Annotated in this window: 61 protein-coding genes (2 of these 61 running past the window's edge); 10 read left to right on the top strand and 51 right to left on the bottom strand. The window is 43.8% G+C overall.

Going from position 1 to position 57671, the window contains the following annotated elements; all coding sequences use genetic code 11:
- Window positions 1–50, top strand: the end of a protein-coding gene (locus tag BLQ13_RS07310) for a Ger(x)C family spore germination protein (protein WP_090917634.1). Its footprint begins 1126 nt before the window's first position; the window shows 50 of its 1176 coding nt (coding positions 1127–1176); its start codon lies beyond the left edge, outside the window; its stop codon occupies window positions 48–50.
- Between the two features lie 139 nt (window positions 51–189).
- Here the strand turns inward: BLQ13_RS07310 and BLQ13_RS07305 are convergent, their stop codons facing one another.
- Together BLQ13_RS07305 and BLQ13_RS07300 are read right to left on the bottom strand one after the other, a co-directional pair.
- Window positions 190–693, bottom strand: coding sequence for a hypothetical protein (locus tag BLQ13_RS07305; RefSeq protein WP_090917632.1), 504 nt, complete (start codon window positions 691–693; stop codon window positions 190–192).
- Between the two features lie 26 nt (window positions 694–719).
- Window positions 720–1082, bottom strand: coding sequence for a hypothetical protein (locus BLQ13_RS07300; RefSeq protein ID WP_090917630.1), 363 nt, complete (start codon window positions 1080–1082; stop codon window positions 720–722).
- 157 nt (window positions 1083–1239) lie between these two features.
- On the opposite strand from BLQ13_RS07300, the gene BLQ13_RS07295 reads away from it, so the two are divergent.
- Window positions 1240–1767, top strand: a complete 528-nt coding sequence (locus tag BLQ13_RS07295) for a hypothetical protein (protein ID WP_090917628.1) — start codon at window positions 1240–1242, stop codon at window positions 1765–1767.
- 108 nt (window positions 1768–1875) lie between these two features.
- Here the strand turns inward: BLQ13_RS07295 and BLQ13_RS07290 are convergent, their stop codons facing one another.
- Together BLQ13_RS07290 and BLQ13_RS07285 are read right to left on the bottom strand one after the other, a co-directional pair.
- Window positions 1876–2172, bottom strand: a complete 297-nt coding sequence (locus tag BLQ13_RS07290) for a WXG100 family type VII secretion target (protein WP_090917626.1) — start codon at window positions 2170–2172, stop codon at window positions 1876–1878.
- A 39-nt stretch (window positions 2173–2211) separates the two neighbouring features.
- Window positions 2212–3573, bottom strand: a complete 1362-nt coding sequence (locus BLQ13_RS07285) for a lipase family protein (protein WP_090917624.1) — start codon at window positions 3571–3573, stop codon at window positions 2212–2214.
- A 77-nt stretch (window positions 3574–3650) separates the two neighbouring features.
- On the opposite strand from BLQ13_RS07285, the gene BLQ13_RS07280 reads away from it, so the two are divergent.
- A complete protein-coding gene (locus tag BLQ13_RS07280; protein WP_139168861.1) occupies window positions 3651–3983 on the top strand; it encodes a hypothetical protein in 333 nt (110 codons plus the stop codon).
- Window positions 3984–4164: 181 nt separating this feature from the next.
- Window positions 4165–4365 carry a hypothetical protein gene (locus tag BLQ13_RS07275; RefSeq protein WP_090917620.1) on the top strand — a complete coding sequence of 67 codons (201 nt, stop codon included), beginning with the start codon at window positions 4165–4167 and terminating at the stop codon, window positions 4363–4365.
- A gap of 300 nt (window positions 4366–4665) precedes the next feature.
- On the opposite strand, the gene BLQ13_RS07270 is transcribed toward BLQ13_RS07275, so the two are convergent.
- From BLQ13_RS07270 to BLQ13_RS07200, 15 genes are all read right to left on the bottom strand, one after another.
- Window positions 4666–4953, bottom strand: coding sequence for a hypothetical protein (locus BLQ13_RS07270; RefSeq protein WP_090917618.1), 288 nt, complete (start codon window positions 4951–4953; stop codon window positions 4666–4668).
- Between the two features lie 205 nt (window positions 4954–5158).
- Window positions 5159–5725, bottom strand: coding sequence for a hypothetical protein (locus BLQ13_RS07265; protein ID WP_090917616.1), 567 nt, complete (start codon window positions 5723–5725; stop codon window positions 5159–5161).
- A 404-nt stretch (window positions 5726–6129) separates the two neighbouring features.
- The gene (locus tag BLQ13_RS07260) at window positions 6130–7233 is read right to left on the bottom strand and encodes a toxic anion resistance protein (RefSeq protein ID WP_090917612.1); all 1104 of its coding nucleotides are present in this window, start codon (window positions 7231–7233) and stop codon (window positions 6130–6132) included.
- Window positions 7234–7248: 15 nt separating this feature from the next.
- Window positions 7249–7986 carry a hypothetical protein gene (locus BLQ13_RS07255; RefSeq protein WP_090917610.1) on the bottom strand — a complete coding sequence of 246 codons (738 nt, stop codon included), beginning with the start codon at window positions 7984–7986 and terminating at the stop codon, window positions 7249–7251.
- A gap of 153 nt (window positions 7987–8139) precedes the next feature.
- Window positions 8140–9180, bottom strand: a complete 1041-nt coding sequence (locus BLQ13_RS07250) for an ATP-grasp domain-containing protein (protein ID WP_090917608.1) — start codon at window positions 9178–9180, stop codon at window positions 8140–8142.
- Window positions 9177–10004, bottom strand: a complete 828-nt coding sequence (locus tag BLQ13_RS07245; protein ID WP_090917606.1) for an HAD family hydrolase — start codon at window positions 10002–10004, stop codon at window positions 9177–9179. Before BLQ13_RS07245 ends, BLQ13_RS07250 begins: the two co-directional genes overlap by 4 nt.
- Window positions 10001–11152, bottom strand: coding sequence for a cysteine protease StiP family protein (locus BLQ13_RS07240; protein WP_090917604.1), 1152 nt, complete (start codon window positions 11150–11152; stop codon window positions 10001–10003). Before BLQ13_RS07240 ends, BLQ13_RS07245 begins: the two co-directional genes overlap by 4 nt.
- A gap of 11 nt (window positions 11153–11163) precedes the next feature.
- Window positions 11164–12564, bottom strand: coding sequence for a phosphoribosyltransferase family protein (locus BLQ13_RS07235; protein WP_090917600.1), 1401 nt, complete (start codon window positions 12562–12564; stop codon window positions 11164–11166).
- Window positions 12500–13654 carry an HpcH/HpaI aldolase/citrate lyase family protein gene (locus tag BLQ13_RS07230; protein ID WP_090917900.1) on the bottom strand — a complete coding sequence of 385 codons (1155 nt, stop codon included), beginning with the start codon at window positions 13652–13654 and terminating at the stop codon, window positions 12500–12502. Before BLQ13_RS07230 ends, BLQ13_RS07235 begins: the two co-directional genes overlap by 65 nt.
- 188 nt (window positions 13655–13842) lie before the next feature.
- Window positions 13843–14577, bottom strand: a complete 735-nt coding sequence (locus tag BLQ13_RS07225) for a TerC family protein (RefSeq protein WP_090917599.1) — start codon at window positions 14575–14577, stop codon at window positions 13843–13845.
- 29 nt (window positions 14578–14606) lie between these two features.
- Entirely contained in the window at window positions 14607–15857 is a 1251-nt protein-coding gene (locus BLQ13_RS07220; RefSeq protein ID WP_090917597.1) for a TerD family protein, read from the bottom strand.
- 22 nt (window positions 15858–15879) lie between these two features.
- Window positions 15880–16461, bottom strand: coding sequence for a TerD family protein (locus tag BLQ13_RS07215; protein WP_090917594.1), 582 nt, complete (start codon window positions 16459–16461; stop codon window positions 15880–15882).
- Between the two features lie 111 nt (window positions 16462–16572).
- On the bottom strand, window positions 16573–17148 hold the full coding sequence (locus BLQ13_RS07210) for a TerD family protein (protein WP_090917591.1): 576 nt from the start codon (window positions 17146–17148) through the stop codon (window positions 16573–16575).
- A 63-nt stretch (window positions 17149–17211) separates the two neighbouring features.
- On the bottom strand, window positions 17212–17805 hold the full coding sequence (locus BLQ13_RS07205) for a TerD family protein (protein WP_090917589.1): 594 nt from the start codon (window positions 17803–17805) through the stop codon (window positions 17212–17214).
- A gap of 39 nt (window positions 17806–17844) precedes the next feature.
- The gene (locus BLQ13_RS07200) at window positions 17845–18291 is read right to left on the bottom strand and encodes a tellurite resistance TerB family protein (protein WP_090917587.1); all 447 of its coding nucleotides are present in this window, start codon (window positions 18289–18291) and stop codon (window positions 17845–17847) included.
- A 438-nt stretch (window positions 18292–18729) separates the two neighbouring features.
- Here BLQ13_RS07200 and BLQ13_RS07195 point away from each other — a divergent pair, with 438 nt between their 5' ends.
- Window positions 18730–19983 carry an MFS transporter gene (locus BLQ13_RS07195; protein ID WP_167375665.1) on the top strand — a complete coding sequence of 418 codons (1254 nt, stop codon included), beginning with the start codon at window positions 18730–18732 and terminating at the stop codon, window positions 19981–19983.
- Between the two features lie 193 nt (window positions 19984–20176).
- Here BLQ13_RS07195 and BLQ13_RS07190 read toward each other — a convergent pair whose 3' ends face one another.
- Entirely contained in the window at window positions 20177–21466 is a 1290-nt protein-coding gene (locus tag BLQ13_RS07190; RefSeq protein WP_090917583.1) for a galactokinase, read from the bottom strand.
- A gap of 508 nt (window positions 21467–21974) precedes the next feature.
- A complete protein-coding gene (locus BLQ13_RS07185) occupies window positions 21975–22463 on the bottom strand; it encodes a copper amine oxidase N-terminal domain-containing protein (RefSeq protein ID WP_090917580.1) in 489 nt (162 codons plus the stop codon).
- A gap of 454 nt (window positions 22464–22917) precedes the next feature.
- Between BLQ13_RS07185 and BLQ13_RS07180 the strand changes: the two genes are divergently transcribed.
- Complete coding sequence (locus BLQ13_RS07180; RefSeq protein WP_090917578.1) at window positions 22918–23325, top strand: hypothetical protein; 408 nt, start codon at window positions 22918–22920, stop codon at window positions 23323–23325.
- Window positions 23326–23473: 148 nt separating this feature from the next.
- Here the strand turns inward: BLQ13_RS07180 and BLQ13_RS07175 are convergent, their stop codons facing one another.
- Window positions 23474–25396 carry a 3'-5' exonuclease gene (locus BLQ13_RS07175; RefSeq protein WP_090917576.1) on the bottom strand — a complete coding sequence of 641 codons (1923 nt, stop codon included), beginning with the start codon at window positions 25394–25396 and terminating at the stop codon, window positions 23474–23476.
- A 266-nt stretch (window positions 25397–25662) separates the two neighbouring features.
- Between BLQ13_RS07175 and BLQ13_RS07170 the strand changes: the two genes are divergently transcribed.
- A complete protein-coding gene (locus tag BLQ13_RS07170; protein ID WP_090917574.1) occupies window positions 25663–26106 on the top strand; it encodes a hypothetical protein in 444 nt (147 codons plus the stop codon).
- A 193-nt stretch (window positions 26107–26299) separates the two neighbouring features.
- On the opposite strand, the gene BLQ13_RS28445 is transcribed toward BLQ13_RS07170, so the two are convergent.
- From BLQ13_RS28445 to BLQ13_RS07140, 7 genes are all read right to left on the bottom strand, one after another.
- Entirely contained in the window at window positions 26300–26476 is a 177-nt protein-coding gene (locus tag BLQ13_RS28445) for a hypothetical protein (protein ID WP_167375664.1), read from the bottom strand.
- 32 nt (window positions 26477–26508) lie between these two features.
- Window positions 26509–26937 carry a hypothetical protein gene (locus BLQ13_RS07165; RefSeq protein ID WP_090917572.1) on the bottom strand — a complete coding sequence of 143 codons (429 nt, stop codon included), beginning with the start codon at window positions 26935–26937 and terminating at the stop codon, window positions 26509–26511.
- 116 nt (window positions 26938–27053) lie between these two features.
- Window positions 27054–27539 carry a hypothetical protein gene (locus BLQ13_RS07160; RefSeq protein ID WP_090917570.1) on the bottom strand — a complete coding sequence of 162 codons (486 nt, stop codon included), beginning with the start codon at window positions 27537–27539 and terminating at the stop codon, window positions 27054–27056.
- 76 nt (window positions 27540–27615) lie between these two features.
- Window positions 27616–27993 (bottom strand): hypothetical protein, encoded by a 378-nt coding sequence (locus BLQ13_RS07155; protein ID WP_090917568.1) that lies wholly within the window; start codon window positions 27991–27993, stop codon window positions 27616–27618.
- Between the two features lie 90 nt (window positions 27994–28083).
- Window positions 28084–28413, bottom strand: a complete 330-nt coding sequence (locus BLQ13_RS07150; protein ID WP_090917566.1) for a hypothetical protein — start codon at window positions 28411–28413, stop codon at window positions 28084–28086.
- 11 nt (window positions 28414–28424) lie between these two features.
- The gene (locus BLQ13_RS07145; protein WP_090917564.1) at window positions 28425–29549 is read right to left on the bottom strand and encodes a WXG100 family type VII secretion target; all 1125 of its coding nucleotides are present in this window, start codon (window positions 29547–29549) and stop codon (window positions 28425–28427) included.
- Between the two features lie 175 nt (window positions 29550–29724).
- A complete protein-coding gene (locus BLQ13_RS07140; RefSeq protein WP_090917562.1) occupies window positions 29725–30243 on the bottom strand; it encodes a hypothetical protein in 519 nt (172 codons plus the stop codon).
- A 144-nt stretch (window positions 30244–30387) separates the two neighbouring features.
- Between BLQ13_RS07140 and BLQ13_RS07135 the strand changes: the two genes are divergently transcribed.
- A complete protein-coding gene (locus BLQ13_RS07135) occupies window positions 30388–30747 on the top strand; it encodes a helix-turn-helix domain-containing protein (protein WP_090917560.1) in 360 nt (119 codons plus the stop codon).
- A 57-nt stretch (window positions 30748–30804) separates the two neighbouring features.
- On the opposite strand, the gene BLQ13_RS07130 is transcribed toward BLQ13_RS07135, so the two are convergent.
- The 4 genes from BLQ13_RS07130 to BLQ13_RS07115 all read right to left on the bottom strand — a co-directional run bounded on the left by BLQ13_RS07130 (window position 30805) and on the right by BLQ13_RS07115 (window position 35696).
- Window positions 30805–31539, bottom strand: coding sequence for a restriction endonuclease (locus tag BLQ13_RS07130; RefSeq protein WP_090917558.1), 735 nt, complete (start codon window positions 31537–31539; stop codon window positions 30805–30807).
- 13 nt (window positions 31540–31552) lie between these two features.
- The gene (locus BLQ13_RS07125) at window positions 31553–31756 is read right to left on the bottom strand and encodes a hypothetical protein (protein ID WP_090917556.1); all 204 of its coding nucleotides are present in this window, start codon (window positions 31754–31756) and stop codon (window positions 31553–31555) included.
- Between the two features lie 370 nt (window positions 31757–32126).
- Window positions 32127–32447, bottom strand: coding sequence for a hypothetical protein (locus tag BLQ13_RS07120; protein ID WP_090917554.1), 321 nt, complete (start codon window positions 32445–32447; stop codon window positions 32127–32129).
- Window positions 32448–32558: 111 nt separating this feature from the next.
- Window positions 32559–35696, bottom strand: a complete 3138-nt coding sequence (locus BLQ13_RS07115; protein WP_090917552.1) for a DEAD/DEAH box helicase — start codon at window positions 35694–35696, stop codon at window positions 32559–32561.
- A 383-nt stretch (window positions 35697–36079) separates the two neighbouring features.
- On the opposite strand from BLQ13_RS07115, the gene BLQ13_RS07110 reads away from it, so the two are divergent.
- Entirely contained in the window at window positions 36080–36544 is a 465-nt protein-coding gene (locus tag BLQ13_RS07110) for a DUF4179 domain-containing protein (RefSeq protein ID WP_090917550.1), read from the top strand.
- Window positions 36545–36687: 143 nt separating this feature from the next.
- On the opposite strand, the gene BLQ13_RS07105 is transcribed toward BLQ13_RS07110, so the two are convergent.
- From BLQ13_RS07105 to BLQ13_RS07060, 12 genes are all read right to left on the bottom strand, one after another.
- Window positions 36688–36972, bottom strand: a complete 285-nt coding sequence (locus BLQ13_RS07105; protein ID WP_090917548.1) for a DUF4183 domain-containing protein — start codon at window positions 36970–36972, stop codon at window positions 36688–36690.
- An 82-nt stretch (window positions 36973–37054) separates the two neighbouring features.
- The gene (locus tag BLQ13_RS07100) at window positions 37055–37855 is read right to left on the bottom strand and encodes a DUF4183 domain-containing protein (protein WP_090917899.1); all 801 of its coding nucleotides are present in this window, start codon (window positions 37853–37855) and stop codon (window positions 37055–37057) included.
- A 420-nt stretch (window positions 37856–38275) separates the two neighbouring features.
- Window positions 38276–38938 (bottom strand): hypothetical protein, encoded by a 663-nt coding sequence (locus BLQ13_RS07095; protein WP_090917546.1) that lies wholly within the window; start codon window positions 38936–38938, stop codon window positions 38276–38278.
- A 98-nt stretch (window positions 38939–39036) separates the two neighbouring features.
- Window positions 39037–39510 (bottom strand): hypothetical protein, encoded by a 474-nt coding sequence (locus tag BLQ13_RS07090; protein ID WP_090917544.1) that lies wholly within the window; start codon window positions 39508–39510, stop codon window positions 39037–39039.
- 21 nt (window positions 39511–39531) lie between these two features.
- Window positions 39532–39927, bottom strand: coding sequence for a hypothetical protein (locus BLQ13_RS07085; protein ID WP_090917542.1), 396 nt, complete (start codon window positions 39925–39927; stop codon window positions 39532–39534).
- A 115-nt stretch (window positions 39928–40042) separates the two neighbouring features.
- On the bottom strand, window positions 40043–40195 hold the full coding sequence (locus tag BLQ13_RS28440; RefSeq protein WP_167375663.1) for a hypothetical protein: 153 nt from the start codon (window positions 40193–40195) through the stop codon (window positions 40043–40045).
- Window positions 40196–40355: 160 nt separating this feature from the next.
- On the bottom strand, window positions 40356–40826 hold the full coding sequence (locus BLQ13_RS07080) for a hypothetical protein (RefSeq protein ID WP_090917540.1): 471 nt from the start codon (window positions 40824–40826) through the stop codon (window positions 40356–40358).
- Window positions 40805–41104 (bottom strand): hypothetical protein, encoded by a 300-nt coding sequence (locus BLQ13_RS28235; protein WP_139168860.1) that lies wholly within the window; start codon window positions 41102–41104, stop codon window positions 40805–40807. The genes BLQ13_RS07080 and BLQ13_RS28235 overlap by 22 nt, the downstream gene beginning before the upstream one ends.
- A gap of 149 nt (window positions 41105–41253) precedes the next feature.
- Entirely contained in the window at window positions 41254–41493 is a 240-nt protein-coding gene (locus BLQ13_RS07075) for a hypothetical protein (protein WP_090917538.1), read from the bottom strand.
- Window positions 41494–41511: 18 nt separating this feature from the next.
- Entirely contained in the window at window positions 41512–42741 is a 1230-nt protein-coding gene (locus tag BLQ13_RS07070) for a WXG100 family type VII secretion target (RefSeq protein ID WP_090917536.1), read from the bottom strand.
- Window positions 42742–42948: 207 nt separating this feature from the next.
- Window positions 42949–44403, bottom strand: a complete 1455-nt coding sequence (locus BLQ13_RS07065) for a DUF2207 family protein (protein ID WP_090917534.1) — start codon at window positions 44401–44403, stop codon at window positions 42949–42951.
- A gap of 165 nt (window positions 44404–44568) precedes the next feature.
- Complete coding sequence (locus BLQ13_RS07060; protein ID WP_090917532.1) at window positions 44569–45045, bottom strand: DUF4362 domain-containing protein; 477 nt, start codon at window positions 45043–45045, stop codon at window positions 44569–44571.
- Between the two features lie 196 nt (window positions 45046–45241).
- Between BLQ13_RS07060 and BLQ13_RS07055 the strand changes: the two genes are divergently transcribed.
- Window positions 45242–46873, top strand: coding sequence for a stalk domain-containing protein (locus BLQ13_RS07055; RefSeq protein WP_090917530.1), 1632 nt, complete (start codon window positions 45242–45244; stop codon window positions 46871–46873).
- 234 nt (window positions 46874–47107) lie between these two features.
- Here the strand turns inward: BLQ13_RS07055 and BLQ13_RS07050 are convergent, their stop codons facing one another.
- From BLQ13_RS07050 to BLQ13_RS07025, 6 genes are all read right to left on the bottom strand, one after another.
- On the bottom strand, window positions 47108–50737 hold the full coding sequence (locus BLQ13_RS07050) for a glycoside hydrolase family 2 TIM barrel-domain containing protein (RefSeq protein ID WP_090917528.1): 3630 nt from the start codon (window positions 50735–50737) through the stop codon (window positions 47108–47110).
- Between the two features lie 668 nt (window positions 50738–51405).
- Complete coding sequence (locus BLQ13_RS07045; protein ID WP_244159243.1) at window positions 51406–53397, bottom strand: IucA/IucC family protein; 1992 nt, start codon at window positions 53395–53397, stop codon at window positions 51406–51408.
- Entirely contained in the window at window positions 53357–54619 is a 1263-nt protein-coding gene (locus BLQ13_RS07040; protein ID WP_090917525.1) for a type III PLP-dependent enzyme, read from the bottom strand. Before BLQ13_RS07040 ends, BLQ13_RS07045 begins: the two co-directional genes overlap by 41 nt.
- On the bottom strand, window positions 54616–55392 hold the full coding sequence (locus tag BLQ13_RS07035) for an HpcH/HpaI aldolase family protein (RefSeq protein ID WP_090917523.1): 777 nt from the start codon (window positions 55390–55392) through the stop codon (window positions 54616–54618). Before BLQ13_RS07035 ends, BLQ13_RS07040 begins: the two co-directional genes overlap by 4 nt.
- Window positions 55389–57422 carry an IucA/IucC family protein gene (locus BLQ13_RS07030; RefSeq protein ID WP_244159242.1) on the bottom strand — a complete coding sequence of 678 codons (2034 nt, stop codon included), beginning with the start codon at window positions 57420–57422 and terminating at the stop codon, window positions 55389–55391. Before BLQ13_RS07030 ends, BLQ13_RS07035 begins: the two co-directional genes overlap by 4 nt.
- Window positions 57397–57671, bottom strand: partial view of an IucA/IucC family protein gene (locus BLQ13_RS07025; RefSeq protein WP_244159249.1) — the 3' end only. Its footprint extends 1459 nt past the window's final position; 275 of the gene's 1734 nt are visible here — the last part of the coding sequence; the start codon falls outside the window, past its right edge; it ends in the stop codon at window positions 57397–57399. The genes BLQ13_RS07030 and BLQ13_RS07025 overlap by 26 nt, the downstream gene beginning before the upstream one ends.

Here is a 57671-nt window from a genome sequence, read left to right as displayed (position 1 = left end):
ATATCCACCTGACGATTCCGTATACTGGGAAATATAAGAGGAAAGTGTAAAGGAAGAAACCCTGCTGCTGATAACAAAAACATGTTCAGCAGCAGGGCTTTAGACATCATTTTTTCAGCGTAGGGACGGATATAAAGGTAGGGAAATAACAATCAAGTTCTGCACCCGTACAAGTAAAAAATGTTGCCATCAAGACTTCGAGCGTAAACGCTGCACTAGCTCCAGCACCCAACCGATGATGACTGCGAAAGATACGCCAAACAGTAAAATCGGAAAGTTGTAGTATAGCGTATTCGTATATTGGTTCAGCCAGCCAAAACGATACACTGCCGATTCTGGGTCATGTGTATAACCGTTAAGCTGCACACGCAGGTCTTCAAAGATATAGATTTCCCAGAAGACAGATAATACACACAACGCTGCAGCAACAATACTGACCGCTGCATTGCCCCATTTGCCCCAGTACTCGCGTTGGTCATATAACCACCATTTCGTGACATATGCCGTCCAGAAACATAAGATCAGAAAAGTAAGCACGGATGGAAATAAAGCAAGAATGCCCAAATTGCCATTCCCAGATACACCTTTACCCATTTCATGCTTGATCGTCATTCCATCTACGGCAAAAACCATAAGTACATTCCATATCAGGAAGATCAGATACGGCTTGTTAATGCGTTTGATCACCTTCATTTTATTCTATCCTCTCCTATCCCGGCTTACTTCCAATAATAGTCCATCACTCGTAATCGAGTAACGAGAATCATAAGTTGTGGGATAAACACAAAGGCAATATACACCAGAATAATTAACCACAGATGAGCGGCAAAATGTTCAGCACCAAACGATGGCTTTGGTCGCTCCACAAAGTCCCACCATATCGGAATAGCAACAACCCATGTTAATATCGTCGAAGCCAGCATATCCTTGACGTCACTCCAGAGAAAGCAAAATATAGCCGCAAATAAGATTGGAATCGTCCATGAGTCTAAGATAGGGCCCCAGCTTTGAAAAATGAAAATAATGGCGGGATACAGAAGAATAGTCGTCCATCTCCAGATTGGATTTTTATAAATCCTCATATTTGACCTTCCTCCTTGTTTAACCTGTGTTGAACATCGATGCCTAGCATTGTTACGTCCTAATCATTCCGAATAGGAATGTATCCTTAAAAGTCAGGCATGTTTTTGGAAAAAATAGCTCATACTACCTTCAGGAAAATATTGAAGGAGTGACAACATGAGTTTAAAACGCATCGTTGCTATTGGAGCGATTCTGGCATGTACATCTCTAGTTTGGGGATGCGGTAACGGCAACAACAGCAATAACATGCCTACTGCCGAGCAAACGAACCCGAACGAACAACAAACCCGAAGCTGGGGAGATCCCAAACGGTTAGAAGCTTCTCACCTGGAAGCCCTGGAAAGAATGGAGAAAGATCATATCCATCGCATGGTTTCTCTGAGCGTCAACACGGATGGCGATCAGGTCATGACAACGCTGGAGCGTTCAAGTCAAAAACTTGAAGAGATGAGACCACTCGCCGAGATGCTCCAATATGAAGGCCATCCTGCTTTGTTACAACGAATTCAGGAAATGTCAGAAGATATTGAGGGCTCCAAAAATGCAGTCACCGAAATGAAAAATAATCCTCCGTCCGGAAAAATTAAAATCCAGTCTGCGAAAACAGATGCCCTGCAACACATCAACAGTTTTCGTGACTACCATGAATATGTACAAGGTCAGGTCAAGGTGATGAATAAGTAACAACAAGCCTCCTTTATCTCAGGCCAGCCACATATATTATAAATAGTTAGACTCGGAGCCTTTGATCTGCCGATTCTAACTATTTCTTCGTTATCGTCATATCTATAGTTATTGAGACATTCGTCTTGCTCTGCGATCTTCCCGATCTGCTTCCTCCATCTTACGAATATATCGTTTGAGTTCCTCTTTATGGGCTTCAAGTTCGGCAAGTTTAGTGGAGGCTCCTTCTACAAAAGACTGCATTTTGGAGGTTAATTCGGTTGCCGATACCCCTACCCAATCCTGCTTTAATCTTCCATGGATCGTTCGCATTTTCTGCTCCTGTTGCATAAGCCGTTGTTGTAACTGTTCACATTGCTGAACTGCTCTTCTTAAGTCTGATAAGGATACGGAAATTCTGCCCATGTCCTTCCTCCTGTTAGTCTGAATAAGATGCCTTGTGCTTTACTGCTGGTCTGCAATGACAAAATCTTCTCGCTTACGCTCAATGTAATCTGCAATCTCACTAATCGATTCCTGGTACCAACGATTGATCCTTTGCAGAGTCGCTGTCGCGTTATACGCAATTGGGGTAAAAGACTGACTTTCGCTTGTGGAAATATGCGTCTGAAACATCTGAATCGAAGCTTGCGCATCACTGGAAAACCCAGTTAGACTCATTCTCATTTCACGAGCAGACTGTGCTAACTCTTCCGGTGTTAATTGTATCTTTCCTCCGCCTAGTCCCCCTTGATTCCCAGCAATAGCTGTTATCAGTGTGCCTACTGCTCCTGAGGTAATTTTAGAGAAGGCAGCAAGAGCCTCTTGGTGTGCAGTCCATCTTGGAGAGATATCCAGGGTAGCACCTGTTTTCCGATCAATTAATGGACCAATCAAATTCCCTTGTTCATCAAAACTATATTGTTTCATGGAGTGATATCCTTTCCCCTCATCCTTGGAAAAGGAATCCATGAGTCTGACAATGTTGCCCATCTGCAGTTTATCCAGATCAAAACCGAGTTTTAAATCATGCACCAGCATCGGTGATCCAGCCCCCAGAGGTTGAAACGGGATTTTCAGCTGTAACTGAAATTTCCAATCCTGATACATCGCATTGGCCGACTCGAAATCTTGCCCTTTATATACGGTAACACCGACATGTCTGTCATATTCGACTAATCCGCCCGCACCTACAGAGTCATTGGGATGAACAACATTAAGTATTTTGTTATCGAAGTATCCTTCGTTAACCTTGGCAATGCTGGCATCATCCAGCAGATTCATCACACTTGGGGCACTGTAGGTCATCCCGGATACATCATTCCGAGCGGCAACATATTGAGCTAAGCCACCACCAAGAGAATGACCTGTCACCGTAATATCTGAGTCAGGATATGTCTTCTGTACCACCTCATATAGTTCCTCAGCTTGGTGAAACTGATTGTTCTCCCATCGTTCATTATCCACTATAGCTTTAAATGGACTATTCTTAAAAATGTTATAACGTTCCGGGTCGGTCACTGCATCTTCAAGTCTTCTTGTTCTACCACCTAGAACATCGAAGACGTCTGTTTCCCAATCCGCTGCCTTATCTGTAAGCTTGCCTGCCGGTTCTGTACCACGATAACCTATAACAATCTGGTCTGTATGATCATTCTTCAAAACGACAGCATCAAATCCGGATCTTCTATGGAGTTTGGCTCCATCCGGTTCAATCACTTTCCAGTTCCCCGAGTCAACTGTATCCGGGTAATCTCCTGCCTTCATATTAAGATAAGCCAGCTCCGAAATTTCCTTATAGGTTTTATCACTGATATATGTATCCATAAGCTTCTCCTTCCTGTGTTTACTGATTCCAAAAGTTAAAGTATATTATTAAGTGTCAAGTTCACATATATAGGGGGTTGAAGAATATTTTTAAAAAAATTCAATATATATCAACTTTATTAATCATCTTGGCCATTATAGTCGGTGGATGTAATACAGTGCCCAATCAAGAGCAAGTTATTGAAAAAGCCACACAAGTGGGACATCAATATTTCATTGACCATTACAATACAGAAGTACATTTCACAGATCATAAATTTATGCCTAAGGATCTTAGTCACAATCTGAATTTGAGTGGATATGTTACAGCTAATAAAGAAGTATCGATCAGTATACTTATTGATTACGATACGTTTGAAGTACAAACAGCTGTTGTACCTAAAGAACTTTTAGATAAGAAAATCAAGTAAACAATCTATTCAACGTTTAAGAGGCTCTAAAATTTATAACAGGAAGCTGATGCTAGAAATGCACTCTTATCGTTTTCACCCTTATTTATGGCTACTCCTCACGTTCCTGAGTCTCACCATAATTTGTAGTTGTATGTCCAGCGAAAAAAAGGAGATTATCCAAAAGGCCGAGGAAGTAAGCTTGGTTTATTTCAAAGAAACCTACGGCATTGACGTTGTGTTTACAGATCATAAGTTCATCCCCGCGGATCTATCTCATACGGTTTCACTGACAGGGTATGTACAAGGACACAAAGATCAGGAAATTTTTGCAATGGTTGATTATGGTACGTATACGGTAAAAACTGGTTCAGTACCTGATGCGATCAAATCCTCTAAATAGAATATAATGTCACCAGCTTGACCCTGCGTAAGAGCCTGATACTCCATCAGGCTCTTTTTGGTATAAACGTATAGGATTGAATCTATCCTGCATTTTCCAAAGAAGTAGAATCATTATAGATCATCTAATACATATCGTGTATAACAACGCCCATAAATGAGTAAAAGGTCATTATGCACATCCTAATCTAAACCTACTTTATTAAATTTATTCATAGGACGTTGTTACCAGAATATTAATATTATATTTCATCTTTACACGTGCTCTATCAACACTTCTTCATCGACCACATCTTGCGCTTCACTCCACCGAAAGGGATGCCCAGATAAATAAGCAGAAAAATACAACGGGAGCCAGCGCTCCGGCAGCAATCCATATCCATAACTTAACCGGTCTAGCGTCTCTCCAATACTTCTTGACCCCATTCAAACGTCCATTGCGCCAGTTGGCGGACTTTAACTGACGAATCATTCGCTGCATCACTTGCTCCCGTTCTTTCCCTTGCGGCACGTCTTCCAGTGCACGACGAAGCTCCTCATATAAATGCGCCTCTTTCTGACTTGTTTCTTCTATATGTGGATTACTCATCTTCTAACCTCCCATATCATGATCCCTATACCTACTCAACAAACGAACCCACCCTAAAGTTTGGTCCATTTCATAAAAAAGACAAGTCGTTGACAATACGTTCAACATTTTAATAATAGAAAAAAGCCCAAGTGTTCCTGGGCTTGTTAACTTTTTATCAGACATATTGAAATTTTAGCGAATCCAAGTTAATTCACATTTGGATCTACCATCTCTTACGCGGATGATCTCCAAAATGATGACCGTTAATATCACCCAGACTTTCTATGGTATCTTTATAAATTTTAATGAGAGACTGAACCTTGCGAAAGTCAGGATCTTCAGGCCCGATTCCCTCCATAAACATTCTCTGAATGATCTGTTGAAAAAAGTCCACCCTTGCACCCAGCTGCTGTTTCTCCAGTTCAAGCACCTCTTCAAAACTATGATTCTCTATGTAATCCATTAACTCATCGTTCTGTGATGACCGATCATCCCACCGATGATCCCTCTCGAACTCTTCCGAATCATCTGATTGTAGATTAACCGTGGTTCGCAGACGCGATAATACGATTTTTTCTTTGGCAAGCATCACATGAAAATCCTTGTTTTGTAACAGATCCGAAACGACCAGACGACACATCTCCCGGTTCTCAATCAGAATGCCATCAAACGGATGCAGCTTCCATTCTCCATTGGAACAGAACAGATTAAAGTTGAAAAACTGACTACCATACTTGTATTGAATGTTAATTTTGGCCTCATCAATGATTTCGAAAGTAAACTCCAGCATGTTAGGCGGCTCCTTCTTCGACTTCCAAGGTTTGCCTTAATTTTATCAAAGACTCCCCGGAAAATACAGCATATTAACGTTCATTTAATTCCGCAATAGACTCTGCTTTTTCACTGCTAGCTACGACGATCAGAACACCCACGATACCGGCAATAATGAGAGATAACATGCCCTGCCCCCTTCACGATGAAGATGTACATGTTCACATGTGTATGCCAACAAACTTCAATGTATGCCCAGTATCGTCCGCATGAGATTGGAATAAACCTGTGCCAATTTCGGACTTGAGAGTTTCTTCTGATCGATGCAACTACAGAAAAGCAAAAAGAGACGCCACGGCGCCTCTCTTTTTGCTTATATTATGATTAATATATGAACTGACATACTAGCAGCCAGGCACCGAACTAATCCAGATAAGAGCTTAACGCATTCGCATCCGGTTGCTTTTTAGTCTGGATACTGCCGGCTTTGGGAGCTTCCAGGCCTAACCGTTCACTCATGCCAGCATTGAGTGCAGTCATCTTGGCTGTATAATCATTGCAACTTTCAATAATACGGCGATTCGACTGCTCCGAGAGATCCAGAGCTGACATCAAATCTCCAATAGCCTGATTAACCGATTCCATCGACATCGCCGGTTTGGCTAACAGATCATTCGTCTTTTCGGTCGTGGTTCGCAGCAATCTTGCATTCTCCTTGAACTGTTCTTCAATCGTTCTATTGGTGGCTTCCACAGCCGAGATGACCTTCTCCTGATCATTCAACGCCATCGCAATCATGGCGGATACCGTGATCAGATTGGCTGTTTTATCAATCGCATTGTTTACGGAATCAATCAGTTTATCATTGTTATCATTAATAATATCGGTAGCCGCAATCGCCTGATTATAGAGCATAATCATCTCGGTCATGGATTGTGTACGCGTAACGACCTTTCGCAATCCGCGCTCCAAGTGAGCCTTGCGGTTCTCATTTTCCGGCTTGGCAATCTCCGCCTCGAATAGTTCCTTCAACTGATTACCAAAAGCAATTTTGGTTTGCAAGTTATAGATTTCCTGAATCGAAGAGCGTTTTAATTGACGCATGCTTACAATGCTTTCTTCCAGATTGTCCTTACCATCTCTCAACCCATTAATGATACTATCAATGTTGGTTCTGACAGACTGGTAGCGATAGACATAGTTTTTCAGTGGGCTTTTGCGCAGTAATCGTCCTACAAAACTCACATTTTTGCTCTGTTGCAAGCTTTCGCACTCATCACGTAGCTTCAAGATCATCGTTGACACTTCTGCCCGATTACCAGACATCAGATCATTAACAGGTCGGTCCAGCATTTTTAGCGTTTGGCCCGCTTTTTCTTGCGTTTTGACACCCAGTTTGCCGATATCATCCATTAACAGATCCAGCTGAACAACATCCGTCTGTGATACTTTCTGGATTAATTGGCTTGCTTCCTGGTTAATTCGCTGCTGATCATCCTGCTTCAGTTGAATATATTCCGTTGCCATCTCTGACCATCCCTCCTATAATTCGGAGCTACTATACCTTTGATGAATAAGCTCTGCTTTATTCTGAAGCTCCATTAAATCCTTATGTTCAATGGTAGATACAATCTCTGAAACTTTGGAATCCACATCCTTCAAACCATTTAACAGCATTCGGCGATTCGTGCGCTTCGCTTCTCCACTCAAACGCAGGAAGGGATTAATAAATCCATTGAGATCTTTCAAAATCAGTCTGCGCATCGTATGGTTAATATCACCATTGTTTAACTCTTTCAGTGCCGGAATGACTCGTTGTAATCTGGCAAACAAAGCTAACGACTTCTCCACAATTTCATTGTCCAGTTCATTCTTTTGTCCTTCGGAGATCACCATATCCTCAAGCACCTCAAGATACTCAATGACCGGTCCAAACACAGGGTCCATATCCGTGTGTTTATGCTTCGAACTGACTTCGGAAGTGCTGGTCATCTCTGCTTGTCCAGTTGTTGGATGGATTCGCTGATTAGCCGAACGTTCAACACGTTCAACTGTCCCCTGCTCACTGGATGCACTATTGAGCGCCGAAGGTTCAGGGTATCGATTTGAATCCAATGTCTTCACTACGGGCTCATGCGGCCTGGATGGAATCAAGGCACCAACCATTGTAGCCACAGCCGGGATAGCCCAGGTTACAAATTCAGGGACAAAAAAACTGCTTACAGCGGCAAGTCCATACCCGATCAGTGCACCTAATCCAATTTTTGTTCTGCGTAACATCTATTTTCCTCCTGCCTGTAACAACACTACCTATACAATGAACAAATGAAGACTACACTTGATCACTTCGCTACGGTGTACTTCTCAAGATCATCTATATAATCGTATTGTAAAAAAATTAGTCAGAAGGTGTCAATGTTTGGAAACCGTTCTTTAATGATTCCTAACCTTCTGCTCATCCATAATGAGTGGCTGCTCCACATGACTACCTAATATTCCATACTGCGGGTGTAGCAGTCCAACCTCATAACCCAAAGCCAGTTTTACAGCCAGATAAGGGAAATTGATTCCTGAAAGACAAGACACATGTAGCCCTCCGGACATCCTTGGATTAATCTCTAGCAGTTTGGGCGTTTCATTCTGATACTTCATCTGAATATTAAAGTTATATGGAATGCGATATGCGCTAGCCACCTCACTCGCAATGTTCAACAGGTCTGCATTTTCCTCAAGTTTTCTTAATCGTCCACCTGCTTTGCGGCGAGGCACAGCTGCCAGCAGATTCCCTTCACTGTCAGCCAGACAATCGATACTGTACTCATATCCCTGAAGTCTCTCCATAACCATAAGATTCGGAAAAGATTCTACAGAGGAAAAGGCTCGAAATGCGTCTTCAAATGATATGCGATTCTGCGTATGTCCAGACAGTTCTTCCAGCGGATTACGACTATTGTCAATCACCCTGAATCCCATTCCGCCTTCACCGTTACATGGTTTGAAGCATACTTCATGTCCCGCGCTAGTGAGTGCTTCATAAGCATGTTTGAACTGAGAGGCATTACTGACGGTATAATAATCGGGAATGCTCATGATTCCAAGTTCACGAACAGATTCGTAGAAGTGATGCTTCTCCATCAACTTTTCCATCAATTCTGTATCTCTGCAAACCAAAACCTTGGTTCCTACCTCTTCAAAGAGATGTATATTCCGACTGATATCCAGCATGTGCAGACGTGGGATAAATAGATCAATCTGATGTCTGCGGCAAAAATCAACACAGAAATCGATATACTCTTTTCCTGTCACCTTCGGCTCCAGCTCTGCATGATCACATGCCTGAAGCACCATGTTGTTCGGATCAGAATGTGTGCCATAGATTTCGAACTGCATCCCATCTTCGTTGTTCCGAATCATATTCATATAGTGATATGCCACCGAAAACCAGCGGTTAAAATATATACGAGTCTTGGTCATGAGACAACATCTCCTATCGCAGCGTGGTGTATAGAGCGAACATATTTCAATATCTCGTCTGCGGCAAAAATACCGGATTGTTCGGTGAACTGGTAGTGAACCGTTTCAGGATTCCGCTGTTTCTCGCGGTATAACTCTCCATGCCGTGGAGCAATCGCATAATCTGCAAAATCGAGCAGACAACGATCCAGTAAAGAATCACCGGACGCAACAACGGGTACATCGCCAATCTGATGGCGAATATGTTCTACCGCAGCTCGTTTATTCACCGCCGAGGGAACCAGATATAACTTACGGCCTTGTATGGAAGCCTCCCAGCCCAGGGATTCCACACGCTTAATCTTCTCTGTAACTTCTTCTACTGGCATGAGATCACGATGGATGACAAAAGCGAAAAACAACTCATCACATAGTCGCTCTCCTACAACCCATTCCTTGTTCAGTACATCGTCAAATATCTGGCGCACCTCGGCAGCCGTTGCTGAATGCTCTTGAAGCTTGGAACGAACATGTTCGTTCCAAGAGGGATCAACCTTGCCATTCATCAGAATGTTGCCACCGTTGCTAGTTATCGCATAGGACGGAATAACCTCTTGCTGAAAGATCTGTATCCGCTGATACTGTGCCACTGTCCGTGTCGTTACTGGAATGAACAGGATATCTTTGGGGAGTGTCATCAGTTGATTCAACGTCTCGGCTGACATAAAGGCAGACAACTCACCACGAATCCATTCTGCAGGAACCAACCCGGGCGCATCCTCACCAACGCCCATAGAACGGCGAGAATAGACCAGTGTCTGATCCAAATCACTTGCATAGATCATTCGCCGCCCTCCTTTACAGATCGAATAATGCCACAACATGAGTAACTTAGCCCAGGGAATACCTCAACGGGAACTCCACGATCTTGAGCAAGTAGCATGATATGTTTCAGGTTAGGATTGTTCGGACGGTCAATCAGTATTTTCCAAGGCACACGGCGTAGCAGTACCCGCGTCGTCTCTCCAATCCCTGGCTTGATCAGATTTACATCCTGGATATCAAATGCCTGTTGAATGGATTGAATATCCTTCATTCCCTGCCATGTGACTTCTGGAGGATCGGCTAGTGCATCCTCTGCTTGAAGCGAGGCCTCCGTTTCAACTTTGGTAAAATATTCTGAAATCTTGTCTACATACATCGTCGACAGATCAGAAGAAGCCCATTCCTTGTACCATTTGGCTCCATGGAAGTCATTCGGTCCAATAAGATCATCCCGTAGCACAGTCCGACTCATCAAACCCGATACAGTCGAGTTGAGACAGGCACTTGGAATCAAATAATCTTCTCGGGTGCCATAGGTATCTGAGCAATGACCGGGGTCAGCGAGTACGGCCAGATTATCATTCAACCGAATACCATAACGTTGATCCAGGCTGTCGCAGGCATCGACCAGCACCTTGCGAATGGCTCCTTTGCCTGTCCAGCCATCGATGAATTGGATTGGCATATCAACCCCATGCTGTTGCCAAATATATAAAATGGCATTCTCATCTATTCCTTTGCCACGGATAATCGAAATGCTGTAATGAGGCAAGTCCACATTATATTTCATGGAAATATAACGTTTCACCAGAATGCCAATGGGCGTTCCTGCACGAGCCAGCGAGACAATAACGGTGTTCAATCCCCGCTTGCGTACAATAATCTCCGCTACCGTTGCGGCAGCTCTAGCTACTTTTTCCGCGGATTGTGCTAAAGTCTCGTGAAATAGCTCAATATATTCATCCGAAGGGTGATACTCGACAGGCAGCATCTCTGAATAATGCACGCCCGACTGAATGGCATGTTCACGTTCTCCGGTCTCTTTTTCTAATGAAATGTTACTTAGATCCTTCAACAAAAATATAACATCGGACGGGTCATAACTCCCCATGGGTTCAGGAGGTTTAATCTGTTTCTTGATTATGCTTTCCATAGCAGGTAAGTTCATCGCTTGTCTTCTCAGCCTTCCTGTGGAGCACCGCAGTACACCACATGTATTTGCTTACATCCGAGTTGTAACAACACATCAAGCATAGGCCGCATGCGTTCCTCTGGCATATGTCTTTCCATCAAAACAAAGATCTCATCATATTGCCCAGGCAATATATTGTAAATATAATTTCGGACAGCCGGATCTTCTGGAGAAGCATATCCTTCACCTGCAACAACAGCATATCCCGGACGATTGACCGTATAGATCGGACTTCGAGTTGTAGACTGATAGAGAACACCGTCGCCCATCTCAGCTGCAATCCGCATCGGGATATGCATAAACTCCCCCGTTCCCATGACAAGGGTTCGTTGTCCTTTTCTTTTTTCACGTAAAATGGATGCAATCCTTGTGATGCCTGCACTCAGCATTGGATTAAGGCCAGAATGAATGCCGAATCGTCCTGAATATTTCAGGTAGGGCAGTGAACAGCGATTCCCCTCGGAATCTGCGGACACCATAGCCCAAGGCTCCAGTTCACCTGCTACAGATATAACACTTATCAGAGATGTGGATTCAGGGATTTTCTTTTCCCCCGAGATATCAATGGCTGGCTCACCCGTGACCTGAATTTTTCCTTTTAACAAAGAGATCGGGGTGATGGTTATTCCAAGTTCATCTTCTAATGAAGAAAATTTTTGCTCATCTGCATCCGTACGCCAATCCAGTAATGACGCAATATAATAATGTTTACGCGGATAATTACGCTGAATATCCCGAATGATGTTTAACGTGGTGTTGCCTGTTGTAATCTCATCATCCACGAGGACTAGCGGCCCACCCTCAGCAAGGGAGGCAGAGTCCACTGCATAACAGCGATGAGACATGGCATGGGAATGCTCCTCCTCGAACTGGATATCCGGCTCAATCTCGGGAAGGTATTCTCTCGTAGAATGAATGTACGTTGCACGGTTAGCAAATAGCTCGTACATGCTGTGTCCCAAAGCTGTGGCCGTCTCGGCAAAACCAACAAAGCGAACCTCTTCAGGCAAACTCATCTGCACACCCATTAGATATTCATAAACCTCACGGGCCTGTTCTGGATCGATTAGTCCACGGACCATTTGTTGCTTCCACTCTATAGTACGCTTGTCCTCTCCGTGCGTTACATCCTCATACAATAGAACGGCCAGAGCAGCGCCGCTTAGAAGTGAGGTATATGGATTGACGGCAATATGCTTGCCCAGCAGCTTGCTAACAAAGAGAAAAGATCTCTTTTTATTCAGGCGTGCCGCCATGGAGAACAGATTTTCCAATGGGATTGCAAGCGGATTATGTGTAGCCTCGACGGTGACTTCAAACTGATCAAGAATAGGAAACGTAAGTTTGTTCGTGTTTGGGCAGGAGCCCGACAAAATGCTGCTGTTCATGTAACACCCCATATATTTGTGATCGGATCAAGATTCGTTTAGCCCAGCTTAAATGCGGTTTAATTTCGTTCATTTTATTGGTATACGTGCTTTTAAAAACACCCAGGCTCCCATCATTTCGAGCGATAATTCCCTGTGCGTCCATGAATTCCTCATGCGTAACCACATACATCGCCTGAACAGGCTTGATCTGTGTCGGATGGATGATCGTTTTACCTACGATGCCGTTCTCCTTATCCATCATCACTTCACGCATGAGCCCGTCCATGGAATTCGTAATATATTTCATTCTGAGGTTCCGACCTGTCTTGCCCAGGGATTCCTCGAATGGCGTCTGTCTTAATTGGGGTTTGAATACACGTTCACGCTGGCTAAAATACTCCCATACCGGCCCGGATATCACATATCCCTGATCTGCACGCCCGAATAAATTGACAATATCAGCGATGCAATCACGTATCGTTGCAATGTCGTAAATCGTAAGCTCCGGGCTTCTTCTCAGTCCGAACAGGCTTGAGAAATCTGTAGCTCCAATTCGGATATTCAGCACGTATGGTGCATATTCATCCACAATCTGTTTCAGATCAATTAATGTCTGCCAACGTGTCTCACGGTATATGACCTCCGCCGTCTCCAAAATGGGCATCGCATATAAGAGTGGATGTGAGCGATCTTTCTGCTGATTATACTGGTGAACAAGCTGCAAATAAGCGCGTCCATTCTCACAGCTAAACTTCGGCAGTACAACACCTGTTAATAACGAGATTCGTTCTCCCAACATTTCGATAAGGTGTTCCAACTGTTCAGGGGATCTCATCCGGATGAATAATAAAGGCATGTCATTGGTGTTTAATTCCCCTGCCTCCATGTAATCCGCGATAAGTCCAAGTTGCTGAGACAAACATTGTTCCGCAAATTCGACTTGCTCGTCGCCTACCGCATCTTCCAGATCAATAACGATGGTTGTAAGTCCTTCATGTTTACGTTGTAAAATATCGTCCGCGATATGCGGACGTGTGGCCGGCATGTACAAAGCAGCCCCAACAGCGTATGCCAGTATTTCTTTGGAGGTTCGATGACTAAACGATATGGGCGAAGAAAAAAACAAAGCTTCTTCTTCCTCTGCATTCAAAAAACTAAAATATTTCAGGTTATTCTCCTCCTTGCACTTCTGACTTGAAGTCAGTTCTGCATCATAAAATGAATGCTGTCGGGGGTATAAAAACCAATCCCTCCAAGATGCGGAGGGATTGGTAGTAGGTGTGGCGATTTTTAAAACTAAGCCTGACCTTGATTTTCTTTTTTCTTTCTTGCGGAACTTATCAGCATAGCTCCAACAAATACAACAATCAGTAACGAGAAGAAGAGTACGTTAGGGATATGGAAGCCAAAAGCACTCAACATCATTTTTACAGAAATGATCGCAATAAGAATAAATGCCGCTTTTTCCAATTCAGGAAATTTGTCAATGAGTTTGAGGAACACTTGTGCAACTCCACGCATCATGAGTACCCCGATAATACCTCCGAGGAACAACACCCAAATCTGCTCACTGATACCAAATGCAGCAATAACACTATCGATACTGAAAGCAATGTCCATCAGTTCGACCATAAGTACGGTTTTCCAGAACGAGTATTGCTTTCCTTCCTGATTCTCCTCTTCCTGAGACTTGAATAGTCCCTTGTAAGCAATGTAGAGGAGGTATAACGCTCCAAGTACCTTGATCAAGGTAATCTTGACAAGGAATGTTCCGAGCCCAATCGCAATAAACCTGAAAATATATGCACCTAAAATACCATAGAACAATGCCCGTTTCTGTTGCTCCTTAGGTAGGTGTTTAACCATTACGGCAAGCACCAGCGCGTTATCTGCGGACAAAAGACCTTCCAGCAAGATCAAACTGCCGATGATTCCCCAACTTACGGGGTCGGAGAGAGTAGCCACAATCTCGGTCCAAGAGAAAAAATGACCGTAATTTTCACTAATACTTCTAAAGAAATCACTAAACATGAACAGAGAGCCTCCGCTAACTCAAATTGTTATTTACTGCCGGCAGTCCAGCGCATACCCCATCCATGGGCTTCATCCAGAGCGCGGTGTCCATTATAAAACTGAACGATCCTCTCAATACTAAATGTTTCATCATTCACGTTGCTGAACATAGCGATTCCGCACATCCCTAAGGAACTTCCATATTCATTCATTCGCACGATAATATCCGGGCCGTCCTTCTGGTTAATGGTAACGACACCGTCCGCTTGCGACCAGTTCGTAACCCCTTCATAAATGTAGGTGAATACGAGGAGTCGTTTGATCTCGGAAATACGTGCACCATTAATACGCAGATTCTCTCCCGTTTTCACTGAACCTGTCCGGTCATCCCCATCCAAAGCAATATAAGGGTACCGATTCAAAGAACCAAACGATTCACCTAACGCCTGGATTACTCCTTTGCTGCCATCCTTCATTTCGAAAAGGCAACCCAGATCCAGATCCAGATCCACGCTCTTGTTTCGCCCGAACAATCCCTTGCTCGTCTGTTGATTCCAGTTCAGATTAATTAGAATCTCACCAAGTCCACCTGCATTTTTCTTCAGATTGATGGTATCGCCCTTTTTCTTCAGCTCAATCTTGCTCAGGTTCAACTCAATCTTGGGTTGAGGCGGTGGAACTGGTGGAGCAGGAGGTTTAGGCGCAGGTGGCTGAGGCACTGGAGGGACGGGCTGTGAAGAAGTCGTGTCGTTCTCCACACTCACGCCAAAGTTACTGCATAGTGCATCCAGTCCACCGGAAAAACCAGCCCCTACAGCGTTGAATTTCCATTCTCCGTTATGTCGGTATAACTCGCCAATAACGATCGCCGTTTCCACGGTAAAACCACTCGCTAAATCATACCGCAACGCTTCCTGTCCGCTATTCGCATGACCAAAACGAATATAAGTGTTCTGAACCTGGCTAAAACTCTGGTTTTTGGACTCCCCTTCATAGATCGTCAGACTGAACGCAATCTTTTCAATACGGGCAGGAATTTGGCTCAGATCGATATCGAACTGCTTTTTATCTGATTGCTGCGGTGTGTCTTTGTAGGTAATAAAACCGCCTGTGGGCTGGTTATAGAAGATAAAATCTTCATCACCCGATACCTTTCCGCTAGCACCAAGAAGAAAAGCAGATGTGTCTAGTTCAAGCGCAGGAGAAGAATCCCAGCCAATGCCTACCGTCAGCCGGGTAAGCCCGGGATTCGTTTTAGTGAGGTCCGTTTTTTGCCCTTTGACGACTGTTACAGCCATAACAGATTCACCTATCCTTCTCTTAATTCGCGTCTAGTCCATAATTCTGGCATAACGCGGCGAGCCCGCCTGCAAAACCACTGCCGATCGCCTGGAACTTCCAGTCTGCACCGGAACGATAAAATTCGCAGAACACAACAGCCGTCTCGGTAGAGAAGTCTTCGCCCAGGTCATAACGTAAAACTTCACGGTCACTAGAAGCATCGACAACACGAACAAAAGCGTTGGATACCTGACCAAAATTTTGTGCGCGTGCTTCATAATCGTAGATCGTTACTGTAATGCCGATTCTCGTGATGTTTGCAGGGACCTTGCTGAAATCTACGATGATCTGCTCATCATCGCCCTCTCCCTCACCTGTCCGGTTATCTCCTGTGTGAGTCAATGATCCTGCGCCGCCTGTTGGATTGTTATAAAAGACAAAATCATCTGTTCCTTTGGCTTTGCCATCCTCATGAAGCAGGAAAGCGGAAGCATCCAAGTCGAAATCGACTCCGCCACTATATTTGTTGGTATCCCATCCCAGGCCCACTACAACTTTAGTCAGACCAGGGTTTGTTTTCGTAAGGTCAATCCGCTGTCCTTTAGCCAAGCTAATCGTCATCTATTCGTCCGCCCTTCTTTTCAGCAAAAGATTTTAATGTAATGAAAAGGAAAACCGTCAGATCGACGGCTTTCCGGTATTGCTATACATGCACAGCTTGATTAAAAAGTTCTATTGCAAGCCATAATCCCGAGTCAGTCCAACCAGACCGTCTTGGTAACCACTACCGATTGCGCTGAATTTCCACTCGCCGCTATGACGGTACAACTCTCCAACGACAACACCTGTCTCAATAGAGAAATCTTCGCCCAAGTCAAAACGGATCAATTCTTCGGAATTCGCTTCGTTTACAATGCGTACGTAAGCGCGTGATACTTGTCCAAAGTTTTGGCTGCGCTCCTGCGCTTCATAGATCGTAATGGTAAATGCAATTTTCTCAACATCAGCCGGAACGTTAGGCAGATCGATTTTCACTTGCTCATCATCGCCATCGCCTTCTCCAGTGCGGTTGTCCCCTGTATGCACGACAGAACCGTTCTCATTTTGCGGATTATTGAAGAAAATAAAGTTTTTCTCCCCGTTTACTTTACCGTCAGCGTTAGCGCAGAATACGGAGACATCGAGGTCAAAATCTTTGCCGCCGTCATATTTGTTCGTATCCCAACCCAAACCTACAGTGATTTTAGCCAGTCCCGGGTTTGTTTTTGTTAAGTCAATCTTTTGACCTTTAGACAGATTAATAGCCATTCAAGATTCATCTCCGCTCACTATAATTTTAGTTGCTGAATTCATTTCAGGTAATCCTCATTTTTACGTATAACGACGAGCAAGCTCATCGATATGTACAGCATGAGCACCTTCACCAATAGCTGAGAATTTCCATTCGCCACCATGTCGGTACAGTTCTCCACAGATGAGGGCTGTCATACCCGCATAACTATCGGAGAGGTTAAAACGAACCAATTCTTGCGAATTGCTACCATCCAGGATACGAATATAAGCACGTTCAATCATTCCAAAATCCTGTTTACGATTAACACAATCATATATGTTCACGACGATCAGAATTTTATGAACATCAGCAGGTACGACGGAGAGGTTAATTTTGATTTGCTCATCGTCCCCTTCACCTTCGCCCGTCAAATTATCTCCGGAGTGAACGACAGATCTACATAAACTCTGTTTGTTATGAAAACAAACCAGATTTGTTTCTTTGGTTAACTTTCCATTTTCACCTAATAGCAAAGCTGAAGCATCACAATCGATATTGGCTTGTTTTTTTCTCCCGAAAAACCCTTTCGAGGCTACAGGGTCCCAACCCAAACCGGCGATCACATGGGTTAATCCAGCTTTACCTTTGGTTAAATCAATTTTCTGTCCCTTTACCAAGTTAATACCGGCCACTAATATTCACCTCCTTTCAACTTCCCTATCAAACAGATACTAGAGACTAAACTCACCTGGATTCAGGCCCAGAACAGTACAAATTTCCGCTACTACTCTGCGCTCTTGATCATCAAAGTTACCATCAGCAGCACCAATAGCACTGCATACACCTACAATGACACGCCCTACTTCAGGTTTGGACTTGAACTTGGCAATCGCCTTCAAAGCTTCCTGCTTCCCGATCTCAGGGGAAAATTCGAAATTATTCACATAATGATTGAATCTTTCAATCACAGTTGTCATATCAAAAACCTTCAATTCCTGACTCAGGTTAATGTAACCCGCCATCTTGTTCTTCTCTGAGGCATCAACGGACCCATCTGCAAAAGCAACCAGGGCACAACCAGCTACTACAGCATCCATGAAATCTTTGTTCTTAAATCGCTTGACTTGATCCTCTAACCCTTGCTTGGTTGAATTGAGCCAATTCTTAAAAGCACTCATATGTACCCTCCGTTAACTTCATAATAAATGCATTTATTCTGGTCAATACACTGTAAAATTCCAGTATACTGTTTACAACCTAAATGTCAGAAATCAACAGTTAAATTCTTCCTCAACTATACTCTTTTCTGTGCCAATTTTCTACAATAAAAAACAAAAACCAATCTTTTATACCACTTCATACTTTTTTCTAATATAATTCGTAATTTATTCATTTCATCTACAATTTATTACAATATTCGACATCATATTTCGACAATAAATGCACATATGAACAATATCTTTTGAAGAAAACAGGAATCATATAATCTCCAAAATTTGCAGATTTATACCAAATAACATAAATTAGTACTAGAGAAAATCTTTAATTTAATCTATTACATGACAATCCGATCTACACGCTACATACCAGTCCCATATCTACGAACGGAGGAATATATGAAATCAAAATCAAACTACTCCAAGCTGTTCGGTGCCTTTTCCCTTACGTTTCTAGGAGATGGATTAACGCTCGCTGCCGTCCCCTGGCTTGTCTCCACCCTAACAACGGATACGTTATATGCATCCATTACGATGACTGCCCTGCGATTACCTTGGCTGATTTTTAGCCTGCCGGTTGGCGTATTGATCGACCGATATTCACGCAAACATATGCTGGTTGGAGCCAGCTTTACCCGGATGATATTTCTATTGTTCCTGACGATCTGTATCTGGGGAGGCTGGATCAGCATACCTCTGCTTGCCTTGTTTATGTTCGGGATTGGTCTAAGCCGCGTTGTCTTTGACAGCACCGTGCAGACGATCATTCCTCAGGTTGTAGAGGAGAAAAAACTGGAAAAAGCCAACGGCCAATTTACTGCCGGGCAACTGATCACCAGTGATATTCTGGGCGTAGCGCTTGGCGGATTCATTATTACGATGCATATCGTCTACCCTTTTGCCATTGACACCGTGACGGCTATACTCTCGTTGTTACTTATTAGTGGTCTGCGCGGCAGCTTTCATCCCGCGAAATCAAAAGAATCCCAAGTTCAGGAACAGGCGGAGAAGGAAACTCGCCCGATGAAAAATTGGAAACGCGAGATGTGGTCCGGCATTCAGTATGTGTTTCAAGACCGCTTTCTTCGCGGCCTGGCCATCTTGTCGGTAACGATTACGCTAATGTTCTCGATGATTCTGGTCACTCAGATTTTCTTTGTACGTGAAGTATTACAGCTGGAAGCGTATGCCTTCGGTATTCTGATTTCCATTGCAACCATCGGCAGTATTCTGGGGAGTCAGGCTGTGGCTTATATGCGGAAACGCTGGAGTTCCAAGCAACTCATTCTGCTCTCCATCCTGTCGATGGGGCTACTCTATGGAGCTGTTGGTCTAACGTCCAATGCGTATGTGGTCGGTGGTCTATACTTCTGCGCAGCCTTCTTCATTGTTGTCTACAACGTGATCCGTTCGTCGATCCTGCAACGCTCCGTTCCAAATGAACTGCTCGGACGTGTAGGCAGTGTGTTCCGTTTTCTGTCGTTTGGCATAAGCGCCATCGGCACCTTGCTGGGCGGATTGCTCGTTCGCGTGAGCGAAACCTTTTTCGACCGTCTGTTCTCACTGCAATTGCCTTATCTGTTACTTAGCGTCGTTTACATCCTGGCCTGCTTCCTGTTTGCTTCCAAAATGCGAAATGTAGCTGAGCAGTGACAGTAGCAATCGTCAATATACACATATCGTTGATTCGTCTGCTTTAAAAACAGTGACAATCTTAACTATCGTTTCAGCATGAGGCTATCGTTGGATCTCCATGTTAAAACAAAAAAGCGGACTTGGAAGGAATATCCTACCCGAGTCCGCTTTTGAATTCATTCTGTCTTTATATAGCTATAATCAAGCCGGATTAATTCAGTTCTGCATTCAAGCAGATCGAACCATGCTGACGCACGTTAACGACAATGACTGGTGTATCCAGCATACCGCGCATCCAGTTCATATACTCTTCTGCCTTCTCGTTTGGAACAATCGCCAGAATAACACCTGCGAATCCACCACCATGCACACGACATGCGCCATCGCCAAGGTTGCTCAGGTAGTTCTCGGTCAAGGCGAGTGCCACAGAGATCTCTTGTTCACGGGAAGCCCCGCCTTGATACACGTTCTGCAACCATTTCCATGAAGAGTTACCCGATGCAGTGATCAGTGACAAGAAGTCAGCAAAACGTCCTTCACGCAAAGCGGATACCTGTCCATCCACACGTTTGTTCTCAGCCAGGAAGTGCAATGCACGTAACACCGCACGGTCTCCGGCTGCTTCACGAATTGCAGGCAATTTGGCATAAATATCTTCTTCTGAAATTTCACGCACGTATTCAGCGCCAAGTGCTTTCGCAACGGCTTTCATCTCGTTAGGTACAGATGCATAATCTTCTGTCAGGTCAGCATGGTTGCCACCTGTATTCACGATGACCAGGGAATATCCGTTCTCTTGGAAATTCCACTCCACAGGCTCAATCACAGGTTCAGCCGGATTAGCAAAATCAATCGAGATCAAACCGCCATATGCACAGGCCATCTGATCCAGTAGGCCGGACGGTTTGTTCCAGTAATGATTTTCCGCATATTGTCCGATTTTTGCCATTGTCACGACATCCAGCTTGCCATCGTTATAGAAATGGTTCAGGATCGTACAGATCAACATTTCGAAGGATGCAGAAGAACTGACACCCGAAGCCGCAAATACGTTACTGGAGATATCCGCTTTGAATCCACCAATGTTGAATCCAAGCTCTACAAAGCCAGCTGCCATACCACGAATCAATCCGGTAGTACCGTCATCTTCCACATTAGGTTTCAAGTCCGCAAGGTTGATGACATACTTTTTGTCGTATCCCTCGGAGTAGAACGTAATTACGTTATCGCCTGTCGGCACAGCCACGGCAATCGTGTCCAGCGTAATGCTTCCCGCGAGCACTTTACCATGGTTATGGTCCGTATGATTACCGCCGATCTCACTGCGACCCGGGGAACTGAATAGATGCATTTTCTCCTGCTCACCGAAATGCTCACGGAACGAAGCGTCCAGCTTCTCGTAACGGGCACCCTGCTCCTCTACATGCTGTGGTCCGTACATTTCCGCAAGCAAAGCCTGTCCCTGTTTTGATTGAATGAGTTCTGTTACCTGTGTGGTCATCTCTATTCCTCCCATTTCATATGCAAGCGGTATGTAACCGCTATCCCTTATGTCGTCTAAAATCCTTCATCGGATTAGCCATCCCCATTATCTCAGCTTCTGAGCCGAAAAGGTAGGGCAGAATTGAAATTTTGGAAGCGTTTTTTGAAACATGTGTCCATTTGAAAAAATACGTAACCCCTAAATTGAACGAGATTATGGAATATGAATCTTGCTGGTGCATTTCCTTCCATATTTTCGTTAAAAAGCTGTGGTTATATACATACGGATTACAGTAATTTACGTGAGTAATCTATGGGCCGAAATGATTTAGGCTGTTTCGTTGTGTTATATCGTATGGTGGACTCTGCCTGGTAATAAAGAAGAAAAACCTTCAAGACTCCTGCTCCATCAGGGAGGAAAGTCTTCAAAGGTTTGACTTCGGATTGATCGGGTTTCAATGCACAGTTCAGGTTGCATACATCAACCCGTACCGTAGCTAAACACATCGATTGTCATTCGCTTCATCTTATTGAATGCTCGACATTTGCGCCGAGATGGATACGTTCCCCTCTTTTACAACCACCTCGTTGAAAAAAGGTTCGAAGAATGAAGCAGGCACATATGTTACGCCTTTCTTAGATAGAACGGGTACAGGCAACTCCACATCTTGAGTCAGATTGATGACTTTCAGTTTTCCCATAAACTTAGCCAGCGTACTGCCATCCTTCACGATAACGGATTGGATACGGTCTTCCACACGAATAGCTTTATCCGCTGCGATCCAGCTTACCTCATATCCCAAAGACTCTGCCGTAGCACGCAAAGGCACCAAGACGGTTCCTTTATGCTCGAAAGGCATCAGTTCGGGCTTACTTGTCTGAATCGCTTTGCCGTTCACGGTTAAAGTGTAGGCTGGTTCGGACGCGGCTGCACTGACTTTGGTGGCTGAAGCATATAGCGCACCGGCTACGGTGACAACGCATAGTGCGGTAGCAAACAGTATCCATTTTTTCATAGCAATGTCATCCCTCCATCTTCAATTGGTAATCTCTCTATTGGGATAAACGTGATCGCAACGGGTTTAGTTTCATAGAAAAAATATTGTTTTGCTGATTTATGTATTCACTCTATAAACGAATAATTATAGTAGAATGATTACTATAGGGATTTCCTAGATTAACTTGTATTATTCCCCACCAAAAGATTTTGAGCAATTATTTCGAATTCCAAATGTAATACTGCAATACTGAAATTATCAAATAACTCTATGAATTGATCATTGAAACTAAACGTAGTCTATCTAACGCCTTGTAACAATAAAGGTATGTGTCTGCGTTACCTGTGTTTATCAAATCTATTGGAAGGTGATCTCATTGAAGCATGTCCTTTTTATGCTATTTTTACTTGTTAGTACTCAGCTAGTTTCCTGCACAACCATAGATCAACATTCTGTTGTAGATTACACTCAAATGGATATCCAAGATCCGCGTCAATCTAATTTTAGCGATTCACCATATAAAGATAAGATGGTCACTGCTGCCATCAACTATTTGGAGAAATTTTTGATTGATATGAAAAGTGGTGAACAAGCAAAGGATTGGGATCATGTGCAAGGATATTTGGTGAATTTCCAGGAGTATGATGAAACAGCGAATGCCTGGTTCATTAAAAGTAATGGCGAAGCCGTTTACGTACCATTTGCGTTTATTGAGAAGCACGGGACCATAACGGTGGATGGGATCACAGGCTATAGTGTGAAGAATATGATGGACAAGGCTACAGATGATCCGGATCGAATAATGTTCGAACGCCAGATTAATGATGCGGTTAAACAGCTATCCAATTCATCGAATGTATGGGATAGCATATCTTCTTGATTCTAAAATTGCTCTTCACTAAGCATCCAGAACAGCCAGGATACTGGACTACTCATCAGATTCAAGATCCATATCGCAAGAAAAGCTTATCCGCTTCAATAAGATGAAGTAATGATAAGCTTTTCTTTGTTTATTTTAGCTTTACCACCTATTTCACAAGGGATGCAGAACCAGATGTAAAATTATTCGCTCTCTGCTGTTGAACCTCATCAAGATATTGGGTGAATCGGGATTCTCCAGAGTAGCTTAGAAATAACCATTCCAACGCTCGTGTCATTCCGATATAGAAACGAGACACTTCACGTTCATCGACTTCATCTTTTTTCCCCGCTTTGCGAGGCATTGTCTCAATCGAGATGATAAACACGGCTCTGAAATCCAGTCCCTTTGCACTGTCAATCGTTAATACTTTGATACTGTCCTCTTCGCGATTAAAATTCTTCTTGGACTGATCATCCCGCGTTACCCAATTATACGTCAGACTGTTATCGTCCAGAGTTTTTCCCAATTCTTCAATAATATTTACTTGATTGGATTCCTGTACCCTGTACAAAATGGCAATATCCTTCAGAGCAAATGATTTTTCACGACGTAAATAGTCTATGGATTTGGAAACAAACTCCATTTCAAGTTTTGTACTCTTACTTCGATAGATCAGAGGTTCAGGACCTCTGCGTTTCGTGAACTGAGGAGGAATAATCTCAATCGCATCAGCCCCGTTACTAATAACTTTCTGCTGTAACTTGGACTGATCTTTATAGAAATCCCAGGCAAACTGCACAATCTGTGCCGTATTCCGGTAATTAATCGTTAAAATCTTGGAACGGCCACGGAAGTCTAATCCGGTATCCTGTGCCAGGCTGTTTTTACGTTTGAAGATGGTTTGTGCCCGGTCCTCTACGAGTAACAGCGACTGCGTCTCATCATTGAGGCATAAGCTCACCAGCCTCAGCCAATCTGCATCAAAGTCCTGTCCCTCATCAATCAGAATGGCATCATACTTCGGTAATTCTTGTTGCCCCTGTTCCACCTTTTCCAGCAAATCGGGCAGTTTCCTGTCTATGATTCGAAACTGCTGTCCAAGCCACGAGTGGAACGTTTTCACCTGAATATTAGATTGGAGCTCGGAAGACGTAGTCTGCGCAGCAAAATCAAATAAATCCTCAGGCTCCGCCAACTTCTGTACAATGGCCTGTTTTAGATACTGTGACAAGGTTGAACCATAGCAAAGTACAAGGATATTCCAGTCTGGATGCTCCTTAGCGAGCATGCTTGCACGACTGACAAGAACGAGCGTTTTACCACTACCGGCAACACCGCGAATCAAACGATGCTTATCCCCAACCTGCTTCGACATCTTCTCCTGATGTAGGTCCATCGTCTTAATATTATGCAAGGATAACAGGAGCTGATCCTGATGAGGCACAACTTCTTTGCGCTCCGCACTGATTCGCACTTCAGGAAACAGATGGTAGCGGATCGCCTGTATATCTTCATGTGTCAAGCTATAACGATTCCGAGTAGGAACCGTGAACATATGTAGTAATTTCTCAATCAATATCTCTGCCGAGAAATCTTCATCATCTGGGTCCATTTCTTCTCTAGTCAGTACAAACAAGGGATCGATTACACTGTATAGGTCCATGTGTAGAAAATCTTGCTGCTTCAAACGACTGAATACCACACCGTAGCCGTAATTGAATTTTAAATATCCTGGTGTTCCCTCTTTGATCAGATTCTTATCCTTCTTCAACTGGTCTGTAATCGAAAAAGCATAATCCCTCGCTTGCTTCAAAGGGCTTCGGGCAGTGACCAACTCACCTGCTGTATTACGAAGCGTCCATTCATCCCGATTCACTTGATGCAACGTGCCTTTGGTATAATCCTTCACTTCCAGTACCAGCAATCCTAAATCAGGTCCGATAATGACAAAATCCGGTCTTCTCCCGCGAATTTCAGGTTCATAATAAATGATATATTCTTCAGGCAGATGTTTCTTTAACGTCTCAAATAATAGTCGTTCTCCTGCTGTCGCCTTCTTCGGAATTACTTCTGGTACTGTATTCGCCATGCCAATCGCTCCTAATTCTAATGATCTAAACTTGCTATAATTTCATTATCTACTAGTCCACCACAATTTTCCACATTTAAAATTCGCAGTTGTGCAAATGTACAGATTAAATTCATTCTTTTTTCCTGAATCTTTTGTAGTAATGTATCTCATAATCGCTTATTAGGTTTCTTAATAACTATATTTATGTTAAGGTTTACCAATCTATCCATCAGATCACAGCCTTAGACAGATAGAAGCACTATGAAAAAAAGAGGTGACACTACATGCAAACCAAAAATGAAAGGCTCCCCTCACTCTTTTTACTTATATACACGGTTCTATTACTTATCAGTTACAGCATTTATGTGATTTTAGAGAATACCAGATTAAGCCATGCTCAACAGTGGCTTTCTGAGACTAACATTACACAAAATGATGTTGACTCCATTAGCCAGCTTGGAAGATGGACAACCCTATCAGAGTCGGTGTTCCTCATTATAGTTGTGCTTGCAATGATTGTTGTAATGTATCGGTATCAGAAGAAACCTGTCAATCAATTTTTTATTGGGAGTCTAGCACTGTTTGTTGGATTTGCAGTAGCTAGTTACGTCATTTCGCTTATGAGTTCCATGCCTATTGGCAACTTAATTCAACCCGTAATCATACCTACGTTTATACTCATTGCCGTTTATATTTATCGGTTATGGAGAACAAGATATGAAAAATAGAAACCAGACTACATACTCTAAAGGGTGTGTGGTCTGGTTTTCATTTGAATGCTCTATACTAGTTCTATTGGAGATATTCAATCCCATCCGAAGATAGAGCCATACTATGATTTAGAAGTGAAGAGAAACTATCCTCGCTCAAAATAGGCATGCAACCGATACAGACATATTTCCCGTGTCCAGCGATATAACACTACCCGTTCCTCCGATCCTGTACTTCCACATTCAGCGAGAATACGCCATTTTCGAACCGCGTCATACTTCCCTTTACTCCGCTCCACTTGGACATGGGCATGTCAATGATTAGCTTCTCAAATCGTTTTGCAGTTACTTCATTCCATTCCACGAGTGAAGCCTTACCCTCGTCCAAGAGGTCCTTTCGTTTCCGATACTCCTTTGCCGTCAGGTACGTATAGAAAAATTCAAAAGCTTGTCAGTGGCTTGGAACTGCTCATGCTTCTTATTATGCTGAAGATTGACCGCTGTATTCATTCCATCCATCTTTACTGCTCTATAGTAAATCTCATTATCTTCTACTGCAATATAATCATTTGTCTCTACATTTTTTACTTTAAATAGTTTTGTCCCTTTTTTATACTTGTTGGAGAACAGATTAGGTAATTTATCACTCTCTTTTGTAGAGTGTTTTTTAATTGTTCCAATTTCGATTTCCACATCAGTTGTAGGAATAATGTCAGTTGTCACCTTGTAAACCCCATTCTCCCAAGTTACGACATCAAATGCCCAACTTTGAAGTTCATTATGCCCTGAGTTTGAGCATGCCACAAGTAACAACATAGAAGTCAGAATGAATACAAAAGTCCTTCTCATAAAAATCCTCCCACTACAAAATAATGTTATATCATAATCCGCAAAATTATCATTATGCCAGAAGTATAGTCGTAGGATAGTTAAAAACTTAGAATAAGAACCTCCAAATTCTGTTCCTATAAGGAGTTCGGGTTCACATAACACCAATCAGACAGATTAGAAGTTTTCAAAGCTTTATCGAGATCAGACAATGTATACACCCAATCTTTCTCTATCCAAACTATCATCTGTGGGTATCTCGTAAGAAAATGATACAGAAAGGTCAGCGTGACCTCTTCATTTTGATAAACCTCATCAATAATAAGTGTGTTAAAGTATACCTGCCCATCCTCTCTCCATTCCAATTCTCTGTATTGATGTAGAGCAGGTTCATCGTACACGTCGACTCTAATCGTTTTATTTACCTTGCCACGGTCTGACTCTTCTTGGTTTGAAAGTGAAATGCCTAAGGCACAATGTTTCATGTTCTGTTCTGAATCTACATCTTGAATTCCGTCAATGAAGTGCAGGTTTGATTCCAGACAGACTTGTCGTATATCTTCCACCAAACGATCTATGGATATATTGCTGTTCTCTTCTACCAATACAAAAGCCGATGCCATTATTTCAGTACCTCCAAAAAAAAAAGTCCATTACTCCTCTATTAAAAGTGAAATGGGCATCTTATTATAATCATCTTTATTTGTTGAATACGATATTCTGCTGTTCACTTTCAACAATCTTATTCTCATATATCTGCCAGCACCAATGATAATCTCCATCATGATCATCTATCAAAAAATATCCTGTTATGTCCTGAATGTTAGCCATCTCAAAAAGCTGCTTTTTCATAAAATCAAGATGATACTCTCTAATATCTGCCCCATAAAATACATAAGCTGTCCAATTAATTTGCTTCTCCGGGAATGTCCAGCCCAACTGGTACAGTGCCAATTTATCTTCATCTAGTAAACCTTCATTAGAACTCGCTGTGAAGTCATCTCTTATCTTTTTCACTTCGCTAACTGTATTCTCATCACACTCTAACCAACCTCTAACAGATACATACTTTCCCATGTCCAAAACTCCTTTGGGCAGTAAAGATCACTCGTCCAAACCACTCAGGTTAAGTTTGCGGAGATTGAGGTGAAATTTCGTGTAGTCAGCTCAATCTCTCAATGTCTCTATCCATTTAAACATTTCAACTTTTAACGGTTCATCACATTGTTTAAGAGCCTCTTCTAACAAGTCTTCAAAGACTTCTTTACGACTTAAAGTTGTCAACCACTTATCTAATTCAATATCCTTCAATCCTGGTGGCATATCTTCAAAATCACTCCACCATTCCTCTACTGCAAGCAGTAACCACTCATTTTCGGTATACAGTTTAGTTGAATTCTGATCCATTACTTTAAAAATACACTGAAGCACTGCACCTAATTGAGCATCATGTATATAACGTGTACGCTGAGCATAGCGAATTGCACTTTGTGCCAAAAGAATCTCCCCTACTCTAGAAAAATAAGTTTAATTTTAGAATCCTTTAGTCCTTCCTTTAAACCATTTACTACTTCTTTGTTTAATCCTAAAGTATCGACAATATGAACATCTACTGCTGTATTATGTTTGATATGCTTCTTTAAATTCTCAATCACAGCATTTTGTTGGTCTACATTTAACGGTTCTTGTCTGGCATTAAGAAAAGGACCTTTTAATGATATATTCCCCAATCCTCCAGGGTCTTTGAAGTCTACGCCTTCCGTATCGGAAGGTTGGAACTTTTTATTTAGCGCCTTCTCTGACCTTGAGATACCTAATGTTTCGTTATAACTAAACTTTTTTTGCTCATGATTATAACCAAGTATTCGATAACGCAAACTATCTTTCAGCCTCTGAAGCTCAACGGATTTCTCTAGTGATCTAGCAACCTCAAATGTTTCAGGGTTAGTTTTTGAAAACCTCAATCCACTACTCGGAACTTTGTAGCCCCTTCTATACATTCCCGTAAAAGCCATCAACATATTACTGGCTTGCAAACTGGTTATAAGCAGTCTGGCTCTACTCTCGGAAACGGGTTCTCCTGAGAATGGGTATACCCCGTTCTTCAATTCATTGACCTGATACTGCATGATATCCTCACCCTCAGGCTCAACATCAGGTGCAGATTTCATGTCCAGTGACCCGGTATCTCTCTGATACGCACGAAGTGTCTCTGGTGTTACATTACCGTCTTTATCCGTTGGCATCATTTTACGGAATTGCGTATTATATACCATCGTGTACTCTGATTTATCCGAATTGTGGTTTAAATTAGACTCCATTTGCTGAAATGCCATCAAACCAGCAACTGCCCCCACGCTAACCTGTTCCTGATCCGCTTGTTGAAACCTCTTAGCAATGGCCCTGAGATCCTGAGAGGACTTTACCATACTTTCTAGTGCACGATCCAGTACAGGACGAGATTGCTGAAAATCGAAGAAAAACCGTTCCTGTGTGGCTCCCGCCCACTGTGACTCGATGAAACCGATCCGTGCGTTCAGGTCACTTCGTATTGATTCCAGCTGCCGTCTTCCCTGCTCAATCTGTTTAGATAAATGTAGTAGTTGCTCTGGTGTTACTTTAATTATACTCATACGTCTCTCTCCGAAATAAATAAGATTCAACTATGTTAGCAGAAGTAAAAGATACATACATCCGTCCAATATCCTGTTTTTCCCTTATTATAAAAAGTTTCCTTTAAGTATCTATACTCTTGGAGTCCTATTTTTCAAAAGCGACCACTTTACATAACACAATTAAATCAATAGTTTATTTCAATTCTATATCATTCTTAAGTCGATTCTCTAACTCCTCTAGTATTTCTTCTGTTCGTCGAATCAGCTTCTCGATGTTGTTTGGTTTTAGATTCCGATCCTGGTTAAACTCTTCTATGGAAGACATATGTTGAATCGTACCGATGAACATAGCAATATCCAGTCCGGGCTCAGTATCCTTATGCATTAAAAACAAAATCTCATTCATGGTAAGCTCCTTCGGTGGATGTACTACCTGATACTTTTGGATATATAATGCCTTGATCATGGAAGCTAGCGCCCAATCGCAGAGGATCAGACAAGCTTGGAACTGATTGTGACTATTCATGATGTTGGCAAGTTTGATGTGATATATCGAATGCTGGTGATAGTACAAAATTGTATTACGCAGTCTATAGTCATCTGGATTACGTCTGAACTCAGATTGTATAGAGTCATAACACTCTTGAAAAGCTGGAGTGAAATCTACTTGGTGATTACAATGCGCTCCGGTAATGGGCCAAATTCTTGCCATTGTCGTCCCTCCAATGAGTTAATACCAATATTATACAACAAAATAAATACCTAAAGATATAATTTGTTTTAATTTTACGATTTATAAGATCGTGTTTAGCCCCCAGAATCTTGTCTACACTTTTACATAGAGGGGGTATGTATTGTGGATGATAGAAAGATTTTAAAATTAGTCGGTGCACGAATTAAAGTTTTAAGAAAAGAGAAGGGATTATCTCAGGAGGCACTTGGAGAAAAAGGTGGATTTCATTTTACATACATTGGACAAGTTGAACGTGGAGAAAAGAATGTTGCTTTGATTAATCTTGGTAAGATAGCAGAGGCACTGGAGGTCAATGTATCTCAGCTTTTTGCTTATGTGAATGATGAAATTGAATTAACCGAGACGGATATTTTGATTCAAGAAATAGTGGACATGTTGAGAGATTCATCTTTAGAAAATATTCAATTATCTAGGAACATTCTAAAAGAGATATTAAAGAATTACAGAACAAATCAAAAATAAGGCAAAGCAACTGTATAACTGGTTGCTTTGCCTTAGATTCCCCATCATTTGACTTACTCAGATAGCTTTCGTTTTTCTACAACTAGGGTAACTGCTACAACCCCAAAATTCCGATCCAGCTTTACTTTTACGCTTTACCATTGTAGCACCGCAACTACATCTAACATTAGATACTGCTTTAGATATAGGTTGCTCTTTCTTAGTGGTAGCCGTTCTTATTTTTTTATTAGATGGCACCCACTTTCCCCAACTGCGTAGCTTGCTGTCCACTAAACCACCATGCCAATAATCTACTTTAAACTGATCAGCTTCTTTTCTTGCTGGACCAGTAAGATCAGAAGTGGTTACGATTAAAGAGAGGATACAATTATGATTTCTTTTCGCACCTACTAGTTCCCGTACAGTCATCACTTGAACCTTGTTATGATCTGCATAACATTTTGCCTGTACCGCTGTTTTTTCGCCACGCTTATCGATGATAACCAAATCTACTCCACCATCTCTACCTCCAACACCAACTTCTTTTACTGTATATCCATTGTCCCTAAAATACAGTGTCAGTAGTCGCTCGAACTCTGCTCCCGTCATTTTATCTAATGGTAAAGTTAGAATTACTTCGTCAGTTCTGCATGTCGAGGAGGAGCGATTAAAGCTATTATTTGTTGGCTTTTTGATAGCTTTTTTCTTTCGCGTGTTAGAGTTTCTGCGTTTTTTCTTTTTAGAAGGTTGTACTATTCCAGCAATAACTGATAAAATGACAGCCCCTATGACAATCCATATAAAATCATTCATTTACTCAATCTCCTTAGACAGCTTTTATACTTTTAGCGATACGTACTATTGTTTTTTCATTTCGATCAAAAAAGTCTTTAGACACTTTAACGTAATGATGGTGCTCTATTTCATCATCAAACATCCAAGATACTTCAAGCACAACCATACCATCCTCATAACCAGCCCACATATCTGCCTTTATTCCGTTATCAAGTTTTAAACTTTGATATTTCATTGATTCTGAAATTGTATTTCCTATACCTTCAAAAACTTGGCTTCCATATGCATGAATATCAACATCCAGGTTTTTTACATATAACTGATTTCCGTCTCCATTATCTGATTCCTCTCCTGCTGTCCAATCACCAGGTTAACTAATACTGAATCCGAATTTGCTGTTATGATATGCGATCCATCCCACATCGCTTTTTTCATGTCTAACACTCGTATATGTATTGGACTCATTTGTTACGATATTCTATTTCTTGTCCACATCCGTTAATAGACTCACAATCTGTAATTACAGTTATCAACGTGATAATTAGTAAAGTTCTCATCATAGAAATTTTCTATTCTTTTGGCTGTAAAACCGTAATTCAACTCAGTTAAGGAAATCTAATAAAAAATCGTCTTCCAAAGCCCAATACGGAAGTTGTTTCTGATCCCAGCTCCATCTTAAACACAGAAAAAAATATTAGATCTTGTTGAGTCGTAACTCCATTAATTAAGGGATTTCCAAGCAGATTAATTCCTGCATTGACCCATCCATTATCTGACTCTTCTATTGTAGAGTTTACAACCCATTTTACGAATTCATCCTTACTAGGGTTCGTTATAGCAAGTAAAACTAACACGAATCCAATTATGATCCAAAACTTATAACTTCCTCGTTTATTACTGGATCTATACTCTTCTACATCTCTCATGACCGTTCTCTCCTCTCTCATCCTCATTTTTACATATTACCATTAAGATTAGTCATTTGTAATTATAAATGGTAAACCTACTTTTGCAGTAGGCTTACCATTCCATACTACTCAAACAATACACTTATTCGCCACCGCCACCATCTTCGCAGGCATCTCTTCCCGTAACCGCCACACAAAGCTCATTGGTTTGTTCCCTTCATGGCTCACGTAATCCGCTTCGCCCAGAAAGACAAATGGAGACGTATAACCATGCTCCTCCTTATACTCCCGCACGAACAGTGCGATACGATTCCCCGTCTCCCGGTGATGAATATAACGCTGCGCCGTAGCCGTATGCTCCGACACCCTGCTCTGAGTCTGCCAGTGGAACAAGCGCTCGTTGATCGCATAATCCTCATACAGCGTAGAGGGCGAGAAGTCCTTATCCGATTTGTTCAGTGTAATAAAGAAAATATCCGTCTGTTCATCGGCAAAATACTTCACCCCTTCACGGAAGGCGGGCGATTGCTCAGCATTCCAATAACCGAAGGCGGCAAGCACTTGATCCATGGAGTACATACAGTGGATATCCAGTGGACAAGTGTACGGGAACGAATTGCTTTTATCCACAAATCGCAGATGAGCCAGATTGTATTGGAAAATATCCACAAGCTCTGCTCGGAATGCTTCACAAGACAGCACACGCTGCACGCCCTCTTCGATGCTACTCAGTCCTAGTTTCTCAGGCACAGCCCGATGGAAGGTGTAATAGAACATGATGAACATCCGCTGCTCATCGTCGTTTGTGGGTTCTTTACCTTTTTCAATATAGTCGATCAGGAACTTCAACCAGCTTCGGGAATTAATCGTCAGCACCGACGGCAATCTACGGATATATTCCTCCTGCTCATCCTCTACTGGCTCGGTTAGCCCTGCTTCGGCCAACAGACCGCGGAAATATCTTTTACCTGTACGTCCACCATACAATTCATATAGTGTCATTCCGTGATGCTCTACAAAATGAGCCAGCGTCAGCGGCAGTCCAGTGTCCTGCTGGAACGTTTGCAGTTTCTGGATCAGTGCTCTGCGATTACGGCTCATCTGCTTCAGATTACGCATAACGTAATCCTTGGCCTGTTTTTCCAACTGAATAAACGTGCCACGAGGCAGGTTCGAAAAGCCCTTCTCGACATAATACGAGATGGAATGTTTGGTCGCGCCGATCAGGGCGCGGAATTTATCCTGGTATCTGTACTCCTGATGCGCTTGCCCGATGAAGTCGAGCACGGTCAGGCACTCTTTGCCTTCTGCCATCCGTAGCCCGCGACCGAGTTGTTGCAGGAATACGGTTAAACTTTCGGTCGGACGCAGGAACAAAATCGTATTCACCTCAGGGATATCCACACCCTCATTGTACAGATCGACAACAAAAATCAGGCGCAGTTCTCCGTTCACCAGTTTTCCTTTTGCAGAATGACGCTCCTGTTCACTTGAACCGCCATGCAAAGCTATAGATGGAATACCAGCTTCGTTGAAAACTTTAGCCATATACAGCGCATGATCCACCCCTACACAAAATCCTAATCCTTTAACATCATCCAGGTCGGTGACGTATCGGTTCAGACTTTGCATGATCTGATTGGCACGGATTTTGTTATGGGTGTAGAGCTTCTCCAGTTCGTTCAGATCGTAGCCTTTACGTGACCATTTCACCTGAGACAGATCAACGGTATCCGTGACACCGAAATATTGAAACGGGCTAAGCAGCTTGCGGTCGATGGCATCCCTCAGACGGATCTCGGCGGCAATCGTATGATCGAAGTAGGCTGTAATATCTTTGCCATCCATACGTTCAGGCGTTGCTGTAAGTCCAAGCAGAATTTGTGGCTCGTAGTGAGACAACAGTTTCTGGTAGGAAGGTGCAGCAGCGTGGTGGAATTCATCCACAATGATATAGTCGTAATAGTCTGGGCTGGTTATGTCCGTTAACTTCATGGAGTTCAGACTCTGTATGCTGACAAACAGATGCTCCAGCGCCTCTGCGCGGTGACTCCCGACGTGTAACTCGCCAAAGTTCATGTCCTTCAGGATATACCGGAACGTGTCCCGGCTTTGCTTCAAAATCTCCTCCCGATGGGCGACAAAAAGAAGCTTGGCTCCCGCGCGGCTTGCGCGGAATCGCTTGTAATCAAAGGCAGAGATGACCGTTTTGCCAACGCCTGTGGCGGCGACGATCAGGTTACGGTTTCGTCCATACAACGTGCGCTCGGCGCTCAGCTGTTCCAGCACTTCCTTTTGATAATCGTAGGGCTGGATGTCGAGGTGGAATTGTCCGGTTTGGTCTTTTTTGCGGTTCAGAGCTGCTCTCAGTTGTGCCTCATGCTCCTGATCCTCAGGTATGTATCTCGTAAATTCGCGATCATTCCAGTAACTCTCGAAGGTCGCTTCGATCTTACGCAGCACATCCAGGGAATCCTTCTCGGTCACCTTGAGATTCCACTCCATGCCACTGGTCAAGGCGGGGTTGGACAGGTTCGAAGAGCCGACGTAAGCGGTGGTGAATCCCGTATCGCGGTGGAAAATGTACGTTTTGGCATGCAGCCGCGTGACTTTGGTATCGTACGAAATCTGGATCTCGGTGTTTGGTAATTTGCTAAGTTCGGTAATCGCCTTGAGGTCGGTTGCCTCCATATAGGTGGTCGTGATGATCCGCAGTTTGCCCCCACCCGATGTGAATTGCTGAAGCTGTTCCAGCAGCAGGCGAAGCCCGCTGAATTTGATAAAAGACACCAGCCAATCGATCCGGTCGGCGGTCACGATCTCTTTTTGCAATTCCAGCAGCATACTTGGTTCAGACTTGGCACCTGTGAATAACGAGCTTTGGGCAATCGGCGTATCCGGGCGAATGATTTTGGTATCTCGAATGGCACGAATGCTGTTCAGCTTGGAATACACATGGGTCAGCACCTCCCCCTGCTCATCCAGTTGCAAGTCGTTATACTCCTCTTCCCCCAACGTGTCTTTCAGGGTCGCAATAATCTCATTACAGGTTCGAATCTGCTCTAATACAGCCAACTTGTCTTCCGTCTGTTCCCGTACAATCTTAAGCGCTCGCCGTGTCACCGCTGCCAAATACGTTGATAGTAGTTTACGCGCTTCCTCCGCATCCAACTTCTCGGTCCCAATGTGATACACATCCGGGTCGAGCGCCGAAATCTCCTGCCTGGTGATGGTGTTGATAAGCTGTTCATATATGCCTTGTCTCATGAATGTACCTCGCGAGGGTTAGAATGGTTGTGGATATGTAGTTGTGTTCTATATGTAATATTTTTAGAGTCTTCTATACTATTATCGACAAATGAAGAGAACTTTTCATTATAGTTTATGATTTTAATAATATCTATCAATATAAGGGAGCATATGGAAGCAAGTTTAAGATAGGGTATGGATACAGTACAACGATTAAGATGCACAAGATGATATGTCAAAATACGCCTATATTCCACATTATACATATCCTTAATTTGTATATACAATGAACAACTGTTATATCAAATTTATGAATCCACAAGTTATACCTAAGCATAGTTAGAAATAAAGAGTGCACAGACTCTATATGTCCTTTATTACGGAAGGAGCACGACACTTTTATGAATAAAAAGAGCATAGTCATTACTCTGGTCCTTGGTATCCTTCTATTCGTTCTTCCCGCTGTCTTTTACTTTTTCACCGGATCATCAGAAGAATCAGCGCTGCCTGAACCTAATATCTCCACTCAAACCAAAACCGTAAATGGCATCACGGTCACGTTACTCAATGCAACGTATAACAATAGCGAGTTGCAGATTGGATATGAGATAAAGGGAGGCGGACAATCCGAGAACGATTTGGGATATGCCTTCTATAATGAAGGTGAACCTTTCGCTGAAACTGTAAGTGGAGACATTCTAAAACTCGGAGACAAACATTATTACATTACAACAAGAACGGATCAAGTCCGTGATCTACCAGAAACATTGAATCTTACTTTTGAGATTAAAGCACGTCCAAACTCGGCCGAACAACATAACATTACTATCCCGTTCGAACTTGTACTAGAGAAAGAAAAGAGTTAATTCATGATCCGGATTCATCCTTCAACTTCTCACGCATCTACGGGATTCTTACACCTCTTTATTCTGATCGTTATAATAAGAAAAACGGCTCCTATCACAGATAGAAGCCGTACAATGCTTTGTTAAATCACTTCAAGCAATCCTTATGACACTACAAATTGTACGACAATTGGAGTACCATCATTTAATGCATCTCCACCGGGGATGGTAAGTGTAGTGGTGGTAACTGAGGATGTGTCAGCTGTTTGCATAAGGCCATTAACGTAGAGATTGTAGTAATTGAACGTGCCTGGAAAAGCTGTTGCGGCTGTACCTGCATCGTTCGTAAAAGCTGTCGCAGCGATTGCAAATGTTGCTCCGGTTCCTGTTCCATCCCCTATAGTTGCGGCGAATCTTAAACTGTTCTGAAATGGTGTAACTAGTGGCATGTTTCTCACCTCCTACCTGACATAGTATATGTAGTAGATTTGAGAGTAGTGAAGGCATAGGGATGAGATGATATAACCATTTTCAATTGTTTAGGATTACCGCTGTTAATTGAACAATCTCGATAATGACTGGTGTTTCAGCAAACAGAACACCGCTTTGAGACGGAATAAATAAATCATCTGCAGTTAACACATACGAATTGCCAGGTTGTACAATCCCATTAATATACAGATTGTAGTAACTCGTCATGCCGATTCCTGCAAATTGAGATATACTTCCTCCCTCATCATTAACAAATTCACCAGCAGCAACTGTAACCGAGTTCGATAAATCCAAATCAGTGTCAGGGAAATAAAAGTAGCGGTCGGATGTAGGAATGATCTGAATTCCGGGGATACTGCCCGGGGGGCCTTGCTCACCCTGAGGCCCTGTTGGTCCCTGCACTCCGGGTGGCCCCTGCTCACCTGCTACACCTTGAGGACCAACCGGACCTTGGGCTCCTGAACTTCCCGGTTCGCCTTGTTCACCGCGAGGACCAGCAGGTCCCTGCACTCCGGGTGGTCCCTGCTCCCCAGCTACACCCTGTGGGCCAACCGGACCTTGGGCTCCCGGACTTCCCGGTTCGCCTTGTTCACCGCGAAGACCAGCAGGTCCCTGCACTCCAGAGGGGCCTTGCTCACCTGAGACACCTTGAGGGCCAATCAGGCCTTGGGCTCCCGTGCTTCCCGGTTCACCGCGTTCGCCGCGAGGACCAGCGACACCTTGTACTCCTGAACTGCCTGGCTCACCCTGCTCACCCCGAGGGCCTGCCAAGCCTTGGGAACCTTGTTGTGCGATCAGTCCTTGCGTGTCAGGAAGACTGACAGTTTTTATTTCCTCCATTTTAGTGTGGGTAGCATCCAAAGTGGGCTCAGGACAGGCGAGAGGAACATTGCCTCTGCCAGAGAATGCAATATTTCTGTATCTGCGGGATACTTTCTTTTGTCTCACACGTTGCTTACAAGCACATTTTGTTCTTCCCACAGCTTTACGTATCGCATACCGTTTCTTACGTTTTCTCGGAATCTTGTTACAGCGTTTAGCTGAAGAATGTCTCTTTCTTAATGAGTGAAGAATCGTTTTCACCTTGTTCGTATACTTCAAAGTCGCCACACTCCTTAGGCCAGTAAACACAGTATATATGCCCTATACTATGTCTTCTGCACATACGGAGAGTGTGCGAATAACTATTACAACCGCCCAATAAAAAGAACTACAGCTTCTGCTGTAGTCCTTCCTCTTACCTGTTCCACCATTATTTTCTTAATCGTACCTGGGATTCAACGCATCTCTCCAAACGTCATCTTCCACGAAATCAACATTTTTCTCCTTAAAATAAGATCGTGTCTCTTGCTCCAAATCATTTAAGATTTGAGGCCAGTCCTTCTCTTCGATCACTGTCGTTTCAAAATCTCCGACGATATTCAACCACCGCTGATTTAACTCTTGGTACTGCTGTATTCTGGCTTTTAATTCAGCGGATACAAGATAATTGCTGATATCCAGCCTTTCGAATGTCATCTGCATCCGGCGAAGTGCCTGCGGCCATATGTCTCCTACTTCTATATGATTGATAAATAACGGCGCAGGTTTAACCAGCCAATTGGCTTCCTGACTTAAAGTGAGATTCATGAAGTTATATTTATCGATGATCTGCATTATATCTATTAGACCGTAATAGACTTGCCTTGCCTGCTCTCCGTCCTCAACCATCTGGTTTATGATTTTGCCATCCTCCAGTATGCGGTTAAAAATACGATCATTCGTGATGATCGCACTTTTCATGTCAACCATATCTTGACGGATATTCGAGGTCAGGTATTGTTCATACATTCTTTTTTCTCTATAGAAACTGTAAGTTAGAACAAGCAAGATCACAAACGCAAGGCAGCAACCGATCTTGAAAATCCGTTTTTTAAGGATCATGGCGAGATATTCTCCTTGGATTTTATAGTAAGAAGCACCTCTACGTTTATGTGGTAGAAGTGCCTTAAGTCTCTCATCGTTTTAGTTGTAGATTTCATCTAAATGTTTATCGGATCAATGTAACACCAACTGTTATTATATGAATCCTTTATCCTTTCAAGATCCGGAAAAGTGTAGAACCAATCTTCCTCCATCCATACTTTTGCATCAGAATACTCGTGTAAGAGAGCAAATAGGAATTGAAATAATAAATCCTCGTTACCATCGAAATCGTCAGAAACTATCGCTTTAAAATACTCATTTTTCATGTTGTCCCAATCAAAAGTAACGATCTGAAAATCATATGGTTCATCATGCACACTAAAGCTGATCGTTCTTACGTAATCTTCCTTAAACGGCTTATCACTAATGTATATCCGAGTGTATTTTAGTTCTCCTTCAATGTCATATTTTTCGTCGTCACTGTCAAAGAACATGTTTACTTTTGTACATAGGGTTCTAATACTATTCAATAGATTGCATGCCGAAGGGCTGTTTTTACATTCAAATACGATAAAAGATGAAATACTCATTTATTCTCCATCCCTCTTAATTCAGATAACTTTTTCACTACACCACTTAGGGTTATAAGGTCGTTGACTTAGTCTAAAGATATCATCAGCCGTGTAGTACCACTCAGCATCATCAAACCACAAGTAATCTTCTGGATTATTTTTAAAATACTCCACTACGAACTTGTAAATAAATTCATACTCATGATTGATATTTACAATATCCATCGCCCAAAAATAATCCGTTGATTGGGTGAGCCACGTGAAACTATCATATGAATTTTCAACAACTTTGTTTACGTTAAACGTAAAGTACCTAATTGTATCTTCATTTTCAGAACTTAATAGAGTCTCTTCATCTACTTCAGATAAGGTGCCTTCTGCAGATTGAAAGTTCCGATCTGTATCAAGTTCAACTGTAATGTGAAAATAGTACATATTCGCTCTCCGCGCTGCCTTCTTGAATTTCTCAAGAGTCTGCTCTGGAGAATAATTTGATACTTTTTTTAGAATTATTACTGAACTGATCGCCTTTAAACCTCCTTGAAATTCTCTACATCTCCTGATAGTTTCGATTTTGAATCAACGTTCTGTACTCTTCCCGATTCCAAAATCCCTCTTCGTTATTAATTCTCAGAATTCCGTCAATTCTGTAGAAGCATTCATTATCGTTATGGAGAGAAGCCATATCTGCTAATCGTTTCATCAATCTTAATTCCTTTCTTTAACCGGACACTTAAAAAACAGTCCGTCGCCAATGGGATTCCTCTTTTCTTCCAGTACACATTGAAACCGTCAGTCTACAGACATTGAACATAAGAAGTCTCTCTTACGTTTACATGACAGAATTGCTTTTAAATCTAATGTTAGCTTCCCATGAAATTCTCATATTCAATATGCTCAAGAAGCTCTTCATAATTAGTCCGAAGTAATTCGAGATAAGTTATGTTGAACGTATATGTTCCTTCTGCATAAAAAAATATTTCCTCTCCGGATGTGTGATGGAATATTCCATTTACATGGAGCGATTCTAGAATTGCAAATGAGTTTTCGTACATCATTTTATAACAGATTTCATAATGTTGATTGTTTTTTAATTCGTAAGATATAGTCTGTTCATATATAAAATCCTCTTCTTGGAACATCGTTTCATAAGAAGCGGCTGGATGATTTGGCGGAAAATGATTATCATATATATTTATTTTCAAACCGTTGCCCAGATCAAATTCATCATTGTTTTCATTTTTTTTATAACTCACCTTAAGATTTTTACTTATTAATAGATTCTTTATCCATAAGGCATCCTGTCTTCTGTTTAGTTTAAGTGAATACTCCATAGACTTGCTCCCCTACTTTTATATGTAGCAGAAGTTGTCCACTGATTATTAAAAGGTTCAGTCGTTGAAAACGTAGGAAATTCATTCTCAGTATCATCAAGTAATTTGGCTACATTAGTAAACATCGGTGGTTGGGGTCTAATACTCCCATTTTTATAAAATAAAGCCATCCTTCTTAGAAATTCATACCCTAAATCTGCATCTTCATTAGACACAATAGTACCAACTTTTCTCCAATTAATTTCGTTTATTCTACATACCGTATCATCTAGGTACATGTTTCTCACCTCTAAAATTGCCCAATCTATTCACATACAAAACCCTTACCTCTCGAATTGTCCGTTCCAACCGTGTACCTCATCTATCTAACAATTCAATATCGTATTCAAACAGGTCAGTTAGAATGGGTGTTATGGAGACAAAATGGTTATAATTCTGGATCAAGTATATATCTTTTCTTTAATTTGTTTTGTTCATCAAACACATAGATAGTTTCACAATTAGGACAACGCCATACACTGTTTCTTGGGTTAGGTAAATCTATAATATCTGTAATATCACTTGTGATTTCATCCCACTCACGATCGGTATAAGCCCATATAGTTACATCGTCTGGTGCTTGGCTGTTCGAAAGTACATATCCACATTTGCATTGAAAAGACGCCATTTATTCCATCCCCTTTTATTAATTTTTAATAACAGATCCGTCATTTATCCAAATCTCTGTATTTCCTTTTCCTCCCGTCTTTCTATTGATTATTTCTATAATCCGTTTTGCATCTTCAACTGTGTACCCAACTTCTCTACCATCTATTACAACATTTTCTCCCTGTCTATTGATTGCCTCAATGGCTTTTTTAGAAGTGGTATTTATATTTTTACTTTTAGCTGTTTTCGCTTCAATAATTACTTCATCTACATTAAAATCAGCACCTGGAACTAAGTTCCCATCCTTCCCCTTAACATCAGCTAACTTTTCTACATTCTTCCCCTCTCGGAGCCATTTATCAGCTATTTTAAATTCATCAACGTTCTTAAACTCTTTCACTCCTGATATAGTTCCTGTCCATTTTTCAGGATTAATAACTCCATCACGTGCTCTTTGCATTAGAGTATTTTTTTCAAAATCACTCAAATGTTTAAAAGATTTAATTATTTCCTTTTGTTTCTGAACAGTGCCTGCATTTCCCTCTTTCACATTCCCCTGCTCAGTCTCCTTCTTACCTCCCCCTCCTCCACCCGATTCATGACGTTCCTTCGGGTGTAAGGCTCTGCCGAAGATAAAATAAGAGAGGGCTTGGCCAACCATCGCACCTTTAACATAACCTGACTCGTCCTCATCGAGTTGTTTTTTCTTCTCATCGACAAACTGCTCGATGTCAGACCTTGCTGTTCCGTTGCCCCAGGCCGCATCCCAAGCAAAGGCGAGTCCACGTCCAGCGTCAACTACCTTACCTATAGTCATCGCATAAGCCATACTGCCTAATGTGCTTAACGGATTATAGATGAGTGCTTCGGCTGTCTCGCCCAGACCTGTAACGGTGTCACCAATGGCTTTGTCCACTGCTCCAGTGAAAAAACTTGGTTTCAACTCATTGGGGATGTACAGAGCCACCTCACCTGTGCTGTCTGTCGTCCTGAAATTATTTGCAATGAAGGTAAACTCCTTCTGAATATTATCCAGCATACCGAGTGTTGACGGGAAAACATGCTTGACCTCCATAAAATCCCAGAAGAACTTTTCTTGTGTAACCCCCGACCATTCGGATTGTAGCATATTCAGAGATTTATCCAGTTCACGAACCATTCGGTCCAAATCCAATTTACATTGCTGAACATAACGTGCCTTGGCATCCAATTCATCGGGGTGTACCTGAATCCGCAACATGCCGTTTTCACCACCAAACCTGATCATAGTCGTTATACCTAAATTTTAACAAATGGAAATTGTCTTTGGAATGAACAGAAGGATCATTTTCTCCCTCAGCAATTCGGTAATTAGGTAACTACTCTAGTCAGCCAAGCTTGCACATGTACGCATACCCTATCTAATTTGATGTATTATTAGGCTCCCATATGAAGAACAGGCGTTCAGCGGAGGCATCATTTCAATCCATGATAATCAATCTCCACCACCGCCCGAGTCCCCACCCCCGCCGGAATCCCCGCTGTCTGATCCGTGATGATGACCGTCCCCGCTGTAGCTATCCGTATTGACCGAAGTGTGACCGCTGCTTCCACCCGAATCAGGGAATATCGTGGCGAAGACATAATTGGTGCGATCAAATGGAAACTCTGCCGCAAACATCGGCCTGAATATGCCTCGCAGATGCAAAGCTAGCACCAATAGAGGTGTATGTTTTAATGTTGTTGATCCAGGTACACTGTTATCTGATGCAGGTTCACGATCCGCAAGGCGTCTGAGCTCTGGATCATGGTGTTGCTGTAACACAGACCAATCCGTTTTACGTAAGCATCGTGATCCAATGCCCAGCACCAGAGCGGTCTGAATGATCTGTTCCAACACTTCTGGCGACTCACTCAGGCGCTCGACTGGAATGCCCTTTCTGTATCGTTTACGCCAGTGACGCATAGAGGCCTCCCAATCTCTCGCAGATGGAGCCACTTCTCTAGCAGGCAAGAACAGACGAACAAAAATAGACAGAAATATAATACTGTATAGCGATGAAGTAAACGCTGAATTGCCGTTGATCGCCACGGTGAGGCTGATTATTAATCCTACACAAGCCGCTTGATAGAGCAAACGCACATGAATTTTCCGAATGACCAAGAACCAGATCACCACTGTAGCTGCCAGACCTATCACGCCCGGCACAGACACACGATCTACAAAACACACGATACCTGTAAGGAGCATCAGAATAGGAAACATGACATAGACAAGCAATCGCAAAAGCAACGGTGTTCGAATCAGCTGTCCCCAGTCTCTCGTCTCTACGACTTGTTCCTTCCACGACTGAACGCCTTCGCTCAGCGCCTTTTCTTTAAGCCGGTAGTATTTCATGGCTTCTCTCCGCTTACTTTCCGCTTCGCTTGGCCCAGCCAAAGCATCGAGCCTCAGCCGTTGTTTACCGAAACCATAGGTAGAGAATAGCCATTGTAATAGACCCTGTTCATCCGGCGAACTGCTAGTAACCGAGGATTCCACACTGTACTCCAATGTTGTTTTAGGTGTAAGTTGAGGATTGCTTTCCCCCGGGTCATTCCGATATCGTCCTTTCGTTTTCACAACTCGCATCGACAATATGCCTTTACGAATTAACTGGAACATGGTCGCCTGCGTGTCCTTCAACTTCAGCCTGCCCTTACTCCGCAAATAGGCGAGAAACAGTGGGTCTGCTTGCTCCACTTCTTCGTCTGTGAAAGGTCCCTTGCTCAAGCGAGCCCTCACCCGGATCAGCAATTGAACGACAATGATACCCAGAAGCACCCACATGATCCCTTCCATAAGCTGCTTCAACCATGCCTCCTTCAAGATCGGGGCCAGCTGTCTCTGGACAAGAACCGAATGATAGAACTGAGATGAAGCTTGCCAATCTGTTAGTACATCTCTCATGTGATGACCCCTTTCATAGGAAAAAATAAAACTTCGACAATCTACCCTACTCTATATAAACCTGTTCATATCCCAAAAGAATCCCACCAGAGCACCCTTTTTTCATCGCTGCGCCATTCAGTGTTCATTCTTAAACATTCATCATTCGTAACTCTTATCTTTCTTCTACATCTTTGGAAAGTAGAAACTATTTTGCTTCTCACAATTGGTTAAAACGTACACTGATTCTCCTCGTTCCATTTTGGTCAGTTCCAATCCCTTGCAAGTATTCGTCATGATCTCTTCTCTGGAGCCATACTTATCTCTTGTCGCATCATAGGTGGATTGAAACAGCGTACCGTCATAGAGTAGCTCATGGATGACCGGATCGCCTTCAATTGTATACATGGTGACCCGGACGTGGTCCGGTTGATTCTGTTTCACATTTTGCATAAAAGACTCCCACTTCTCTCGGTTTCGCATCTCTCCATGGAGGAAGACAACATCTCCACTTTTTTCTGCTTGCTCCCCGTTATGCGGCTCAACTATAGCAGGAAAAGGATTTTTCTTCTCTACCGGATCGACAGTCTGCTGCGGATCATTCGGACTACAGCCTGTTGCGAGTACAACTGCCAAACATAACATAATAAAATATTTTCCCATTGCAATCACCTCATATGTACAACGTGACCTGGACTGGATAAGTTACATTTTTTGAAAATGGATGTCCAAACTCTGCAACATCTCCTGCAACTTTTTTAGTGAAATCTCTTCAATTCATGTAACCTTCGAGCTAGTTCTTACGTTTATTTAACAGCACTTCCATTTTTACCATCATCCTTCCAAAAGAGGCGATCTTATGTATTCCGATAATCAAGCTAATCATGTAACAACAGAAAAAGCACCCTTTTCCTCGCTGGCCAATCTAGCCCGCAAGCAACAAAGTGCATCCCTTCGCCGCTTCAGTAGAATCATCATTTCAGCTAGTGTTGTCTCTACTCTGCTCATAGCTACGCTGCCTTCAGTGTCTACTACGTACGCAGCCAATGACCAGCAGGCTTTCACAGGGAGCGCTTCAGATCGAGCAGTCTCGGCCTTCTCTTCAGGCTTCTCTTCAGGCTCCTCTCCCGAATCCTCTGTAACTTCCAATACAGCTCAGGAGCTCCACTACACTCAAGTAGCAGGAGGTTACTATTACACGGTGGCGTTAAGAAGTGACGGTTCTGTATGGACATGGGGACGAAACCTGTTAGGAGAGCTGGGAATCAGCGACACGGTGAGGTATCGCCATACATTCAGTCCTGTCCGTATTCCGCACTTAACCAATGTCACAGCAATCTCTAACTCCGGTGGGGGATACAGTGTAGCTGTTCAAGCAGACGGAACCGTGTGGCAGTGGGGAGATGGCAGAACCCCCAGTCAAGTTCCTGGCATCACCGATGCTAGACATGTTACCGCAGGATCTTTCATGAGTGTAGCCCTCCTTCGGGATGGTACCGTTCAATCCTGGCAGACCCCACCTCAGAAGCTTCCTAACACGATGAACGAGGAGGCTGGGAAGAAGCCCACCCTGCACCGAATCAGCGGTTTGAAAAATGTCGTGCAAACGACGCTTTCTGGTTACGATGGATATGCGCTAAAAAAAGACGGTTCTGTCTGGACATGGAAAGAAGCGGATAAAGCGGGCAGTCTCCCTTCCAAAGCAAAGCCAGTCAAAGGCCTCACCAATATCACGTCCATCACGAGTAAAGGCGGGCAACTGATGGCGCTCGATTCGAAAGGTAGAGTCTGGAGAATGGATGTGCAAGGAAAACGGATTCCATACCACCACGAACTTAAAGTGAAAACGTTGGATGCAAGCTCCAATTATGTACTTCTGGTGACTACAAAAGGCGAGGTATACAGCTTCGGAAAAACCGTAACGGGCAAACAAGGGAAAATAAAGCAGTTATCGGATATCAAAGGTGTGTCTGCCGGGTACTACCATAGTCTTGCACTTTCCTCCGATGGAAACGTCTGGGGATGGGGTGGTGACAAATATCAGGAGGCAGGCGCGCCGGCCACATCTTCGGGAGGCATGGTGTACATCCCTGTTCAAGCTAAGCTAGGTACAGATATCTATGTGAATGGCAAGTTACTACAATCCGTGTATCCTGCAGTAGAAACGAGTGGAACGCTCCAACTTCCGATCAAAACGATTGCGTTAGCACTTGGAGCAACATTTGAGGTGCATACTGCTGTAGGATTAATAAGTCACTATACCTTAAAATATAACGATCGGATCATTACGATCAAGCCGAATGAACTGCAATACACGGTATCCACCTTAAATAAGCTTGACCCGCAGGAAGAACAGGTTATATCGCTACGTGAACCCATTGGCAACTACTCTGGAGCCACCACAGCACCTTATGACATGTTGCGAGGGCTTGGGCTGGACGTAACCTGGGATAGTAACACCGCCAAAGTAACGATTGATGAAGTGAACTGACGGAAGATAATACCCGCACATTGACAAATTAGTTAACACTTGTAGCCAACTTAGAAAGCTAAGCATACACACGAACTGAAAAATCCTCCTGAAATCAGTAGCTGTTAAGAAGCAGCATCTAAGATTTCAGGAGGATTTTTGTATCTATTTATGCAAGAGGCGGTTTCTGATATAAACTTGTATTTTTCGTACTTTCCTTGTGCATGGTACTTAGGTGTATGTGCTCTTCCTTATTTACTTCTCGAACCGGAACCAGCCAAAGTCAAACTGACTACCTGGCAGAAAAATAAAAGTTACCTTTTGCTCCCCGTATACCGGTTCTAATTCAAATGTCCGTTCCTCGTACCCTTCGGATTGAGTAAACTCCACCAGTTGGTTGCTCTGCCCGTTCGCACCCGAGAAGCGGATATGAATCGTGTTTTTATCTATCGCTGAAGCGCCATAGATCACTAGTTTGGATGCACCTTCACTCGTGAAGTCCATCTGCTCAAACTCCAGCGAAACGTTATTCCCGATGCCTGCCACACGGTCGTTCTCAATCGTGAACGTATCTCCGTACAGATGATCGCAAGACGCAGCTGCATTGGTTTCAAAAGCCCTGCTTTGACGTTCAAATGAAAAGCCCTTAATATGAATCTTCTGTTTCAGCACAAAGCAGATCGACGTAATGCCGCTGAGTCGTTTGGACAGACGATACGTCTCCTCCTGGTATACATTCCATATCGATTCCTTGTCGTACACGACATCGGCAATCATCACATTGCCCTCTTCACCCGGCATGCCTTCCCAGATTTGAAGGAAATATGTTTCACTCGACAGCGCAAAAATGGGAATCGTGATCGTATCCGAGCCGTATGGGCCGAAGTCAATATTGCGAAAGCCCACATGAGTTTCGCTGTCCCTGCTGGTAGCTACGCCACGTTCATTACCGTTGCCCACATCACCTTTGGTATAGTCATACAGGCCACCTGAGATAAATCCATACGGATCTTTGTAGGCTGTACCCAAACCTTCTGCCTTGAACTCCAGTTGGGAGATGAGTTTGGGTTTGTCTGTACCATTGTTGCTGGTTGCACGCAAACGGAAATCCCCGTCGCCCATAGCTGATACTCTGACCCTATGCCTTTTCTCGTCTACGTCTATACTCTGTGAACCTGGCTCGTCGCTCGTTCCAGAAGTGATCACTTCTACCTTGGCAATATTGGACACGATACCAGCATCATTTACAACAGACCATTGCACATCCCGATAGGAAGTATTTTCCGGGTACAGTTTGGCTATAACTATCACTTCCGGGTTAGAGGCATCAAGAATTTGTCCTGATTCACTGATGATTTCAATTTTGCGCAGAGGAATCTCCTGAGCGTGACCCGTCAGTACCGGGCGCTTTTCATTTTTCATGAAGACAGGTTTTGCATCCACTGTTATGGATTCTCGCTCCACATCCGCTACCTTAGATCCGAATGTAGCTGTTGCTCCTTCTAGTCCTTCCGAAGACACTTCGACCTGAATTGTTCCTGCCTCATTCGTCGATCCAATAATCACCATCAGCTTACCGCTGAACAACCTTCTGCTAAGCCCTTTATACGGGTCATAGTCCGTGCTATCCCCGTTATCCAGACCGAGCAAACGTCCCGCACCGGACACCTTCACCTGCACACGGTTATTGGCATTGTGCACGGGATGACCTGCTTCATCTTCAACCGTAATTTCCACAAAAATAAGGTCTTTCCCATCGGACTGGAGCTCCTGCCGATCAGCATGCAGAAGAAGCTTCTTCGCATCGGTAAAAGAACGCTGTACATCGGTGGCAATCACCGTACCATGCTCATCGTATGCGATGGCTTTCAGTTCACCCTCTTCAAACGGCACTTTCCACCAACCGGACAACTGGGTTCCATAGGCATGGTCGATATCATACGTTCCGATGGTTTCACCATTGAGCTTTAATTCAATTTTGGGCGCATTACTGCACACACGAACATCAATGATCTGACCAGGGCTAAAATCCCAGTAAGGGAAGATATGCACCATTGGACTTTTTTTATAATCCGTCCAGGCGGCTTGATAGATGTAATACGAGTCTTTCGGGAACGTGGCTGTGTCCAGCTGTCCAAAATACGAATTTTTCGTATGATACGGCGTCGGTTCGCCAATATAGTCAAACCCTGTCCAAAGGAATTGCCCCAAGGAAAACGGATGATCGCGCTCAGCGATGATGCAATACTCCGGCGATTTCGCTCCCCAACTGGTCGTGCTGTTTCCGAGTGCCGAGCACTGCTCGTCATCATCGTCCAGAACGGGTTGTTCATAAGGGAAGTGATAAATGCCCCGACTTTGCACAACTGAAGAGGTCTCACTACCATAGATAATCCAGTCCGGATGTTCGGCATGATGCTGGTCATAATATTTTTCCGCATAGTTATAGCCAGCGAGCTTCACGATATCCGCACATTTCTGGGCATTTTCCCAAGGCATGTAGTTCGAACCAATCGTCACCCGTGCGTTTCCTTTCGGATCAAATTCCTGCACATACTCCATCAGCATGCGCGTCACTTCCTGCCCACGCTCATCCGCATGGGTATCATAGATTTCGTTCCCGATACTCCACATGATCAGACTGACGTGATTCCGATCACGTCTCACCCAACTTCTTACGTCGCCATGTGCCCACTCCTTGAAAAACCTGGCATAGTCATACGGCGTCTTCGCCCGTTCCCACATATCAAATGCTTCGGACACCACCAGCATACCCATCTCATCAGCCAGTTCCATGAACTCTTTCGCCGGCATGTTATGCGCGGTTCGAATCGCATTGACTCCCATATTTTTCAGCAAAACAAACCTTCTTCTCAGCGCTGCCACATTAAACGCAGACCCTAATGCGCCGAGATCATGGTGTTCGCAGACACCGTTCAATTTCATTTTGACACCGTTGAGATAGAAGCCTTCGCTGGCATCCAGTCTGACCTGTTTGAACCCGATCCGCTGTGGAACAGACTCGATAAGCTCCTCATGTTGCTCTCCCGAGATCAGACGTAGTTCTGTTACGAGATCATATAAATGGGGTTTATCCGGGCTCCATAAGTTGGGATTAAGGACGTTAAGCTGCTGGCTGTTTGTAAACTGAATTGGATGTTCATGTGCTTCAACACCTTCATCTATAGCGCTCGCCACCATCTCCGCCTGAGAGGATGCAATGACTTCACCGTTGTACAGAATCGTATGCACCAACTGCGCACGCTGATTCTGTTCCAGACACAGCTCTGTATCTACCTCCACCTGCCAACCATCGGGTTGCTGCTCTATGGAAACATAGATGCCGTCCGTTACGATGTGATTGCGACTCCTCGTTTTCAGCCACACATTACGATAGATACCCGCCCCGGAATACCATCTGCTGTTCGGACTCTGATGCACAACTTTGACCAAAATTTCGTTAACCCCGTCCAACAACGCATTCGTAATTTCGTGCTCAAACGCAGAGTAACCATACTTCCACTCCCCAACAAACTGCCCATTCACATATATGGATGAATCCATGTATACCCCGTCGAAACACAGAATCACCTGTTGCTCATCCTTCGTATATTCAAACGTCTTGCGATACCACCCAATACTGTTCTCATATAAATCCAGCGTATTGTAGATCAGCCAATCGTGAGGGAGCTCAACCGCCTCGAAGGAAAGCTCAGTCAGATCAATAGGGTCAAACCGATCCGTTGGCTCATTGAGATTAGTTTGCTCAGTAGAATCCGCATCTTTAGTAAGATCAGTATCTGTATTAGACTCCGTCCGCTTTGTAACGCTTAAATCACTTTTGGCAAATTGCCATCCGTTATTAAAAAGTCTCTTCGCATTCATGCCATCTCTCACTCTCTTCTGGTTGAATAGTTATTACGTTAAACAGCCTAATTCCGCTTTCAAATCGAAAACCTTTTCGTAAAATGATAAAAAATTCTTTTTGCTAGTTAACAATGCAATAATTATACCATTTCTCTCATCTTTGTAACGTAATTTAATCTAACTAATCAAACAAAAAAGTGAACGTTTTCATCCCTCACCTTCATTCTTTACGTCAATCTTTTCTTGCATGCTACCTTATTCTGATCTCACGATCTACGACGAAACCAACATCAAAAAAAGGCAAAAAAAGAAGGCAACCCGCGCACGGGCCACCTCTAGATGGCTGATATCAGTTGAAATTCTGTTTTACGTTCCCCGTCTTATCTCTCTAATCACGGCTCTCTAATTAAGCCTCGCTAACTTCAGCCCCTCCCCTTACCACCTATCCCTTTTTCTAACGATCACCAGAGACGCTATTTGGGCAGAATCACACCGTTTTATTTTCTAACGATCACAGGGAACCCTATTTTGAGAAAAGGAAGTGAAAACAGGCGATAAACCTATGTTTTTTGCGAAATAAGCTCCCTGGTGATCGTTAGAATTCCAGAGGACCCTATATCACTCCAATAAGCTCATCTGAGATCGTTAGCGTTGTTAAGTTATCGGAGGAATACTCCCATCCAATCCTACGCCTTGTAAAAAGGGTTCCACCCTTGGCCTTTGCCCGATGGCATCGCGCCTGGCACACCGTCCGCTTCAAGTAGCGGACGGACAACTAACTTCACAGGCCACGCCTCGCTCTCGAAGATCACGCGCTCCAGCGTGGACCGATCCGTCTCGGGAAGCTGCACCTTGTGCAACGCTTCCCGCCAGGCTTGCTCCGTGATCTCCCAGAACTTCGTTTCCGGGATGTTGTACACTTCGCTCATCGCCTCCATGATCGCAGCCAGATTCACCTGCGTTCCAAGGGACTGCACATAAAAAACCAGCTTCTGAATCGTCTCATTATAGAGACTGTTCGAATAACCCGGACGAATATGATATCCCGGATCAGCAATTCCGTGCTTGTCCAGATACGGTTGATGCAAACGCACAGAGTCATGATCCCGGAATAATAGTCCCTTCACCTGATTATGCTCTAACACCAGACAGCAGTTCTGACCATGAATCTCCGGTACAACCCCCACCTTGAACAAACGCATCACGATATCATAGAATGTAGTCGCAATTTGATTGTAGAACTCCAGAACATCTTCTACACTCAGGTTCCTGCCCATGATTTCGGTGAGCAGATGGTGCCCATCCAGATTTACGCCGAGTGCAGCCATCGGCACAATTTTGTAGGCATCATCCAACAATTCGGCGGGATAGACACGAATTTGTGCTGCCAGATGTCTCGGGTGATCGTCGAACAATCCCATGGACTCCGGCATGAAGCCCCACCAGTTCTGCTCCTCACACATGTATACTTTGTCTTTCAATGTCTCGTCGCAAGCCACTGCCTGCCTTAACATCTTCTCTCCCACAAGTCCATTCAGCAGCTTAACAACCGGAAGATATCGCGCGGCACCGAGCGACAGCACACTAACGGGCAACTTGAGCATGAGTGCAGACTCAGCCGCTTGAGCCATCGACCGCAGAGATGACGTAGCAAATACATCTCCGATCTGCACATCCAGCACCACAATGCTGCCTTCTACGATTTCTTTCGTAAATCGCGGCAAAATGATGTGTTCCAGCTGCCAAGGATGCACGGGCATAGGCAAGTACTCGTCCATCGACAAACCTCTGCGAGAGCATTCAGCCTGAACTTCCTCTCGCTGAGCATCATACAGCATATCCAGAATTGACAAGCCGTCTTCACAACCTTGTTGCACAGCATCCCGCTTGATCGCTACCCAGCGCAATCGAATCTCCTTACCGAACTCGGCTGCGTATACCTTAACATCTTCGGCGCTGAATCCAACCTTCGCTTTGGAGGAAGGATGGAACGGGCGATCCCGAAGCGCAGCAATACGCTCACTTTTCACAAACCATTCATATGCGGACTTCGGATGATAAGCAGACAACGTCTGAACCTGATCCCAGCCAAGTTCGTACTGTTCTACAGCCAGGTCCAAACTTGCCAGAAAATCTGCCACACCCGGCTGCTTAAATTCATCTTCGGATAATACCCGTTGTAATACCGCCCGCCCCACGGCCGCCGGAGTATCCAGCATCGTCCAGCTTCCATCCGATTGTTGCTGATAGATCGGTGATCCCTGAACCCACTGAATGCCTTGCCTTACTCCGTTTTCAACCAGACAAAGTACTCCTTCGGTATGCAAACCCAGACTGAAAGGTAGCGTAACTGCGGACGTATCCTGAGCACTAGCATGATCCTCAGTAGAGTTACTCTCACTGAAATTATCCAGCGTAAAGTTATACTCATTGGAGTTATACCCACTCTTGTTCTGCTCATCGACAATGTGACCATGTACATGTTTCTTCGCGCTACCCTTTTCCCATTGAGCAAACCGCTGATATAACTGTCGAAGCTGTGCAGGTGCATTAGCAAAATCAACAAAACGGTGACCTTGCAGTGGAAGTAACTGCTCAGCGAGCAGGCTATTCATCAGATCGGACATCACCTGCTGTTCAGCAGTTTGCCGACTGGAACGTTGCATTAACGTTGACATGTTCATCACCCTCCATCAAATAGTGGAATGCCGGGTGCGGATGCCCCAGAAAATCATGATGCGAGATCGTCCAGGCGTACGCACCGGATTTTTCGAACACAATCACATCGCCGACTCTTAAACAATCAATCTCTGCATCGGAGTACATCCGATCCTTCGGCGTACATAATTCACCTACAATATGGGCTCGCTCTCCCCGCACCTCGGGTCTTGTAAACTCATGCTCCCATCGATCCGTATATACAATGTGGAAAGGATGATTATGTCCCCATGACGCAGGCAGCCGATGATGATGTGTACCTCCCCTTAAAATGACAAACATCTGTCCGTGCGAACGTTTAATATCCGTTACCTCGGTTGCATAATAACCGTGATCTGCCACTAACAAGCGACCTGATTCAAAAAACAACTCTCCACCTCGGGTAGCCAGACGATTTCTAGCTTCACTCTGCTGCAAAAGCGTGGTAAACAACGACCAGTCAAAGCCCGGACTCCCGTCATATGTCACACCAAAGCCTCCGCCTGCATTGACAAAGTCTACCTGCAAGTTATACTGCTGTTGCCAGCGCTCCACCTTTTGCAAATATAGCTCGATCATCTCGGCATGTAGCCTTGCGTCCATATTGTTCGACAGGGAGTGGAAATGGAATCCGCATAACCGAACCGCACCCGCGCCTTCCACACGAATCAGTTCAATCGCTTCGTCCACCGACTCTTCATCAATACCAAAAGGACTAGGGCCGCCACCCATAACAATTTTGGTCCGTGGCAAGGTGTTACTTCTCAAATTGATGCGGAGCAACACACGCACCTCGGGCTTCTGTTGCCCTCTCTCTTTGGCAATCGCAATGATACGGCGCAACTCCAGCAGGCTCTCTACATGGATATAACTCACGTTATGCTCGATCGCCAGCTTCAGCTCGCTCTCCTTCTTACCCGGGCCGCCAAACAGGATTGGAACTTCCTGGCTCACCGCCCGAACCTTGAGCAGCTCGCCAATAGATGCCACCTCGAAACCCTTCACCAATGGAAGTAGCGCTTCAATAATGCGTGGATCGGGATTGGCTTTGATAGCATAAAATAACTTCGTATTCCATGGCATCGTTTGCAACATACCACGTACCTGCTCCTGCATACCTGCCAGATCGTAAATGTACGCGCAGATCGGTTCATTATTTTCGCGTTGGATCACATCTAAGGCTTGCTGTACACTGGTTTTCATAACTGTCCACCTGCGCTTCCATAGTCATTCCGCTTTTGGGCGTAGGCCCGAAATGCCGTATTCCGGTCATCTCCAAGCACATAGATGTGCACACCACGCTCACGCCATACCGCCATATCTTCCATTCCTCGGGTGACTGTTGCATAAGGTACGCCGAATTGTTGCGCGTTCTCGTACAATACACCTAGTGCTTCTCTCACATCCGGGTGGTTGGTCTGCCAAGGCACACCAAGTGATTGTGATAAGTCCGCTGCACCTTCCAGCACAAAGCTCACCTGCGGATGAGATAAAATCTCCGAGCTCTGACGCACGCCTTTCACACTTTCAATCATCGGTACGATCATCACCTGCGAGTTGGCTTCCGTAATGTACTCCGTTAGCGGAAATTTACCGAATACACCTGGACGTCCACTGTTAAGACTACGCATACCCAATGGATGGTAATATGCATGATGTACGGCTTCTTTCACTTGCGAGAGCGTCTCCACATGAGGGATCACGATCCCCTGTGCCCCGCAGTCCAGTACCTTTAGAATTTCCGTGCGCTCGACCTTCGCAATACGTACAAGTGGTGTAATACCAACCAGTTCGGCGGCTCTTATCATCTCTTCTACCGATTCCATCGACGTTGCCGTATGCTCCAGATCAATGATGACAAAATCATAGTTGGCATGACCAATCATCTCGATGATGATCGGATGTGGAATAGATACAAATAAGCCGAATACCTGCTGTTTGCGAGCAATCTTTTCCTGAAGTGTATTTTTCCTCATCGGTTTGTTGCCTTCTGTTCGTCTTCATCCTTCTGTTCAAGCATATCCTTGGCTAACCGGAGTGGATTGTTTGTTTTGCGGAAATATAATTCCCCATCCCCATACAAACGCCGCTTCGTCATCTCTTCAATCAGGGCATCCTCTGCCAAAAGGTTAAACATATCAAACCGCTCCGCATACTCGGGATGTTGCTGCTGATAACCCATAATCACTCCGGCACACAGTTGCCAAAAGGCTTCTTCGGACAAACCATATGGCTCCAGTGATAGCGCAATATCCGTCATGCAGATAAAAAAGAACGCATCGTACGTATAATCACGAACCTCCGACACATCACCAGCATAGATGAACGAATATCGATTGAATTTGCGATGAGTTTCCGGTTCAGGATGCAGCTTCGGTGCACGTTCCGGGTGTAGTAGCTGATCCGGGACATAACGAACGCCATCATGTAAATCTTTCAGGATGATGCGTTTCGGCAACTCATTTTCCAACACCAAAATGATATTCTGGGCATGGCATTCAAACGCAATTCCGTGCGCATACAAAAGATGAATAACAGGCAGTGTAAGTGTATGCACCAAGGCCTCTGCCCATAGCTGAACCCCATGTCGCTCGATCGCCTCCTGAATAAAAGGAACCCCGTTTCGTTGCACCAGCATAAGAGCATTCAGTGGCCAAGCCGTCTCGCCCTCATTCAGGTGAACGGATACATTCTCCCGCCAGATCGCTCCCAGAGTGCCGTAAGCGCGGCCGTACTGCGTAACAGGTAATTGTTCATAACGGAACGAAAGACCCATGATTTCTTTTAAAATGGCAAACTGCTCCCGCTGTAACACCTCATCCTCGCGTACCAGTTGATCCAGCCAGTCACTAATCAGGGGGGCGTTTTGCGTCGTATGTTGGGCAAGAATACGTGTGCTAGATGTGTTCGTAATACTTAAAGCCAGCTTGATGTAAGGTGCTTCTGGGTTTTCACGATTCGAGAGGGAACGAATGGATTGTTGCGCACGATAGGCTGAGGCCGAAGCCCCCAGATATATGATGTCTCCATCCATTAGTTGTTTGGCAAATATGGATTCGATCGCGTGCTCCCACTGCCACGGATGAATCGGAATGAATACGTAAGCATCCATATGTAAGGAAGCCGTTTTGTCTGAAATCACTTGACGGAATTGCTGCAAATCCTCTTTGGTCAGATGCTGTTCCAGCAGTGCTGTCAGTTCATATCCATCGGATGTAGCCGCTTGAGCCAATTCTTTTCTCACCGCAACCCAAACGAGTGGAACGTCGGCATTGAACTCGGGGCCGTAGGCGAGATTGTCTTTCAGCGAGAATCCCAACCTGGACTTGTAGCTCGGATGATACAGATGACCATCAGTCATATGACTTTCCAGCGCATCGTAGTGACGATCCTCTGCCGGAATGCGAAGAGGCAACAAAGCCCGGCACTGACTGTCTTTAGCCATCGTTTCTTGCAATTCCTGAACAAATGCCGTCAGTTTCGCACCCTGCAAACGATTCAGTACCATCTCTTCCAAAAACATATCCAGATCCGTGCAGACCACGCCTTCGCGCTTGATCGACCCGGCCTTCACCTTCACCCGCGCAAATGAAAACTTCTGCTCTGCATCACACGAATACACCACGGATTCACCAGTTGCAGTAACACCGCAGGTCGACCACTCACTCCCGTTCACCTGACGATCCAAAATACCCTCAAACCACATCGCTTCCAGCGCCTGGCGTATGATTCGCTCCTGAACTTCCACGTACACAGGGACTGCGTTGTCATTTGGCATTCTACGTCCTTTACCCGCTATGTTTGGTTGATGTGATTCATTTGATTGGGGTGATTCGTGTGATTCATTAGGTTCGTTTTGTTCTTTTTTTCCGCTTCGTTCACTCGTGCTGTTAATCTTATTTGTTCCACTTGTTCCGCTTATTTCAGTTGTCTCTGTTTTTAACATTTCTGCTGGTTTACTTTCCTTCTTCTCTTCTGCCTCATTGCCGATTTCCACGAATCTCACGTGCTTCACTCCCTAAACGTTTCATGACGTTACCTACCGGCACATAAGCCGGAGTTTGACTAATGCCCGTGAGACAACTCACCAGATTTTGTTTGGCCAGAAAAGCGTCTGCAGTCAGCAGATGCTCCACATAAGCGTTACCTGTTCGTGCTAATTCTTTCTGAAGCACCTCACGCACCTGCATCCAGAAGTATTCCTCCGATACGTTCACATCCCGAGCCAATACATGAATTAACGATCCCAGATGGT

Source organism: Paenibacillus polysaccharolyticus (assembly GCF_900102085.1).
GTDB lineage: Bacteria > Bacillota > Bacilli > Paenibacillales > Paenibacillaceae > Paenibacillus > Paenibacillus polysaccharolyticus.
Note: the sequence above shows the minus strand (reverse complement) of the source record. Positions and strands in the feature narration are given on the sequence as shown.

Bases quoted from the DNA above. Each gene is read 5' to 3' on its own strand.
- BLQ13_RS07305 (WP_090917632.1), bottom strand. From the start codon at position 693: ATGAAGGTGATCAAACGCATTAACAAGCCGTATCTGATCTTCCTGATA.
- BLQ13_RS07300 (WP_090917630.1), bottom strand. From the start codon at position 1,082: ATGAGGATTTATAAAAATCCAATCTGGAGATGGACGACTATTCTTCTG.
- BLQ13_RS07295 (WP_090917628.1), top strand. From the start codon at position 1,240: ATGAGTTTAAAACGCATCGTTGCTATTGGAGCGATTCTGGCATGTACA.
- BLQ13_RS07290 (WP_090917626.1), bottom strand. From the start codon at position 2,172: ATGGGCAGAATTTCCGTATCCTTATCAGACTTAAGAAGAGCAGTTCAG.
- BLQ13_RS07285 (WP_090917624.1), bottom strand. From the start codon at position 3,573: ATGGATACATATATCAGTGATAAAACCTATAAGGAAATTTCGGAGCTG.
- BLQ13_RS07270 (WP_090917618.1), bottom strand. From the start codon at position 4,953: ATGAGTAATCCACATATAGAAGAAACAAGTCAGAAAGAGGCGCATTTA.
- BLQ13_RS07265 (WP_090917616.1), bottom strand. From the start codon at position 5,725: ATGCTGGAGTTTACTTTCGAAATCATTGATGAGGCCAAAATTAACATT.
- BLQ13_RS07260 (WP_090917612.1), bottom strand. From the start codon at position 7,233: ATGGCAACGGAATATATTCAACTGAAGCAGGATGATCAGCAGCGAATT.
- BLQ13_RS07255 (WP_090917610.1), bottom strand. From the start codon at position 7,986: ATGTTACGCAGAACAAAAATTGGATTAGGTGCACTGATCGGGTATGGA.
- BLQ13_RS07250 (WP_090917608.1), bottom strand. From the start codon at position 9,180: ATGACCAAGACTCGTATATATTTTAACCGCTGGTTTTCGGTGGCATAT.
- BLQ13_RS07245 (WP_090917606.1), bottom strand. From the start codon at position 10,004: ATGATCTATGCAAGTGATTTGGATCAGACACTGGTCTATTCTCGCCGT.
- BLQ13_RS07240 (WP_090917604.1), bottom strand. From the start codon at position 11,152: ATGAACTTACCTGCTATGGAAAGCATAATCAAGAAACAGATTAAACCT.
- BLQ13_RS07235 (WP_090917600.1), bottom strand. From the start codon at position 12,564: ATGAACAGCAGCATTTTGTCGGGCTCCTGCCCAAACACGAACAAACTT.
- BLQ13_RS07225 (WP_090917599.1), bottom strand. From the start codon at position 14,577: ATGTTTAGTGATTTCTTTAGAAGTATTAGTGAAAATTACGGTCATTTT.
- BLQ13_RS07220 (WP_090917597.1), bottom strand. From the start codon at position 15,857: ATGGCTGTAACAGTCGTCAAAGGGCAAAAAACGGACCTCACTAAAACG.
- BLQ13_RS07215 (WP_090917594.1), bottom strand. From the start codon at position 16,461: ATGACGATTAGCTTGGCTAAAGGACAGCGGATTGACCTTACGAAAACA.
- BLQ13_RS07210 (WP_090917591.1), bottom strand. From the start codon at position 17,148: ATGGCTATTAATCTGTCTAAAGGTCAAAAGATTGACTTAACAAAAACA.
- BLQ13_RS07200 (WP_090917587.1), bottom strand. From the start codon at position 18,291: ATGAGTGCTTTTAAGAATTGGCTCAATTCAACCAAGCAAGGGTTAGAG.
- BLQ13_RS07195 (WP_167375665.1), top strand. From the start codon at position 18,730: ATGAAATCAAAATCAAACTACTCCAAGCTGTTCGGTGCCTTTTCCCTT.
- BLQ13_RS07190 (WP_090917583.1), bottom strand. From the start codon at position 21,466: ATGACCACACAGGTAACAGAACTCATTCAATCAAAACAGGGACAGGCT.
- BLQ13_RS07185 (WP_090917580.1), bottom strand. From the start codon at position 22,463: ATGAAAAAATGGATACTGTTTGCTACCGCACTATGCGTTGTCACCGTA.
- BLQ13_RS07180 (WP_090917578.1), top strand. From the start codon at position 22,918: ATGGATATCCAAGATCCGCGTCAATCTAATTTTAGCGATTCACCATAT.
- BLQ13_RS07175 (WP_090917576.1), bottom strand. From the start codon at position 25,396: ATGGCGAATACAGTACCAGAAGTAATTCCGAAGAAGGCGACAGCAGGA.
- BLQ13_RS07170 (WP_090917574.1), top strand. From the start codon at position 25,663: ATGCAAACCAAAAATGAAAGGCTCCCCTCACTCTTTTTACTTATATAC.
- BLQ13_RS07165 (WP_090917572.1), bottom strand. From the start codon at position 26,937: ATGAGAAGGACTTTTGTATTCATTCTGACTTCTATGTTGTTACTTGTG.
- BLQ13_RS07160 (WP_090917570.1), bottom strand. From the start codon at position 27,539: ATGGCATCGGCTTTTGTATTGGTAGAAGAGAACAGCAATATATCCATA.
- BLQ13_RS07155 (WP_090917568.1), bottom strand. From the start codon at position 27,993: ATGGGAAAGTATGTATCTGTTAGAGGTTGGTTAGAGTGTGATGAGAAT.
- BLQ13_RS07145 (WP_090917564.1), bottom strand. From the start codon at position 29,549: ATGAGTATAATTAAAGTAACACCAGAGCAACTACTACATTTATCTAAA.
- BLQ13_RS07140 (WP_090917562.1), bottom strand. From the start codon at position 30,243: ATGGCAAGAATTTGGCCCATTACCGGAGCGCATTGTAATCACCAAGTA.
- BLQ13_RS07130 (WP_090917558.1), bottom strand. From the start codon at position 31,539: ATGAATGATTTTATATGGATTGTCATAGGGGCTGTCATTTTATCAGTT.
- BLQ13_RS07125 (WP_090917556.1), bottom strand. From the start codon at position 31,756: ATGAAATATCAAAGTTTAAAACTTGATAACGGAATAAAGGCAGATATG.
- BLQ13_RS07120 (WP_090917554.1), bottom strand. From the start codon at position 32,447: ATGAGAGATGTAGAAGAGTATAGATCCAGTAATAAACGAGGAAGTTAT.
- BLQ13_RS07115 (WP_090917552.1), bottom strand. From the start codon at position 35,696: ATGAGACAAGGCATATATGAACAGCTTATCAACACCATCACCAGGCAG.
- BLQ13_RS07110 (WP_090917550.1), top strand. From the start codon at position 36,080: ATGAATAAAAAGAGCATAGTCATTACTCTGGTCCTTGGTATCCTTCTA.
- BLQ13_RS07105 (WP_090917548.1), bottom strand. From the start codon at position 36,972: ATGCCACTAGTTACACCATTTCAGAACAGTTTAAGATTCGCCGCAACT.
- BLQ13_RS07100 (WP_090917899.1), bottom strand. From the start codon at position 37,855: ATGGAGGAAATAAAAACTGTCAGTCTTCCTGACACGCAAGGACTGATC.
- BLQ13_RS07095 (WP_090917546.1), bottom strand. From the start codon at position 38,938: ATGATCCTTAAAAAACGGATTTTCAAGATCGGTTGCTGCCTTGCGTTT.
- BLQ13_RS07090 (WP_090917544.1), bottom strand. From the start codon at position 39,510: ATGAGTATTTCATCTTTTATCGTATTTGAATGTAAAAACAGCCCTTCG.
- BLQ13_RS07085 (WP_090917542.1), bottom strand. From the start codon at position 39,927: ATGTACTATTTTCACATTACAGTTGAACTTGATACAGATCGGAACTTT.
- BLQ13_RS28440 (WP_167375663.1), bottom strand. From the start codon at position 40,195: ATGAAACGATTAGCAGATATGGCTTCTCTCCATAACGATAATGAATGC.
- BLQ13_RS07080 (WP_090917540.1), bottom strand. From the start codon at position 40,826: ATGGAGTATTCACTTAAACTAAACAGAAGACAGGATGCCTTATGGATA.
- BLQ13_RS28235 (WP_139168860.1), bottom strand. From the start codon at position 41,104: ATGTACCTAGATGATACGGTATGTAGAATAAACGAAATTAATTGGAGA.
- BLQ13_RS07075 (WP_090917538.1), bottom strand. From the start codon at position 41,493: ATGGCGTCTTTTCAATGCAAATGTGGATATGTACTTTCGAACAGCCAA.
- BLQ13_RS07070 (WP_090917536.1), bottom strand. From the start codon at position 42,741: ATGATCAGGTTTGGTGGTGAAAACGGCATGTTGCGGATTCAGGTACAC.
- BLQ13_RS07065 (WP_090917534.1), bottom strand. From the start codon at position 44,403: ATGAGAGATGTACTAACAGATTGGCAAGCTTCATCTCAGTTCTATCAT.
- BLQ13_RS07060 (WP_090917532.1), bottom strand. From the start codon at position 45,045: ATGGGAAAATATTTTATTATGTTATGTTTGGCAGTTGTACTCGCAACA.
- BLQ13_RS07055 (WP_090917530.1), top strand. From the start codon at position 45,242: ATGTATTCCGATAATCAAGCTAATCATGTAACAACAGAAAAAGCACCC.
- BLQ13_RS07050 (WP_090917528.1), bottom strand. From the start codon at position 50,737: ATGAATGCGAAGAGACTTTTTAATAACGGATGGCAATTTGCCAAAAGT.
- BLQ13_RS07045 (WP_244159243.1), bottom strand. From the start codon at position 53,397: ATGTCAACGTTAATGCAACGTTCCAGTCGGCAAACTGCTGAACAGCAG.
- BLQ13_RS07040 (WP_090917525.1), bottom strand. From the start codon at position 54,619: ATGAAAACCAGTGTACAGCAAGCCTTAGATGTGATCCAACGCGAAAAT.
- BLQ13_RS07035 (WP_090917523.1), bottom strand. From the start codon at position 55,392: ATGAGGAAAAATACACTTCAGGAAAAGATTGCTCGCAAACAGCAGGTA.